This window comes from Pseudoxanthobacter soli DSM 19599, from assembly GCF_900148505.1.
GTDB lineage: Bacteria > Pseudomonadota > Alphaproteobacteria > Rhizobiales > Segnochrobactraceae > Pseudoxanthobacter > Pseudoxanthobacter soli.
In genome coordinates, this window is record NZ_FRXO01000007.1 from 115,343 (window position 1) to 172,242 (window position 56,900).

General features: G+C 68.8%; 47 protein-coding genes and 1 pseudogene (1 of these 48 cut by a window edge). 19 read left to right on the forward strand and 29 right to left on the reverse strand.

Annotation, left to right across the window (positions count from 1 at the left end):
* The 4 genes from fhmpcd1 to BUF17_RS16845 all read left to right on the forward strand — a co-directional run.
* Window positions 1-745 carry the 3' portion of a 5-formyl-3-hydroxy-2-methylpyridine 4-carboxylate 5-dehydrogenase gene (gene fhmpcd1, locus BUF17_RS16830; protein WP_073630846.1) on the forward strand. The gene continues 185 nt to the left of window position 1, outside the view, so the window shows 745 of its 930 coding nt (coding positions 186-930); its start codon lies beyond the left edge, outside the window; it ends in the stop codon at window positions 743-745.
* A 78-nt stretch (window positions 746-823) separates the two neighbouring features.
* Entirely contained in the window at window positions 824-1,630 is an 807-nt protein-coding gene (locus tag BUF17_RS16835; RefSeq protein ID WP_084564815.1) for an ABC transporter ATP-binding protein, read from the forward strand.
* Entirely contained in the window at window positions 1,627-2,400 is a 774-nt protein-coding gene (locus BUF17_RS16840) for an ABC transporter permease (protein WP_073630848.1), read from the forward strand. The genes BUF17_RS16835 and BUF17_RS16840 overlap by 4 nt, the downstream gene beginning before the upstream one ends.
* A gap of 48 nt (window positions 2,401-2,448) precedes the next feature.
* A complete protein-coding gene (locus BUF17_RS16845) occupies window positions 2,449-3,477 on the forward strand; it encodes an ABC transporter substrate-binding protein (RefSeq protein WP_073630850.1) in 1,029 nt (342 codons plus the stop codon).
* Between the two features lie 238 nt (window positions 3,478-3,715).
* Here the strand turns inward: BUF17_RS16845 and BUF17_RS16850 are convergent, their stop codons facing one another.
* Entirely contained in the window at window positions 3,716-4,654 is a 939-nt protein-coding gene (locus BUF17_RS16850) for an AraC family transcriptional regulator (protein WP_073630852.1), read from the reverse strand.
* Between the two features lie 164 nt (window positions 4,655-4,818).
* Here BUF17_RS16850 and BUF17_RS16855 point away from each other — a divergent pair, with 164 nt between their 5' ends.
* The gene (locus BUF17_RS16855) at window positions 4,819-5,784 is read left to right on the forward strand and encodes an SDR family NAD(P)-dependent oxidoreductase (RefSeq protein ID WP_073630854.1); all 966 of its coding nucleotides are present in this window, start codon (window positions 4,819-4,821) and stop codon (window positions 5,782-5,784) included.
* Window positions 5,785-5,848: 64 nt separating this feature from the next.
* On the opposite strand, the gene BUF17_RS16860 is transcribed toward BUF17_RS16855, so the two are convergent.
* The 18 genes and pseudogenes from BUF17_RS16860 to iolE form a co-directional block, all read right to left on the reverse strand.
* Window positions 5,849-7,387, reverse strand: a complete 1,539-nt coding sequence (locus BUF17_RS16860; RefSeq protein ID WP_073630972.1) for a gamma-glutamyltransferase family protein — start codon at window positions 7,385-7,387, stop codon at window positions 5,849-5,851.
* 62 nt (window positions 7,388-7,449) lie between these two features.
* Window positions 7,450-8,265, reverse strand: coding sequence for an amidohydrolase family protein (locus BUF17_RS16865; RefSeq protein ID WP_175563723.1), 816 nt, complete (start codon window positions 8,263-8,265; stop codon window positions 7,450-7,452).
* A gap of 62 nt (window positions 8,266-8,327) precedes the next feature.
* A complete protein-coding gene (locus BUF17_RS16870; protein ID WP_073630856.1) occupies window positions 8,328-9,320 on the reverse strand; it encodes an NAD(P)-dependent oxidoreductase in 993 nt (330 codons plus the stop codon).
* Window positions 9,320-10,468: an aromatic ring-hydroxylating oxygenase subunit alpha gene (locus BUF17_RS16875; RefSeq protein ID WP_073630858.1), complete on the reverse strand. Its 1,149-nt coding sequence runs from the start codon at window positions 10,466-10,468 to the stop codon at window positions 9,320-9,322. Before BUF17_RS16875 ends, BUF17_RS16870 begins: the two co-directional genes overlap by 1 nt.
* Window positions 10,465-11,424: an arginase family protein gene (locus tag BUF17_RS16880; RefSeq protein ID WP_244530927.1), complete on the reverse strand. Its 960-nt coding sequence runs from the start codon at window positions 11,422-11,424 to the stop codon at window positions 10,465-10,467. Before BUF17_RS16880 ends, BUF17_RS16875 begins: the two co-directional genes overlap by 4 nt.
* Window positions 11,421-12,179: an ABC transporter ATP-binding protein gene (locus BUF17_RS16885; RefSeq protein ID WP_244530928.1), complete on the reverse strand. Its 759-nt coding sequence runs from the start codon at window positions 12,177-12,179 to the stop codon at window positions 11,421-11,423. Before BUF17_RS16885 ends, BUF17_RS16880 begins: the two co-directional genes overlap by 4 nt.
* Window positions 12,176-12,397 carry an ABC transporter ATP-binding protein C-terminal domain-containing protein gene (locus tag BUF17_RS23515; RefSeq protein WP_428977661.1) on the reverse strand — a complete coding sequence of 74 codons (222 nt, stop codon included), beginning with the start codon at window positions 12,395-12,397 and terminating at the stop codon, window positions 12,176-12,178. Before BUF17_RS23515 ends, BUF17_RS16885 begins: the two co-directional genes overlap by 4 nt.
* Window positions 12,398-12,402: 5 nt before the next feature.
* Window positions 12,403-12,946 (reverse strand): annotated as a pseudogene (locus tag BUF17_RS16890) (ABC transporter ATP-binding protein); the annotation flags it as partial.
* Window positions 12,943-14,967: an ABC transporter permease gene (locus BUF17_RS16895; protein ID WP_073630862.1), complete on the reverse strand. Its 2,025-nt coding sequence runs from the start codon at window positions 14,965-14,967 to the stop codon at window positions 12,943-12,945. The gene BUF17_RS16895 and the pseudogene BUF17_RS16890, both read right to left, overlap by 4 nt.
* Before the next feature lie 82 nt (window positions 14,968-15,049).
* Window positions 15,050-16,171 carry an ABC transporter substrate-binding protein gene (locus BUF17_RS16900; RefSeq protein ID WP_073630864.1) on the reverse strand — a complete coding sequence of 374 codons (1,122 nt, stop codon included), beginning with the start codon at window positions 16,169-16,171 and terminating at the stop codon, window positions 15,050-15,052.
* Window positions 16,172-16,299: 128 nt separating this feature from the next.
* Entirely contained in the window at window positions 16,300-16,785 is a 486-nt protein-coding gene (locus BUF17_RS16905; protein ID WP_073630866.1) for a RidA family protein, read from the reverse strand.
* A gap of 214 nt (window positions 16,786-16,999) precedes the next feature.
* On the reverse strand, window positions 17,000-17,896 hold the full coding sequence (locus tag BUF17_RS16910; protein ID WP_073630868.1) for a LysR family transcriptional regulator: 897 nt from the start codon (window positions 17,894-17,896) through the stop codon (window positions 17,000-17,002).
* 181 nt (window positions 17,897-18,077) lie between these two features.
* Window positions 18,078-19,211, reverse strand: a complete 1,134-nt coding sequence (locus tag BUF17_RS16915) for a Gfo/Idh/MocA family protein (protein ID WP_073630870.1) — start codon at window positions 19,209-19,211, stop codon at window positions 18,078-18,080.
* Between the two features lie 105 nt (window positions 19,212-19,316).
* Window positions 19,317-20,144 carry an ATP-binding cassette domain-containing protein gene (locus BUF17_RS16920; protein WP_073630872.1) on the reverse strand — a complete coding sequence of 276 codons (828 nt, stop codon included), beginning with the start codon at window positions 20,142-20,144 and terminating at the stop codon, window positions 19,317-19,319.
* Window positions 20,144-21,262 carry an ABC transporter permease gene (locus BUF17_RS16925; RefSeq protein ID WP_175563727.1) on the reverse strand — a complete coding sequence of 373 codons (1,119 nt, stop codon included), beginning with the start codon at window positions 21,260-21,262 and terminating at the stop codon, window positions 20,144-20,146. Before BUF17_RS16925 ends, BUF17_RS16920 begins: the two co-directional genes overlap by 1 nt.
* Before the next feature lie 190 nt (window positions 21,263-21,452).
* Complete coding sequence (locus tag BUF17_RS16930; RefSeq protein WP_073630876.1) at window positions 21,453-22,439, reverse strand: rhizopine catabolism ABC transporter substrate-binding protein; 987 nt, start codon at window positions 22,437-22,439, stop codon at window positions 21,453-21,455.
* Between the two features lie 85 nt (window positions 22,440-22,524).
* Window positions 22,525-23,427 (reverse strand): ChbG/HpnK family deacetylase, encoded by a 903-nt coding sequence (locus tag BUF17_RS16935; RefSeq protein WP_073630878.1) that lies wholly within the window; start codon window positions 23,425-23,427, stop codon window positions 22,525-22,527.
* A 10-nt stretch (window positions 23,428-23,437) separates the two neighbouring features.
* Window positions 23,438-24,337, reverse strand: coding sequence for a myo-inosose-2 dehydratase (iolE, locus tag BUF17_RS16940; protein WP_073630981.1), 900 nt, complete (start codon window positions 24,335-24,337; stop codon window positions 23,438-23,440).
* A 92-nt stretch (window positions 24,338-24,429) separates the two neighbouring features.
* Here iolE and mocR point away from each other — a divergent pair, with 92 nt between their 5' ends.
* Complete coding sequence (gene mocR / locus BUF17_RS16945) at window positions 24,430-26,019, forward strand: rhizopine catabolism transcriptional regulator MocR (RefSeq protein ID WP_084564817.1); 1,590 nt, start codon at window positions 24,430-24,432, stop codon at window positions 26,017-26,019.
* Here the strand turns inward: mocR and BUF17_RS16950 are convergent.
* A complete protein-coding gene (locus BUF17_RS16950; RefSeq protein WP_073630880.1) occupies window positions 26,000-27,160 on the reverse strand; it encodes an ATP-NAD kinase family protein in 1,161 nt (386 codons plus the stop codon). The genes mocR and BUF17_RS16950 overlap by 20 nt on opposite strands.
* 217 nt (window positions 27,161-27,377) lie before the next feature.
* On the opposite strand from BUF17_RS16950, the gene gcvPA reads away from it, so the two are divergent.
* Entirely contained in the window at window positions 27,378-28,778 is a 1,401-nt protein-coding gene (gcvPA, locus tag BUF17_RS16955) for an aminomethyl-transferring glycine dehydrogenase subunit GcvPA (protein ID WP_073630882.1), read from the forward strand.
* Window positions 28,775-30,352, forward strand: a complete 1,578-nt coding sequence (gene gcvPB / locus BUF17_RS16960) for an aminomethyl-transferring glycine dehydrogenase subunit GcvPB (RefSeq protein ID WP_073630884.1) — start codon at window positions 28,775-28,777, stop codon at window positions 30,350-30,352. The genes gcvPA and gcvPB overlap by 4 nt, the downstream gene beginning before the upstream one ends.
* Before the next feature lie 118 nt (window positions 30,353-30,470).
* Here gcvPB and BUF17_RS22660 read toward each other — a convergent pair whose 3' ends face one another.
* Complete coding sequence (locus BUF17_RS22660; RefSeq protein WP_139282568.1) at window positions 30,471-31,904, reverse strand: SGNH/GDSL hydrolase family protein; 1,434 nt, start codon at window positions 31,902-31,904, stop codon at window positions 30,471-30,473.
* 218 nt (window positions 31,905-32,122) lie between these two features.
* Window positions 32,123-32,674, reverse strand: coding sequence for a 6-phospho-3-hexuloisomerase (gene hxlB / locus BUF17_RS16970; protein ID WP_073630888.1), 552 nt, complete (start codon window positions 32,672-32,674; stop codon window positions 32,123-32,125).
* A gap of 333 nt (window positions 32,675-33,007) precedes the next feature.
* Between hxlB and BUF17_RS16975 the strand changes: the two genes are divergently transcribed.
* From BUF17_RS16975 to BUF17_RS16985, 3 genes are all read left to right on the forward strand, one after another.
* Window positions 33,008-34,558: an MFS transporter gene (locus BUF17_RS16975; RefSeq protein ID WP_084564819.1), complete on the forward strand. Its 1,551-nt coding sequence runs from the start codon at window positions 33,008-33,010 to the stop codon at window positions 34,556-34,558.
* Window positions 34,558-35,823 carry a glycosyltransferase gene (locus BUF17_RS16980; protein WP_073630892.1) on the forward strand — a complete coding sequence of 422 codons (1,266 nt, stop codon included), beginning with the start codon at window positions 34,558-34,560 and terminating at the stop codon, window positions 35,821-35,823. Before BUF17_RS16975 ends, BUF17_RS16980 begins: the two co-directional genes overlap by 1 nt.
* Before the next feature lie 117 nt (window positions 35,824-35,940).
* Window positions 35,941-39,447 (forward strand): bifunctional cytochrome P450/NADPH--P450 reductase, encoded by a 3,507-nt coding sequence (locus tag BUF17_RS16985; protein ID WP_073630894.1) that lies wholly within the window; start codon window positions 35,941-35,943, stop codon window positions 39,445-39,447.
* Window positions 39,448-39,642: 195 nt separating this feature from the next.
* Here the strand turns inward: BUF17_RS16985 and BUF17_RS16990 are convergent, their stop codons facing one another.
* The gene (locus BUF17_RS16990; RefSeq protein ID WP_073630896.1) at window positions 39,643-41,049 is read right to left on the reverse strand and encodes an aminotransferase; all 1,407 of its coding nucleotides are present in this window, start codon (window positions 41,047-41,049) and stop codon (window positions 39,643-39,645) included.
* Between the two features lie 376 nt (window positions 41,050-41,425).
* On the opposite strand from BUF17_RS16990, the gene BUF17_RS16995 reads away from it, so the two are divergent.
* Both BUF17_RS16995 and BUF17_RS17000 read left to right on the forward strand, forming a co-directional pair.
* On the forward strand, window positions 41,426-42,880 hold the full coding sequence (locus tag BUF17_RS16995; protein WP_139282569.1) for an NAD-dependent succinate-semialdehyde dehydrogenase: 1,455 nt from the start codon (window positions 41,426-41,428) through the stop codon (window positions 42,878-42,880).
* Window positions 42,880-43,710: an IclR family transcriptional regulator domain-containing protein gene (locus BUF17_RS17000; RefSeq protein WP_244530929.1), complete on the forward strand. Its 831-nt coding sequence runs from the start codon at window positions 42,880-42,882 to the stop codon at window positions 43,708-43,710. The genes BUF17_RS16995 and BUF17_RS17000 overlap by 1 nt, the downstream gene beginning before the upstream one ends.
* 141 nt (window positions 43,711-43,851) lie before the next feature.
* Here BUF17_RS17000 and BUF17_RS17005 read toward each other — a convergent pair whose 3' ends face one another.
* The 3 genes from BUF17_RS17005 to BUF17_RS17015 all read right to left on the reverse strand — a co-directional run bounded on the left by BUF17_RS17005 (window position 43,852) and on the right by BUF17_RS17015 (window position 47,218).
* Window positions 43,852-44,115 carry a YtxH domain-containing protein gene (locus BUF17_RS17005; RefSeq protein ID WP_073630898.1) on the reverse strand — a complete coding sequence of 88 codons (264 nt, stop codon included), beginning with the start codon at window positions 44,113-44,115 and terminating at the stop codon, window positions 43,852-43,854.
* A 383-nt stretch (window positions 44,116-44,498) separates the two neighbouring features.
* Entirely contained in the window at window positions 44,499-46,229 is a 1,731-nt protein-coding gene (locus BUF17_RS17010; RefSeq protein ID WP_073630900.1) for an FAD-dependent oxidoreductase, read from the reverse strand.
* Complete coding sequence (locus BUF17_RS17015) at window positions 46,226-47,218, reverse strand: 3-hydroxyacyl-CoA dehydrogenase (protein WP_084564821.1); 993 nt, start codon at window positions 47,216-47,218, stop codon at window positions 46,226-46,228. Before BUF17_RS17015 ends, BUF17_RS17010 begins: the two co-directional genes overlap by 4 nt.
* Before the next feature lie 270 nt (window positions 47,219-47,488).
* Here BUF17_RS17015 and BUF17_RS17020 point away from each other — a divergent pair, with 270 nt between their 5' ends.
* The 6 genes from BUF17_RS17020 (at window position 47,489) to BUF17_RS17045 (ending at window position 52,916) form a co-directional block, all read left to right on the forward strand.
* On the forward strand, window positions 47,489-48,259 hold the full coding sequence (locus BUF17_RS17020) for an SDR family NAD(P)-dependent oxidoreductase (protein WP_073630902.1): 771 nt from the start codon (window positions 47,489-47,491) through the stop codon (window positions 48,257-48,259).
* Window positions 48,260-48,418: 159 nt separating this feature from the next.
* Entirely contained in the window at window positions 48,419-49,186 is a 768-nt protein-coding gene (locus tag BUF17_RS17025) for an SDR family NAD(P)-dependent oxidoreductase (protein ID WP_073630904.1), read from the forward strand.
* 193 nt (window positions 49,187-49,379) lie between these two features.
* Complete coding sequence (locus tag BUF17_RS17030; RefSeq protein ID WP_073630906.1) at window positions 49,380-50,189, forward strand: transporter substrate-binding domain-containing protein; 810 nt, start codon at window positions 49,380-49,382, stop codon at window positions 50,187-50,189.
* 645 nt (window positions 50,190-50,834) lie between these two features.
* A complete protein-coding gene (locus BUF17_RS17035; RefSeq protein WP_073630908.1) occupies window positions 50,835-51,509 on the forward strand; it encodes an amino acid ABC transporter permease in 675 nt (224 codons plus the stop codon).
* Window positions 51,509-52,264, forward strand: a complete 756-nt coding sequence (locus BUF17_RS17040; RefSeq protein WP_073630991.1) for an amino acid ABC transporter permease — start codon at window positions 51,509-51,511, stop codon at window positions 52,262-52,264. The genes BUF17_RS17035 and BUF17_RS17040 overlap by 1 nt, the downstream gene beginning before the upstream one ends.
* A complete protein-coding gene (locus tag BUF17_RS17045) occupies window positions 52,176-52,916 on the forward strand; it encodes an amino acid ABC transporter ATP-binding protein (protein WP_073630910.1) in 741 nt (246 codons plus the stop codon). The genes BUF17_RS17040 and BUF17_RS17045 overlap by 89 nt, the downstream gene beginning before the upstream one ends.
* A 108-nt stretch (window positions 52,917-53,024) precedes the next feature.
* On the opposite strand, the gene BUF17_RS17050 is transcribed toward BUF17_RS17045, so the two are convergent.
* The 3 genes from BUF17_RS17050 to BUF17_RS17060 form a co-directional block, all read right to left on the reverse strand.
* Entirely contained in the window at window positions 53,025-54,062 is a 1,038-nt protein-coding gene (locus BUF17_RS17050; RefSeq protein WP_073630912.1) for a hypothetical protein, read from the reverse strand.
* 195 nt (window positions 54,063-54,257) lie between these two features.
* Window positions 54,258-54,998, reverse strand: a complete 741-nt coding sequence (locus tag BUF17_RS17055; protein WP_073630914.1) for a TetR/AcrR family transcriptional regulator — start codon at window positions 54,996-54,998, stop codon at window positions 54,258-54,260.
* 702 nt (window positions 54,999-55,700) lie between these two features.
* Window positions 55,701-56,837: an NAD(P)/FAD-dependent oxidoreductase gene (locus tag BUF17_RS17060; RefSeq protein ID WP_175563724.1), complete on the reverse strand. Its 1,137-nt coding sequence runs from the start codon at window positions 56,835-56,837 to the stop codon at window positions 55,701-55,703.
* Window positions 56,838-56,900 lie beyond the last annotated feature (63 nt).

Consider the following 56,900-nt stretch of genomic DNA (forward strand, 5'->3'; position numbering starts at 1 on the left):
GGGGGGCGGCTCCGTGCGGCTGACCACCGATCTCGCCGACGCGGTATCCGGCGCCGATCTCGTGATCGAGAACGTTCCGGAGAACATCGCCATCAAGGCCGAGGTCTACCGCGCCATCGACGGCCTCATCTCCGCCGACACGATCGTCGCGTCCGACACGTCGGGGATTCCGATCACCAAACTGCAGGCCCACATCTCCAATCCCGGCCGGATGGTCGGCATGCACTGGTCCAATCCGCCGCACATCATCCCGATGATCGAGGTGATCGCCGGCGAAGCCACGGCGCCGGCGACGGTCGCGGTCATCCGCGACTTCATCCGCGGGCTCGGGCTTCTGCCGGTGCTCGTGAAGAAGGACGTTCCGGGCTTCGTCGAGAACCGGGTGCTGTATGCCCTGCTCCGCGAGGTTGTCGATCTCGTCGAGCGCGGCGTCATCGAGCCCGAGGATGTCGATACCTGCGTGTCCTGGGGCATCGGCTACAAGCTTGCCGTCGTGGGCCCCATGGCCCTGCTCGATATGGCCGGACTCGACATCTACAACTCCGTCTCGACGTTCCTGAACGAGGATTTGTGCGACCGGAAGGACGTCGCGCCGATGATCGGCCGCAAGATCGAAGCCGGCACCCTCGGCATCAAGTCCGGACAGGGGGTCTATTCTTATCCCCGCGACGGCATCGCGCAGCTCCAGCGCGACCGGGCGCAAAAGCTCGTCGCCATCCGCCGCATCCTCGAAGGGCGGGACTAGAGCCATGGCACCACGCGCACGACACACCACGCGCACGACGGAAATCCGGACAGAGACACGGTATTGCGGGCCGAGGCCATGAGTGAATCCGGCGCATCGGCGCATATTTCAGTCTCGAACGTCTCGGTCGATTTCGGCGGCAAGCAGAGCCGGGTCCGCGTCCTCAGCGGCGTCAACCTGAAGGTCCGCCGGGGCGGCTTCGCCAGCCTGATCGGCCCTTCGGGCTGCGGCAAGAGCACCTTGCTCAAGATCCTCTCGGGGCTGCTGACGCCGAGCGAGGGCACGGTCAGCGTGGCCGGCCTGCGTCCGCAGCAGGCCGTGCTCGAACGGCGCGTCGGCCTCGTCTTTCAGGAGGCGACCCTGATGCCCTGGAAGACGGCCCGGCAGAATGTCTGCCTGCTGATGGAGCTGTCGGACAAGGCCAGAACCCGGGCCGAGATCAACGACAGGGCGGAAGAGATGCTGCGCCTGGTCGGGCTGGGGCACGCGATGGATCGCTATCCCACCCAGCTTTCCGGCGGCATGCGCCAGCGAGTTTCCATCGCCCGCGCCCTCGCGCTCGATCCCGAGGTGCTGCTGATGGACGAGCCGTTCGGCGCGCTGGACGCCATCACGCGCGAGGAAATGTGCGCGTTCATTCTGGAGATCTGGCAGCGCACCGGGAAGACGATCGTCCTCGTCACCCATTCCATCGATGAGGCGGTGTTCCTCTCCGAAGAGGTCCACGTCATGGCGACGGGTCCGGCGCGGATCCTGGAAAGCCTCGATGTCCGCGTGCCCTATCCGCGCACCGACGACAGCTTCACCGATCCCGCCTTCATCGAGGCGTCGAACCATCTGCGTCGCCTGCTCAAGGCCAGTCATGCGAGGACGGTCGCCCCATGAAGACGATCACCCAAGCCATTCCCGCACTGCTGCTGTCGCTCGCCATCCTGATCGTGTGGCAGATCAGCTGCATGGTGTACGACATTCCCGTCTACGCCCTGCCGAGCCCGCTCCAGGTGCTGGAAGTTCTGATCAACCAGCAGCAGCTGCTCGCCGAGGCGGCGCTTGTCACGGGGACGGAAGTCGTCATCGGCTTTCTGCTTTCGGCCGTGGTCGGGGTCGCCCTCGCCCTGGTCATCAGCCGCTTCGCCGCGTTCGGGCGGGCGCTCTACCCGATCGTGGTGCTGTTCCAGACGGTGCCGAAGATCGCCATGGCCCCGCTCTTCATTCTCTGGTTCGGGTTCACGCTGTTTCCGAAGATCCTGCTGATCGTCGTCATCGCCTTCTTCCCGGTGGCGCTGAACATGCTGGCCGGCCTTCAGTCCACGGACGAGAACCTCATCTCGCTGTTTCGCTCCGTCGGGGCGACGCGGACGCAGATCCTGCTTCGCGTGCAGATTCCCAATTCCCTGCCCGGGTTGATGGCCGGCCTCAAGGTCGCGATCACCCTCAGCGTCATCGGCGCGATCGTCGGGGAATTTGCCGGAGCCTCCGCCGGACTTGGCTATGTCATTCAGTTTGCTTCCACCCAGCTGGAGACACCTCTGGTGTTCGCCGCCCTGGTCGAAGTCTCCATTGTCGGAATCCTGTTCTACTACCTGATCGAGTTCCTCGAATACCGTTTCATCTTCTGGGTTCCGAGAGCCGGACGCGCGCTCGGCGGCGTCTGACGGATAGTCGTGCCTGAACAGCATCAACAAAGAACCGAGAGCGGGAACATGAGAAAATTCGGATATCGTCTTGCCGTCGTGGGTGCGCTTCTTGCGGGCGCCATGAGTTTCTCCGGTGCCGCCTCGGCGGCGGATGACGTCACCGTCCAGCTCGACTGGGTGGTGCGCGGCGCCCATGCCATGTTCTTCGTCGGCCAGCAGAAGGGCTTCTTCGCGGAGAACGGCATCAACCTGACCGAGGTGCACAAGGGCAGCGGCTCGGCCAACGCGCTGCGGATCGTCGCCAACGGCAATGCCACGTTCGGCTTCGCCGACGTTCCGACCCTGATGACCGGGCTGACCCAGGGCATTCCGGTCACCTCCATCGCCGTGATCAACCAGCGCAGCACGCTGGCGATGATCTCCATCAAGGACAAGCACCCGCTCGAGAAGCCGTCCGACCTGAAAGGACTCCAGGTCGGCGTCAGCCCCGCGGCCGGCTCGGCCTATATCTTTCTGAAGACCTTCCTCGCCCAGAACGGCATGTCGCTCGACGACATCAAGCAGAACACCGTCTCTCCGCCCTACGAGAACTATCTCGTCATGGGCCGCGTCGACGCGATCCCCGGCTATATCGATGCCGAGGTTCCGGAACTGGAAGCGAAGACGGGAGGCCCGGGCTCGCTTTCGATCCTGCAGGGCGCGGACTACGGCTATGTCGCGTTCGGCTCCGGGCTGCTGGCCTCGGACAAGCTGATCAAGGAGAACCCGGATCTCGTCAAGCGCTTCATCAAGGGTTATCTGGAAGCGATGGCCTACACCGCCGATCATCCCGAAGAAGCGGTGGCGGATATCGTCAAGGCCAATCCGGAATACAAGGGCAAGGAAGATGTCCTGCTTGAGGAACTGAAGTTCGACATCGCCCATTCCTTCTTCACCGACAACACCAAGGCCCACGGCATGGGCTGGATTTCGCCGGAACAGTGGTCTGCCACCGTGAAAATGCTTCAGAAGGAAGGCGGCTTGCCGGCGACCGCCAGCGCCACCACCGGCTTCACGAACGAGTTCGTCGACGCCGCCGCTCCTGTGCGCCGCTGACGGGCATCGTCGCAAAGCGCGGAGAGCGCTGACCGAGCACCCGCCGGCAACGGTCTAGATGCGACAACCGGAAGGCGCCCGCGCGGACATCCCGCGAACGGGCGCCTTCTTGCTATTCCGTCGCTAGAGCATAACCCGTTCAGATCGAACTGATCTGAGCGATAAGAAAGCGCTCCACGCCGATCGGATCACGGCGCCTCGATCGCCACCCGTCGAACGTCCGCGGGACGGCGGAAAATCAGAGGGTGCTCCCGTCCTGCGAGGCGGCGCGCAGGCGTTCGGCGTCGCGCGCGGGCGGCGCCCCGAACAGGCGTGCATATTCGCGGCTGAACTGGGACGCGCTTTCGTAGCCGACTGCATAGGCGGTGCGCGCCGCGTCGGTGCTGGTCGTTAGCAGGCGCCGCGCGGCCTGAAGGCGCAGCGTCTTCTGATATTGCAGCGGGCTCATCGCGGTGGCCGCCTTGAAGTGGCGGTGGAAGGACGGCACGCTCATGCCGGCGATCGCGGCCAAGGTCTCCGTCCTGAGTGTCTGGTCGAAATTGCGGCGGATCCAGCTGATCGCACGGCGTACCTGCGACAGGCGGCTGTCCTCGCGCCCGATCTGCCTCAGCATCGGGCCGTGCGCCCCCTGCAGCAGGCGGTAGAGCACCTCCCGCTCGCGTGACGGCGCGAGGAAGGCGATGTCCTCCGGCGTGTCCAGCAGCGCGAGCAGGCTGTCCCAGGCTTGCAGCAGCCCGGTCGTGACCGGCGCCACGGCGAAGCCGGCGACCGGCTCGGTGGGCGGCGCAGGCGGCAGTTCCGCGAGCAGGTCCGTCAGCGCCTCCCGGTCGAGAGCGAGGCTCGCGACCACATAAGGCTCGTCCCGCGTCGCCTCGATCACACATCCGGTGGCCGGCAGTTCGAGCGAGGCGACGAAGCAGCTCCCGGTGCCATAGTGCAGCACGCGGTCGCCGATCAGCACCTGCTTGGCGCCTTGCAGCACCACGCAGATCATCGGTTCGTAGAGCGTCGTCACCGGCGTGCTGTGCTGCCGGGCAATCCCGATTCCGACACGCGGCACCGGCGTCTCCAGCCGCATTCCGTCGGTATGGCGCGCGATGCGCCGGCACATGCGCTCGAGCAGATCGCGTTCCAGCTGATCGCGTTCGGGCGGATTGGGGTTGGGCAGGTCCTGCATGGCGGTGAGATCGTCCTTTCCGGCTTCCGCCGCAAGGTCGCGACAAGGCCGCGATAGGATCAGGCAAGACGTTGATACGATCGGGCGTTCGCCGGGGCAAGCCGCCGACCATATTGGACAGGGCGCGGCATCGCCGCTCTGCTTCAAGCGATCAGGAACACATCATGACACATGTTTTCGGTGCGACGTCGACCACGGACGAGGTGCTCGCCGGCGTCGACCTTCGTGGCAAGCGCATCCTGGTGACGGGGACCTCGGCTGGCCTCGGTGTCGAGACGGCCAGGGTTCTGGTGGCGCACGGCGCGAATGTGGTCGGTGCGGCCCGCGACCTTGCCAAGGCGGAAAGGGCGACGGCGGGCGTGCGCGAGGCCGCCCGGACGAACGACACCACATTCGATCTGGTCGAGCTCGATCTCGCCTCCCTCGCCAGCGTGCGCGCCTGCGCGGACCGGCTGGTCGAGGACGCCCGACCGTTCGACATCGTCATCGCCAATGCCGGCGTCATGGCGCCGCCGTTCGGCCGGACCGCCGACGGATTCGAAACCCAGTTCGGCACCAACCACCTCGGTCACTTCGTGCTGGTGAACCGGATCGCCGGGCTTCTCGGCGAGGGCGGGCGGCTCGTGAACCTGTCGTCCGCAGGGCACCGTTTCGCCGATGTCGACCTCGACGATCCGAACTTCGAGCGCACCGCCTACGACCCGTGGGTCGCCTACGGCCGCTCCAAGACGGCCAATGCGCTGTTCGCGGTGGCGTTCGACCTCAGGCACCGCGCCCGCGGCGTCCGGGCCACGGCGGTGCATCCGGGCGGCATCCGCACCGAACTCAGCCGTTACATGACCGCGGCCGACGAGGAGGCGCTGATCGGGTCCATCAACGCGGCCCACGCCGCGGCGGGCCTGCCGCCGTTCGTGTTCAAGACGATCCCGCAGGGTGCCGCGACCTCGGTGTGGGCAGCGGCGGTGGCCGATGCCGACGCGATCGGCGGGCGCTATTGCGAGGATTGCCACGTTGCCGAGGTGCAGGACGGCGAGGGCATCCGCGGCGGTGTGCGCCCCTATGCCATCGATGCGGACCGCGCCGAGGCGCTTTGGCGCAAGAGCGAGGAACTCGTCGGCGAGCGGTTCTGACCCGCGTTCCGCGGCGGCGGCCCGGGCCGATATCGCCCCGGGCCGTCGGGTTCTTCGCGGGTCCTCAGAATCCGAGGGCGCAGCCGTCCTTGCGGATGTCGGAGCCGGCGACCAGGCAGCCGCGCTCCGCGTCCGCGAGGATGAGCTGGCCGCCGCCGAGCGGCTCGACGGCACGCACGACCGCATGGCCACGGTCGGTTAGGTCTTCCAGCACCGCATCCGGATAGCCGGCTTCCATCTCCAGCGTGCCGTTGAACGCGAACGAGCGCGGGGCGTCCAAGGCCGCCTGCGGATCGAGCCCGCGGTCGAACAGGCCCGAGAGAAGGCCGGCATGACCGGCGGCCTGGTACTGCCCGCCCATGACGCCGAACACGCCGCAGGCGGTGCCGTCCTTGCGCAGCAGGCCGGGAATGATGGTGTGCATCGGCCGCTTGCGCGGGCCGATGGCGTTCGGATGGCCCTCGATCAGGCGGAACGAGTTGCCGCGGCTGTGCAGCATCACCCCCGTCGCCGGGTCGATGCGGGTCGAGCCGAACGAGTGGAAGATCGAGTTGATGAACGAGATCATGTTGCCGTCGCGGTCGACGACGCAGAGATAGACGGTGTCCTTGTGCTCCGGCTCGTCCCACATCACCGGCGGACGCGCGCGCTTCGGGTCGATGTGCGCGGCAAGCCGGCGGGCGGTTTCGGGCGCGAGCAGGTCCTGGACCGCGACCGTCATCGCCGCCGGATCGGCGAGGAGGGCGTTGCGGTTGTGGTAGACGAGCTTGGTCGCCTCGGCGTGGATGTGGACGCGGTCGGCGAGCGGAACGTCCGGCCCAAGATCGAACGCGCTGAGGATGCCCATCAGCATCAGCGCGGCGAGGCCCTGACCGTTCGGCGGACATTCCTCCACGGTGTAGCCGCGATAGTCCGCCGAGATCGGCGTCGTGAAGAAGGCCGCGTCACGGCCCTCGGCGAAGTCTTCCTCGGTGTGCAGGCCGCCGAGGCCTTTCAGATAGGTCACCAGCGAGGCTGCGGTCGCGCCCTCGTAGAAGGCGGCCGCGCCGTTTGCGGCGATCTCGCGCAGGCGCTGGCCGAGCAGCGGCTGGGCATGGCGGTCGCCGGCCCGCGGCGCCCTGCCGCCCGGCAGGAAGAAGGCCGCCGCGCCCGGATCCTGCGCCAGCACCGCCGCGTCGTCCGCCCAGTCGAAGGCGACGCGCGGCGTCACCGGGTAGCCGTTCTCGGCATAGTCGATGGCGCGCGCGAACAGCCGGTCGAGCGGCAGGGTGCCGTACGCGCCGTGAAGCTTCGTCCAGGCCGAAACCGCGCCGGGCACCGTGATGGCGTGGGGGCTGGTGCGCGGGATCTCGCCGTCGAGCCCGAGGGCCTTCAGTTTGGCGACGCTCGCCGCGGCCGGCGCCCGGCCGCTGCCGTTGAGCGCGACGGTCGGCTTGCCCTTCGGCGCGTAGAGCACGAAGCAGTCGCCGCCGATGCCGGTCATGTGCGGCTCGACCACGCACTGGGTCGCGACCGCCGCGATGGCGGCATCGACCGCGTTGCCGCCCGCGCTCAGGATCTCGAGCCCCGCGGCCGTCGCGAGCGGGTGGGAGGTTGCGATCATCGCATCCCGCGCCAGCACGGGAGGACGGGCGGGCCCGAAGAAATCGGTTCGCTGGCACGATATCACGGGTGCGGCTCCTCGGAAGGGATGATGGGGGCGAAGCCGTAGAGCATCGCGGGATTGTCGACCATGATCTTTCGCACAACCGTCGCCTCGCCGCACCAGGAGGCGAACAGGTCGACGAGCAGCGCGTCGTCCGGCGGGTTGCCGGGCTTGGAGGGGTGGGGCCAGTTCGTCGCGAACAGGCAGCGTTCGGGTGCGTGGGCGATCAGCGTGCGCGCGAGAAGCGCCACGTCGTCGTAGCCGGGCGGAGCGCTGCGCGAGGTCTCGTAGACCCCGGAGGTCTTCACCCAGGTGCGGCCGTTGTCGAGAAGACGGCGCAGCGCCACGAACCCGGGATGCTCGATGCCGACGGGTTCGAGGAACTTGCCGTTGTGGTCGATCACGAGCCGGCCCGGCAGGCTGGCGAGCCGGTCGGCCTGTTCGTGAAGCTGGCGGCCGTCCATCTGCAACTGCACATGCCAACCGAACGCCGCCGTCTTCGCCGCGAGCGTCTCCAGCGCGTCCCAGCCGAGCACGCCGCCGCCGATCATGAAGAAGCGGATGCCGCGGATGCCGAGGCCGGTGAGCCGGGCAAGCTCGGCCTCCGACACGTCCGGCGGCACCACGGCGACGCCGCGGGCATCGCCGAGAGCCGCCATGGCGTCGAGCGTCGCGCGGTTGTCGAAGCCGTAGACCGAGGGCTGCACCACCACCGCGCGGCTGAGCCCGAGGATGTCGCGTGTCCGCGCATAGCGTGCCACGTCGCCGCCTGCAACCGGCGGGAACGGCGATTGCGGCGCCGGCGGATAGATATCCTCCGGCCCGTAGGCGTGCATATGGCAATCGCAGGCGCCGGCCGGGAGCGGGAATGCCGGAGCGCGCGAGGGGATGAGCGCGCTCACCGGGCGCCCCACCCGGCCACGCGGTGCGGATTGACGGCGTGGATCGGCAGGCGGCCGGCGAGCACGGCCTTCACCTGCTCCACCGTCTCCAGCGCCTGGTGCGCCGACGGCTCCGGCATCAGGGCGGCGCTGTGGGGCGTCGCCACCACGTTCGGCAGCCGCGCCAGCCTGAGCGACGGCTGCTCGTCGGTGCCGTCGCCGACATCGAGGCCGGCACCCGCGATGATGCGCGACGTCAAGGCCGCTTCGAGATCGTCCTCGTCGACGAGGATGCCGCGGGAAATATTGATGAAATAGGCGTCCTTGCGCATCTTCCCGAAGGCGGAGGCGTTCATCATCCGGTTGGTCTCCGGCGTCGCGTAGGCGGCGCAGACCACGAAGTCGGGCTGCGACAACACCTCGTCGAGGCCGACCGGCACCACGGCGCCGTGATCGATCCGCGCATAGGGATCGTAGACCGAGACCTTCATCCGAAACGCCAGCGCGAGATCGACGATGCGCCGGCCGATGGAGCCGTAGCCGATCACGCCGACATGGGCACCGGCAAGCTGCCTGCCGAACACCATCGGGTGCGTCGCCTCGCCGGCATGGTAGCGCTCCGCGTCGCGGGTGATGCCGCGGGCGAGATCGAGCATCAGCGCGATCGCGTGCTCGCCGACGGAATCGGCATAGCCGGAGCTACAGCGGCAGACGAGGATGTTGGCGTCGGACGCCGCATCGACGTCGATGTTGCGGATGTCGACGGCGCAGCGGGTGAACAGCTTCACCCCTTCGAGCCGTTCCATCACCATGCGCGGCCCGGCGGCGAGGCGGTCGGAGATCACGACCTCGCAGCCGCGCGCGGCGTCCACCAGTGCGTCGCCCCGCAGCGGCGTATCGCTGTCGTTCATGACGAGCTCGATCCCCGGCATCGCCCGCAGCGCCTCCACGGCGGCCGGGGCATAGAAATGCTTCAGGAGATCGCGGTTGTGGGTCAGGAGAACGCGCATCACTCGTGGATCCTGTCGACGGTTTCGGGCGGCAGCCGCGCCATCACCCAGCGGTTCATCGCGAGCACCATGTCGTCGCGCCAGGAGAGCGGGCCGGGCCGGGCGAGCGCGGAGGAAAGCCCGCGCTGCTGCTTTTCGAGGATGCCGACGTCCTCCAGCGCCACGGCTTCCCATCGCTTGTAGTAGGGCGCGGCGCGGACGTCGAAATCGGGATACTCGGTGCAGGGCCGCGGGAAGCAGCCGCCGACCGACAGCACAGAGCGGTCGACGGAAACGGGGCGCACCGCCAGCCACCAGATGCAGTCCTGGGCGCAGGCGAACTGCGTTGTCGGCTCAACAAGCGTGAAATAGGTGCCCTTTCGGGCCTGCTCGTCGAGGCCCTCGATGGGCGGGAACGGCGGTTCCTCGCCGAGCACCGCGATCGACCGGGACGACTGCACCTGGATGCTCAGCCATTCCCCGGCGGTCGGAAAGCTGACCGAGCGCTGCGCGCCCACCGTCGCGGCATGGACGATGCCGGTGTGGTAGGTCTCCATGGCGTTTTCGAGCAGGAGCTTCCAGTTGCAGGCGACCTCGATCTCGATGCCCCAGGTCTTCACCATGTCGCCGAAGCGGTGGCTGCCGAGAAGGTCGGGCAGGTTGCCGAGATGGGACGCCAGATCCGGCGCGCCGTCGTCGTAGTTGAGGAAGATCGCGCCTTCCCAGGTCTCCAGCCGGATCGGGATCAGCCCGTTGGGCGGCTTCTCGAACTTCGGCACCTCGCGCATCCCCGGAGCGCCCGCCAGCGCGCCGTCGAGCCGGTAGTTCCAGGCGTGATAGGGGCAGATGATGTTCTTCGCGTTGCCGCAGCCCTCCAGCAGGATCGAGGCGCGGTGGCGGCAGACATTGGCGAACGCGCGCAGGATGCCGTCCTCGCCGCGCACCAGCAGCACCGGGCCGCCGACGCTCTCGATCGCCCGGTAGTCGCCCGGCTTCGCGATCTCGTCGACCCGGCCGGCGAAGAACCAGGTCTTGAGGTGGATGTGCTCCACCTCGGCCTTGAAGATCTCCGGATCGGTGTAGAAGCGGGGCGGCGCGCTGCGGGCGTCGCCCAGCGGCGGCTCGGACCAGACATAGGGCTGCGGCATCAGCGTCACTTGGGCGCTCATGGCTGTTGGCCTCCGTTCAGGCGGTGCTCGGCGCGGCCGAGCTGGACGAGGTGCAGGGCGATGACCGCGACATGGCCGGCCAGCATCGCCGCCATGCCGGCAACGTCGTGGGGCGGGCTCAAGGTATTGATGTCGACACCGACGAAATCGAGGCCGACAAGCCCGTGCAGCAGGTCGAACGCCTCCGCCACCGGCGGTCCGCCCCAGGTCGGGGTCGCCACGCCCGGCGCAGCCGAGGGATCGAAATAGTCCATGTCGAACGACAGGTGCACCGGCCGGTTGCCGATGGTTTCGCGCACTTCGGCGGCGATCGCGGCGGCGCCGCGGCGGCGCACGTCTTCGCCGGTGATGAGGCGGAAGCCGAGCGAGCGGGTGTGGTCGTAGGCGCCCGCCACCGGCATGGTGCCGCGCGCGCCGATGTGGAACGAGCGCGCGGTGTCGATGAGGCCCTCCCGCGCGGCGCGGGTGAAGGTGGTGCCCGTGTTCACGTCCTCGCCCGGATAGGCGTCGGTGTGGGCATCGATGTGGATCAGCGCCAGTTCGGGATAGCGCCGTGCGAGCGCCCGCAGGACCGGGAGCGTCACCGTGCCGTCGCCGCCGACGCAGAGAGGCACGGCGTCGGCGGCGACGACGTCGTGCACCGCCGCTTCCATCGCGGCGAGCGAGGGCTCGATGTCGGACGCCGTAACGTCGACGTCGCCGAGATCGACCACGCCGTCATTGGCGCGGGGATCGACGTCGGCGAGCGGCGGATAGAACGGCCGCACCTCGGAGGAGGCGGCACGGAACGCCGCCGGGCCCTGCCGCGAGCCGATGCGGGTCGGGTGGGTGCCGCAATCGAACGGCATCCCCATCACGGCGATCTGGCCGGCCTTCGCATGGGTCGCCTGCGGCACCTCGAGGAAGGTGCCGAGGCGCATCCTGGGACGCGCCGGGCCGTTGCCGGTATCGTTCATGCCTCGATTCCCATGTAGAACGCCTTCACGCGCTCGGGGTCGATCCGCGAGCCAACGTCCTCGTGCACGATGCGGCCGAGCCGCATGACGTAGACGTGGTCCGACAGGCGGATCGCCTCGACCGCGTTCTGTTCGACGAGCAGCACCGTGGTGCCGCGGTTGCGGATTTCCTGGATGGAATCGAGCACGACGTCGATCATCTGCGGGGCGAGGCCCATGGTGGGCTCGTCCATCACCAGGAGCGAGGGGCGGGACATCAGCCCGCGGGCGATGGCGAGCATCTGCTGCTCGCCACCGGAAAGGGTGCCGGCAAGCTGGCGCATGCGCTTGCCGAGGATCGGGAACAGCTCCGTCAGGGCCTCGATGTCGCGCTCGATGTCCGCCTTGTCGTCGCGGATGTAGCCGCCGAGCAGGAGGTTCTCGCGCACGCTCATGCCGGCGAACACCCGCCGCCGCTCCGGCACATGGGCAATGCCGCGCCCGACGCGCAGTTCCGCCGCGAGGCCGGTGATGTCCTCTCCCGCAAAGCGGATCGATCCGCCCGCGAGCGGCAGCAGCCCGGAAAGCGCGGCGAGCGTCGTGGTCTTGCCCGCGCCGTTGCTGCCGACGAGGCTGACGATGCGGCCGGGCTCGATCTTGATGTCGACGCCGTCGACTGCTGCGATGCGCCCGTAGGTCACCCGCAGGCCCGTGATCTCCAGCAGCGGTTCGACCTCGCGGGCGCCCTCGAAGCGCGGCATCTCCACGGCGCTCATGTCCGCGCCCTCCCCAGATAGGCGGCCTGGACGGCGGGGTCCGAGAGCACGGCCTCCGGGTCGCCGTCGGCGAGGCGCTTGCCGTAGTTCAGCACGGTGAGACGGTCGCACAGGCTGCGCACGATCTGCATGTCGTGCTCGATCAGAAGCACCGTGATCCCCTTGCCGCGCACCACGCGAACGAGGTCCGCGATCTCGGTCTTCTCGAGCGCGTTCATGCCGGCGAGCGGCTCGTCGAGCAGCAGCACCTTCGGATCCGACATGAGCGCGCGGGCGATCTCCACCCGGCGCTGATGGCCATAGGAAAGCGTGGTCGCGACCCGGTCGGCCGCATCGCTGCCGAGGCCGACGAAATCGAGCAGTCCGTAGGCGCGCTCCACCATCGCCTGTTCCGCCGCGCGTGCGGAGCGCAGGCCGAGCACGAGGGCGAGCGGAGAGGCGCGGAACTTGCGGTGGGCGCCGACCAGCACGCTTTCCAGCACCGTCATCGAGCCGAACAGGCGGAGGTTCTGGAACGTGCGGGCGAGCCCGCTCGCCGCGATGCCATTGACGCCCCTGCCCGCGATGTCCTCGCCGTCGAGCATGAGGCGACCGGCCGCCGGGCGCACGAAGCCGGTCAGCACGTTGAGGAGCGTGGTCTTGCCGGCGCCGTTCGGGCCGATCAACCCATGGATCGCACCGCGTTCCACGGCGAGGTCGAAACCCGAGATCGCCTCCAGGCCGCCGAACCGGACGGTGATGGCTTCCGCCGAGAGGATGGCCGTCATCGCGCCGTCCTCCGGTCCGCACCGGCCATCAGGAGGCGCACCCGGGCGCCGGCGGCGAGCCCCTGCGGACGGAACAGCATCAGCGCGATCAGGATGACGCCAAGCAGGGCGAAGCGCGTTTCCGGGTAGGCCTGCACGAAGGGGATGTCGATCGCGACCTGCAGGAAGACGATCCAGATCACGGCGCCGACCATCGGGCCGATGAAGGTGCCGAGCCCGCCGAGCACGATCAGCATCAGGATGATGATGTTCTCGAACAGGGAGAAGTTCAGCGGGCTGATATATTGCTGATAGTGCGCATAGAACACGCCGACGAAGCCGCCGATGAAGCCGCTCGCCGCATAGGCATAGAGCTTGTAGCGCGCGGTCGGCACGCCCATGGCCTCCGCCGCCTCCTCGTCCTCGCGGATCGCCACCCAGGCGCGGCCGACATAGGAACGCACCAGCTTGGCGATGGCGAACAGCACGATGGCCGCGAGCACGACGGCCACGAAGAACTGCGCGCGGGCCGAGCCGAGCGGGTAGCCGAACAGGTTCGGGCTCGGGATGCCGCGGATGCCCATCGGCCCGCGGGTGAGGCCGACCCAGTTGATGGCGACGATGCGCACGATCTCGCCGAAACCGAGCGTCATGATGGCGAGATAGTCGCCCCTGAGCCGCAGCGTCGGCGTGCCGAGCACGACCGCGAGCAGCGCCGCGAGCAGCCCGCCGACCGGCAGGTTGAGATAGAGCAGCCACCAGACCTCCTGCGGCTCGATGCCGAAGGTACCGCGCAGCACCAGCACGAACAGGATGGAGGTGAGGTAGGAGCCGACCGCCCAGAAGGCGACGAAGCCGAGATCGAGGAGGCCGGCGAAGCCGACGATCACGTTGAGGCCGCTCGCGAGCATGCCGTAGATCACCACGACGGTGAGAATGCGCAGCCAGTAATCGGACGGCAGCAGCGCCCCGACCGCCACGGCGACGACCAGCGCGCCGACGGCCACGGGGGCCCCGGCATGGCCGAGGCGGCCAAGCGCGCCGTCGACCTTCTCGAACATCGCGCGCACCCAGAGCGGGCCGAGCGCTCCGGCGCCGCCGAGCAGGCTGCCGCGCCCGGCCGAGTTGAGTTCGGGGCGCCCGAGCAGACCCTGCGGCCTGACATAGAGCAGCAGAACCAAGAGCACGAAGCTGATGGCGTCCTTGTAGGCCGAGCCGTTCGGCAGGTAGCCGGCGCCGAGCGCTTCGACGAGGCCGAGCACGACACCGCCGAGGGCGGCGCCGGGAATGCTGCCAATGCCGCCGAGCACGGCGGCCGTCAGCGCCTTGAGGCCAGGCAGGAAGCCCATGGTGGCGTGGGCGAAGCCGTAGCTCTGAGCATAGAGCAGGCCGGCGAGCGCGGCGAACCCGGAGCCGATGGCGAAGGCCGCCCCGACCACGCGGTTGACGGGCACGCCCACGAGCCGCGCCGCGGTCTGGTCCTCCGCGCTCGCCCGCATCGCGCGGCCGAGACGGGTGCAGGAGACGAACAGCGTCAGTCCGATCATGGCGACGACGGCCGTCGCCATCACGACGAGGTCCATCACGCTCAGGTAGATTTCGTCGAACAGCACGATGGGCGGAAAGTCCGACAGTCCGAAAGTCGGGAACGGCAGTTCCTCCGCCCCCCATATTGTCTGGGCCAGGCTCTGCAGCACCACCGACACGGCGATGGACGTGATGAGCGGGGCCAGGCGGGGGGCATTGCGGAGCGGACGGTAGGCGATGCGGTCGACGACCACGCCGAGGAGCGCGGTGACGAGGATCGCGCCGAGCGCGGCGACCGGGAACGGCAGCGCCGGCATCGGCACCGTGACGCCGACGAGCTTCACCTCATCCTGCATCAGCGACACGGTGACGAAAGCGCCCACCATGAACAGTTCGCCGAAAGCGAAGTTCACGAGCCGCACCACGCCGTAGACGAGCGTGAACGCGACCGCCGTGAGGGCATAGATCGCGCCGAGGACGAGCCCGTTCGCCAGCAACTGACCGAAATAATCCATTCTCGACGCCGGTTCGGAGCGGCCGCCTCGCGGGGGGAAGACCGGTTCCGGCGGAGCGGCGCGCCGGAACCGGGGAGCGGCGTCAGGGCTGCTTCGGCGCGAGTTTGAACTTGCCGTTCTCGACCGTCAGGAAATAGAGCGTTCCGGTGCGGTCGCCGCTCGCCGCGAAGGTCGTCGGCCCGGTCACGCCCGGCACGTCCTTGATCTCGCCGAACGCCTTGTTGAGGCTCTCCCGCGTCACCGGGCCGCTTTTGGCCGCGAGATCGACGGCGGCGCCGAGGGTCATGCCGGCATCGTAGCCGAGGGCGGCCCAGGCGCTCGGATCCTCATGATAGGCCGCGCGATAGGCGGTGAGGAAGGCCTCGGTGGCGGGCGTGGCGACCGATGGATCGAACATGCCGTAGACGATCATGCCTTCGACCGCCGGACCGCCGAGCTTCATCAGCTCCACGTTGAGCGCGCCGTCGGTGCTGAGGATCTGCGCCTTGATGCCGAGGGCGCGGGCCTGCTGGGCGATCTTGGCGGCCTCGGTATAGAAGCCGCCGATGAAGATCGCATCCGGCTTGGCGGCGCGCACCTTGGTGAGCAGCGTGCGGAATTCCTTGGTGCCGAGCAGGTAGGATTCGTTGCCGAGGATCTTGGCTCCGTCCTTCTCGGCGGCGGCGATGAAGGCGTCGGCGACGCCGATGCCGTAATCGTCCTGCTGCTCGAGCACGTAGATGTTGCTGAGCCCCAGCGTCTTGGCGGCATAGCTGCCCATCATGCTGCCCTGCACGGCATCGGTCAGCACGTTGCGGCGGAAATAGGGGCTGGCGTTGGAAAGCTGCGGGCTGGTGACGGCCGATGCCAGCACCGGCAGCTTGCAGTCGTTGAACACCGGCACCGCCGCGAGCGCGATGGACGAGAACGAATAGCCCATCACCACGTCTACGGCGGCATCGGAGCAGAACCGCTGGGCGATCAGCACGCCTTCCCGCGCCTCGCCGCGATCGTCGACCGCGTCGATCTTGTAGGTGGCTCCGCCCTTCTTGTTGAGCGCGTCGACAGCGAGGTCGAGGCCCTTGCGCATGTTGAGCCCGAACGCGGCGAAGTCGCCGGACAGGGCGGCGGTGAAGCCGATGGTGATGTCCTCCGCGCAATAGGCGCTGGCGGGAGCGAGCATGAGGCCGATCCCGAAGGCGGCCGCGGCAAGGCGTTTCTTCATTTCAGATCCCCTCGGAAGGGCCGCGCGCTCTGCGCCGGCGGGAAGAACATGACCGTTTGCCGGTCTATCGTTTCGGAAGGTGTCTCCAGCCGTCCGGCATGCCGCCGGCCGACCTGGCAGGCGTTGGGTCAGCGGATCTCCACCGTGACCCAGGTCTCGAAGCAATAGTCGTCGGCGAGCGACATCACGCCGATCGCTGCGCGCGGGCCGACGCCGATCTCCGGCCCGAACACCTCCTCGAACAGGTCCGTCAGGCCGCTCGCGACCTTGTGCGGCTCGGTGAAGGCGGGATCGCAGGCGATGAAGTTGAGCGAGCGGACGAGGCCGGTGACGCGGTCGAGATCGCCGACCGCATCGATGATGCAGCTGAGGCAGTTGAGGCCGGTCAGGCGGGCGGCCTGATAGCCTTCTTCGACCGTCAGGTCGCGGCCGAGCCGCCCGGGATAGAGCACCTTGCCGTCCGCGATGCCGGCCGTCTGGCCGGACAGGAACAACAGCCGGTCGCTCAGGTAATGCGGCTTCATCTTGCCGTAGATCTTGCCGTAATAGTCGTCGCCGCCGCCGGCCGACGGCAGCTTCAATCCAAGGTCCGCAACGCGCTTGCTGGCCGACATGTCCTGCTCCCACCCGGCTGAAAGCGCCGGATTTCGGGGAATGGTCGTCCCGGCGGCGCAAGGCGTCAAATCCGAACAAGCGGGAAAGCCATAACCCTGCGTTATAGAGATGGCATTTTGAACGGTGTCAAAAGCCAGCCGGATGCCGGAAAAGCCCGCACGCCGCCGCGCTGCCTTTTCTTTGTGCGTTTGCGCGGCGTCCGTGCCGCTCGCGTTAGCGCGCGTCGGCGACATCCCGGGCGATTGCACGGCGGAAGCGGTCCATGAAATCGACGGCAATGCGGGCCGGCGGCCGGATGCTCGGCCGGAACATGCCGAAGCGGTAGGGGATCGTTGGCGCGAACGGCACCGCGACGAGGCCCGCGGCGGCGAAGTGGCGGGCGGTCGAGGGGTCGACCAACGTCAGCGCCCCGGTCTCCTGCACCAGCATGCAGGCCGAACCGAAGAACTCCACCTCCGCCACCACGTTCCACGGCACGTTGGCGTTGAAGAACGCCTCGGCGGCGGCGATGTGGGTGATGTGCTCGGGAAACAGCGTCACGAACGGCAGCGAGCCGATCTTCTGCGGACCGACGCAGCGCTCGCCCGCGAGCGGATGGTCCGGCCGCATCACGCACATGCACGGCACCTCGAACAGCTCGAGCGAGGCGACCTGGATGTCGATCGGCAGCTCCGAGAAGCCGACATCGAACGCGCCGACCGCGCCGAGATCGCGCACCGCATAGGACGAGCGGGTGATGAAGCGCGCCGTCGCGCCGCGGTTCGCCCGCAGCACCTCGGCGAGCACCGGCGGCAGCACGTAGGTCGCAAGCCCTGGTGGACTTGCGATCAGCAGCGTCGCCGAGGAGAGATCCTTGAGATTGCGCGAGACCGAGAGCGTCTGCTCCATCGCGTCGAGGGTGCGGTTGACGGAGATCAGGAAGGTCGCGGCCTCCGGCGTCGGCTCCAGCCGCCCGTGGGCGCGGTGGAACAGCTGGAGCCCGATCTCGTCCTCGAGGCGCGCGATCAGCTTGCTGATGGCGGGCTGCGACTTCTTCAGCACGGCGGCAGCTGCACTCATGGAGCCGTTCTCGTAGACGGCGCGGAAGGCTTCGAGGTGGCGGGTATCCATGGCGTCCTTCCGGCGCCGCGCGGCGCGGCGTGCCGCCGGCACGCGCCGACGGTGCCGGGGAGCCTACCCAATGCCGCCTTCGGCCGGAAGCGGAGAGGACGAACTCCGTCCCGGCGGGTCGCCGGCACCGAGGTGACCGGCACCTTGCCGTGGCCGGCTGCCGGCAAGCTCCGGCGCGGTGTCATCCCGCGAGCGCTGGCCGCGTCACCACCTGCGCGGGTGCCTCGCCGGCCGCCGTCCGCGCGAGCGCGACGAGAAGCGCCTGATCGCGGCGGGCATCGGTTGCCGGGTTGCGATTGGGGCCGCCCTCGACGACCGCCCGCCAGAACCCTTCGAGCTCGCGAACGAACGCCTCCTCGTAGCCGGAACGGATCTCCGTCGCCTCCACTTGGCTGCCGGCATTGCGCCGCACGACGAGCCGCGTCGGATGGTGATTGAGATAGGGCGCGGGGAACACCAGCTCCACGATCTCGTCGTCGAAATAGAGGCTGATGCGTTCGGAATAGTCGCCGACGCCCGGCACCTCCACGTGGGTCATGGTCCAGAGCGCGGCGCCACCCCGAAGCGCAACCGCGCCCTGCCCACCGGCGCCGCCGGCGAACAGCGCGGCGCCGCGGACATCGCCGGTCTCCAGCTCCATCGCGTCGAGCAGGCCATGCACGGCGTTGACGTCGTGCACCAGCGCCGAGCTGTAGGCGGAGGCGAAGCCGCGGAACACCGTGTCGTCCGGCACGAAGCCCAGCGCCGCCTCGATCTGCTCGCGCCGGCGGCGGGCGGTGGCCGCGATCAGCGCCTCCGGAACGTCGCTGCCGGCGACGAGCGGGTGATGGCCGACGAACGGACCGGCATCCGGGTCATGCACCTCGACCGACAGATAGCGCAGCCGCTCCCCCCGTCCGCGCACGAGATCGAGCGCCGTCACGTAGCTCGGGTCGAAGCGCTTCATGTAGCCGACCTGGAGCACGGCGCCGGACTTTTCCTGCGCCTCGATCAGCCCGTCGATCTCGGCGACGCCGTAGCACAGCGGCTTCTCGCAGAAGACGTGGATGCCGGCGGCGAGCGCAGATGCCGCAAGCGTCCCGTGCCATGGGTCCGGGGCGGCGATCACCAGGGCATCGAGGCCGAGACCGATCAGATCGGCTGCGTCCGGCACCGTGGCGACGCCGAACCGGGCCGCGAGCGCCTCGCGGACCGTCGCGGAGGGGTCGCTCACGCCGACGAGCGCGAACCTGTCCTTCAGCGCCAGCAGGTTGGGGATGTGCTCGACCTGCGCGATCAAGCCGCCGCCGGCGACGCCGACCTTCAAACGAGTCATCTCAGGGGTTCCGGGTGTGCGGGCCGGCACGCGAGGGCCGGCGTTGCAAAGAAGGGCCGCCGCATCGGGCGGCCCTGCGGGCATCGGGGCGGATGAGGGCTGCGGTCAGTGAGCCGCGGCGCCCGGTGGCGCGGCGGCGGGTATCCGCGCGAGCTCCGCCTGCAGGTGCTGCAGGTCGCGGCGGCCCGCCATCAGTTCCAGCACCTCGGTCTCGGTGATCTCTGCCTTGCGGAAGGTGCCGTGCACGCGGCCGCGGTTGAGCAGCGTGAACACGTCGCCGATGGGATAGGCGTGATGGATGTTGTGGGTGATGAACACCACGCCGATCCCCCTTGAGCGCGCCTGCGCGATGTAGCGCAGCACGATCGAGGCCTGATGGACGCCGAGCGCCGAGGTCGGCTCGTCGAGGATCAGCACCCGCGCACCGTGATAGACGGCGCGGGCGATCGCCACGCACTGCCGCTCGCCGCCGGAAAGCGTTCCGACCGCCTGCTCCGGGTCGCGCACGTTGATGCCCATGCGGTTGAGTTCGTCATGGACGATCTCGTTTGCCTTCTTCATGTCGAGCCGCCGCGTGATGAAGCGGCCGCGGGTCGGCTCGCGACCGAGGAAGAAGTTCCGCGTGATCGACATCAGCGGGATCATCGCCAGATCCTGGAAGACGGTGGCGATGCCCTTGTCGAGCGCCTGGCGCGGGTTGTCGAACACCGTCGGCACGCCGTCGACGCGCATCTCGCCTGAAGTCGGCTGGTGGACGCCGGCGAGCATCTTGATGAGCGTCGACTTGCCGGCGCCGTTGTCGCCGAGCAGGCAGTGCACCTCGCCGGGTCGGACGGCGATGGAGATGTCCTGCAGCGCGACGACGATGCCGAACGCCTTGCCGACATGATCGAGTTCGAGGATCGGCGCCGTCTGCGAAATGTCGCCCGTCATCACCGGCCCTCCGTCGCCTTGCGGCGCACATAGTTGTTGAAGAGCACCGCGATCAGCACCATCAGGCCGAGGAAGACCATGAACCAGTCGCTGTCGATGCCGGTATAGAAGATGCCCATCTCCACCGTGCCGAACACCAGCGAGCCGAACATCGCGCCGATGGCGGAACCGTAGCCGCCGGAGAGCAGGTTGCCGCCGATGACCGCCGCGATCACCGCCTCGAACTCCTTCTGAGTCCCGCGCAGGGTGTCGGCGGAGCCCGCCTCCAGCACCTGGATGGTAGCGAACAGCGCCGCCGAGCAGGCTGTGGCGATGAACAGCAGGATCTTCACCCGCGCCACCGGCACGCCGACATTGCGCGCCGCCTGGAGGTCGCCGCCGACGGCGAAGATCCAGTTGCCGAACCGCGTGCGCACCAGCACCCAGGTCGCCAGCGCCGTGATGGCGAGCCACCACGCCACCGACATCGGCAGGCCCTGGACGATGGGAACCCCGTCCGGCCGCAGCGGAATGATGCCAATGTTGCCGAGCCACTGGAACAGGCCGGTGGCGAACTTGCCGCCGAACAGCCAGATCACGAACGGCTCGTCCGCGCCCTTGGTGATGTAGGGGATCTGGGTGCGGCCGGTCAGCGTGCGGGTGACGGCCAGCGAGAGGCCGCGCAGGACGAAGTAGCCGGCGAGCGTGACGATGAACGACGGCAGGTTGGTGCGCATCACCAGAATGCCGTTCGCCGTTCCGACCAGGACCGCCGCAGCGAAGGCCGCGAGAATGCCGACCCAGAGCGGCAGGCCGAATTCGGTGACGCAGAGGCCGATGACGATGCCGGAAAAGCCGATCATCGAACCGAGCGACAGGTCGAACTCGCCGCCGATCATCAGGAGCGCGACCGCGGCGGCGAGGATGCCGAGCTGGGCCGACACCTGGAGGAAGTTGGTGATGCCGAGCACGCTGAACAGGCCGCTCCCGCCGGCCGTCAGCCCGAAGGCGGCAAACACGAAGATGGTCGCGCCGAGCGCCCCGAGTTCAGGCCGCCGGAGCGCGCGGCTGACGAGCCGCCGCATCCGGCTGGGCTGCATCTGAGGGCTGTGCGGCTCTGCCGGTACCGCTGTTCCCATGGTCATTCCCGTTGTTCTCCCCTCCCCGAAGCGCGGAACCCGACGAAGCCCGTCCGCAGGAGGCCCGCTCCAGATTATGTGCTTGAAGCCCGGTCGGTTCTCCGCCCGGATCCCTCCCGATCCGGGCGACCCTGCCTTTGGCTGGAACCGGGGCAGGAACCGGCGGCCGCCCGTCGCGACCGCCGCCGTCTCAGCGGATGCCTTCCTCGCTCAGCGACTTCACGGCGCCGGCTTCTGCCTTGGTGATGATGGAGGGGCCGGTGCGCACGGCTTCGGTCGGCAGGGTCTTGTACATGGCCTTGCCGGCAAGCAGCACGACCGGCAGGTAGCCCATCAGGTACTGCTGGCTGTCGATGGTGAAGAGCATCTTGCCGCTGGAAATGGCGTCGAGCACTTCCGGCGAGATGTCGTAGGCGCCGATCTTGAGCTTGCCGCCGAGGCCGCGTTCGTCGAGCATCTGCAGGATCGGACCGGCCAGCGTGGTGCCCAGCATCATCATGCCGTCGACGTTCGGGTGCGAGGCCATATAGCCCTCGATGCGGCGGGTGGCGTCGGTCGGATCGAGCGTCACGGCGATGACGTCGGTCTTGCCGCCGCTCTTGGCGAGGCCGTCCGAAAGGCCCTGGCAGCGCTGGTCCTGGCTGACGTTGCCGACCTCGTGGTTGACGCAGACCGCTTCCTTGACGCCTGCCTCGCCGAGGATCTCGCCGGACTTCAGGCCGTTCTGGTATTCCGAGCCGCCCCCGACGAAGAGGTCGAGGCCCCATGGCTTCACCTGGTCCTCGCCGCTGTCGATGACGACGACCGGGATGCCCGCGGCCTTGGCCGCCTTGATGGGGGCTTCGAGGGCCGTGGCGTCGGGGATGGAGACCACGAGCCCGTCCGGGCTGGAGGCGGTCGCGGCCTCGATCATCTGTCCCATCTTCACGACGTCGAAGCTGGCCGGGGCCTGATAGTCGACCTTGACGCCAAGAGCGTCGGAGGCGGCCTTCATGCCGTTCTTCACGACAGTCCAGTAGTTGTCGTTCGCCTGTCCGTGGGTGACGAAGACGATCCGCACGTCCTGCGGCTTCTTTACCTGGGCCGCCGCCGGGGCGACCGCGGCGAGCGAAGCGGTGGCCGCCAGCGCGGCCGCGACCAGGGCGCCGCGGACGGCGCCTTCGAGCATCCTCTTCATCGTTGTGTCCCTCTGTTCGTTCTTTGCCTGCGGTATCGTGCCGGCTTTCCGCTCCGACCGCAGGGACGGAGCGGGGCCGGTTTCCTCAGGATGGCGCCGCGTACCTCGCGGTATCGGTGGACTGGCCGCGGCCGGCGAGATCGGCCAGCGTGCAGCGGAAGGGGGCGACGCTCCTGAACCACGCGGCGCTCTCCCCGCCGCGCAGGAACGCGAACTCCTCGGTGCGGATCGCCGCCGTCGCGGGCTCGATCGCCTCGATCTCGCCGGGGGCGTTGGCATGGAGCGCCATGAAGGTGACGCCCGGACCGATGGCCGCGAACAGCGCGCCGTAGCGCTCGGCGGGCGTGGTGTCCCGATGCCAGGGCGTCTCCAGCACCCGGTCGGCCGGAATGCCGCCGGCCGCGGCGAAGCCCTCGGCCATCTCGCGGTAGAACGCCGGATCGACGCCGGCGAGATTGTGGACCGGGCCGTAGGCGTCGAGCGATCCCGGCACCATGACCGGCACGCCGTATTCGGCCGCGAGCGCGAGATAGATCGCGGCGAATTCGGGGGCCAGCGCCGCGGCCTGATGGGCATCGAAATGGGTGGGCTTCAGGCCCGCGGCGAGGAACGCCTCGATCTGCGCCCGCATCTCCGCCTCCACCGCTTCCGGCGCGGCATGGCGGCGAACCTCTGCAACGCTGCCCCAAAGATAGCCGTCACCATCGACGAGGCCGGAGGCGCGGCCGGGCGCGGTCAGCGGCCGCCAGCGGTAGTGCCGCTTCTCGGCGGTGATGGTGAGGTGGACGCCGAGGGCGAGCGCGGCGTTGGACCGACCTTCCTCGGCGATCTCCAGGAACCAGGGGCACGGCACCATCACCGAGCCGGAATCGCAGCGTCCAAGCCGGGCGAGTTCCAGGAACGCCGCATTGGCGCCGTGGCACATGCCGAGATCGTCGATGTTGACGACGATCCGCGGCTCGGGGGGTGTTGCCGTCGCGGTCGCCATCGCCGCCTCCTCAGGGCTCGACCGTGAAGCCCGCCTCTTCGGCTGCGGCCTTGAGGTTGCGATAGCCGAGCGTGGCGTAGGTCAGCGGATGGGCCTTGGCCGGGTCCTGTTCGGCCTCGACCACCAGCCAGCCCCGGTAGCCGTTGTCGGCGAGGCGGCGCAGCAGCGCCGGATAGTCGATGGAGCCGTCGCCCGGAACGGTGAAGATGCCCTCCAGCACCGCGCCCATGAAGCTCATGTCCTCGGCGCGCGCCCGCGCCAGCATGTCCGGCCGCACGTCCTTGCAGTGGACATGCACGACGCGGGCGACATGCCGCGCGAGAAGCGCCGCCGGATCGCCGCCGGAGAAGGCGCAGTGGCCGGTGTCGTAGAGCAGGCCGACGGCCTCGCCGGTGTGGGTCATGAGGGCGTCGATCTCGGCGTCGGTCTCGACGATGGTGCCCATGTGGTGATGGAACGCCATGCCGACGCCGAAGTCCGCCATGCGCTCGGCGAGCGCCGTCAGCTTGGCACCGTAGGCAGCCCATTGGTCGGCGGGAAGCTGCGGCCGGTCGGAGATCGGGCGGAAGATGCCGTCGTGGCGGCCGAGCGACGTGTCCGCATAGACCACCCGCTCGGCACCCAGCGCCTTCAGCAGCGAAAGATGCGGCAGCACCGCCTCGAATTCCGCCTCCACCTCGCGCTCGGCGATGCGGCCGTCGTACCAGCCGGAAACGAGGTCCAGCCCGTAGCGGCCGAGAACGGCCGCGAGCGCCTCCGGTTCGCGGGGAAACTTGCCGCCGAGTTCCGCGCCGCTGAAGCCGGCTTCCCGCGTCTGCGACAGGCAGACCTCGAGCGGGGTGTCGCCGCCGAGCGACGGCACGTCGTCGTTCGACCAGGTGATGGGGTTGATGCCGATTCTGACGCTCATGTCCGACGCTCGCGTGCTGTCCGAAAACGCTTTCTTGCGCCTCATCCTAGGCCGATCCGTCTCCCTCGCGAGTGCCAGTTTCGATGAGTTTGATGGTGCCAGTTGACGACCGGGCGGGCTCCCCTCACCATCGGCGCCGCCTGGAAGCCGTCCCGGCGGACGGCAGCGGCACAGTGGGCGAGATCGTGCCGGAGAGCTTTCCCCTCGAAGCCCTGATGCTCGACCGCGCGGCCGCGACCCCGCTGCACCGGCAGCTCTATGCCGCGCTCAGGAGCCTGATCGAGCAGGGGGTGCTCGTCGCCGGCTCCGCCCTGCCCTCCACCCGCACGCTCGCAGCCGATCTCGCAATCGCGCGCAACACCGTCACCGCGGCCTACGACCAGCTCGGCACGGAGGGCTACGTGGCGACCCGTGTCGGCGCCCGGCCGGTGGTGGTGGATCTGCCGATCTCGGCGCTTTCTCCGGCGGAAACCGGCGCGCCGCCGCCTCCCGCCCGGGCGCTGTCCCGCCGCGGCGCGCTGATGATGTCGCAGCCGGCCCATCACGGCACGCCGGGACAGCACGCGCTCCACCCCGGGATGCCGGATGCGGCGAGCTTTCCGTTCGCGACCTGGGGCAAGCTGATCGCCCGCCGCGCCCGCTTCGCGCGGACCTCGCTGTTCGGCACCTACCACGTCACCGGTCACCCCGACCTGCGGCAGGCCATCGCCGCCTACCTCAAGACCGCGCGCGGCGTGCGCTGCACCCCGGAGCAGATCGTGGTGACGACGGGCGCCCAGGCCGCGCTCGACCTTCTGGCGCGGCTTCTCGTCGATCCCGGGGAGGACGTCTGGATGGAGGAGCCCGGCTATTACGGCGCACAGGCCGCGTTCACCGCCGCCGGGGCGCGGCTCGTGCCGCTCGGCGTCGATGCCGATGGCTGGCAGCTCGATCTGCCGCGCCGGGCCGACGTTCGTCTCGCCTACGTCACGCCCTCCTGCCACCACCCGCTCGGCGCCACCATGCGGATGGAGCAGCGCCTGCGGCTTCTGGAGATCGCGGAGGCGCGGGAAGCGTGGATCGTGGAGGACGATTTCGACGGCGAATACCGCTTCCAGGGCCAGCCGATCCCGGCGATGCAGGGCCTCGACCGCTCGGGGCGGGTGATCTATGTCGGCACCTTCGCCAAGATCCTGTTTCCTGCGCTCAGGCTGGGCTTCATGGTGCTGCCCCCGGCACTTCACGAGGGAATCGCGCGCGCGATCAGCATCACCGGCCAGTTCGCGCCGCTGATTCTGCAGGCTGCGCTCGCGGACTTCATCGCCGAGGGCCACATGGCGCGCCACCTGCGGCGGATGCGGCGCATCTATGCGGCGCGCCGGCAGGAATTCCGCCTCGCCTGTGCCGCCGAGCTCGCCGACTGGATGACGCTGATGGCGGGCGACAGCGGCATCCAGATGGTCGGCCTCCTTGCCGAGGGGCTGGAGGACCGCGCGGTCGCCGCGGCCGCGCAGGCGCGCGGCGTCAACGTCTCGCCGCTGTCGATCCAGTACCGCCACGGCACCCCGCGGCAGGGCCTTCTGCTCGGCTATGCCGGCGCCGACGAGGCCGCCATGTGCCGGGGCATCGCCGTGCTGCGCGACGTTTTCCGCGCCCTTTCCCCCGGCCGGGGCGGCGGCGGGCTCAGCCGCGCACGCGCATGACGGTGCTGCGGCCGGGGGCGGTTTCGATGCGCAGGTAGCCGGCGAACTGCCGGTCGACGTCCGGGTCGCCGGTGTCGACGAACAGGCCCTGCGGCCCGATGGTGGCGAGCTTGGAGGGCGGGGCGACGGCCGTGACGTTGGAGGGACCGATCCGGGCGAGCACCTGCGCGCTTATTGGCTGGTTACCGCGCCCGAATAGACACCCATTGCCCCCTATGATGCCCACATGGATGCGCGCATGAGCGCGCATTGCACCCATCCCCGCGCGCGCGTCGAGATGGGCGAGGATGTCGGCCTCGCCGACATCGGCGGCGACGAGGGTGCCGTCGCGGACGAGATCGACGCCGAGGAGCGTCCCCTCGATCCCCATGGCGGCGAGCAGGCCCTGCATGGTGGAGCCCGGCCCGACGATGTGGAGCACGTCCGGCTGCATCGCCCGCGCCAGCACCCGGCAGAGCGCCGCGGTCTCGGCGTCCTCGCTCACCGGCATCGCCGCCTTGACCGGCTGGATCGCGCCATCGAGGGGCACCCGGCCGTAGCCGAACAGCCGGGTCGCCGGCCGGCCCCGGCGCAGGCTGTCCTCGTCGATGTCGAGGATCTCGGCCTCCCGCGTCCGCCCGGCCGCCGGATCGCCGGACAGGAGCCGCGCGGCGAGTTGTCCGGCATGGACCGGGGAGACCGCGAACACGCCGGAATACATCTTCACCCCCGCCGGGATGCCGACGAGGGGCACCCGCGTGCCCACGATTGCGGCGATATCGCGGGCGGTACCGTCGCCGCCAGCGAACAGGATGAGGTCGACGCCCTCGTCGAGGAAACGGGCAACGGCGGCACGGGTCTCCGCGGCCCCGGTGACGCCGGGCGTAGGCGTGAACACGGTCGTGGCGTCGAGGCCGGCGGCGCGGCAGGCATCAGCGCCCATCGCGCCGGCTGCGGTGACGACGGTCGCGGAGGTGCCGGCGAGCATCTTCAGCGCCGCCGCGGCTCGGCCGCCGGCGCCGGGGCGGGCACCGCGCGCCAGCGCCTCCTGCACGATGCCGGGTCCGTCGGAGCCCTTGAGCCCCACGGCGCCGCCGAGACCGGCGAGCGGGTTGACCACCACGCCCACGCGTCGCGGCGGGGCGTCTGCGGGCTCAATCATGACCGTACACCTGTTCGGCGCGCGAGGGTGGAGCACCGGCCGATCATCGTTGTTCCAAATCGATTATCCAAACCGCTGCGTCCGGAAAGGTCGGTCGAGAGAAGCGGTTTGTGCGGTATGATAACTTTTGTTCGTTATGCGAACAATCCATTGACGCGCTTCGCCAAGGCCGGCAAAGTTCGCTCACCCCGGCCGGCCCCACAGCGTGCGAGGCGTCATGACCTTTCCCCATCCGTTCATGGGCAACTCGGTGCCCGCCATCAAGCAGGCGATGCTCGAGCGCATCGGCGCCGAGACCGTCGAGGAGCTGTTCGAGCAGATTCCGGCCGACCACCGCATGGCGCGGCCGCTTTCGCTGCCGCCGGCGATGCCCTCGGAGGTGGAGCTCAGCCGACACCTGCGCCAGATCCTGCGCAAGAACGCCGACTGCGAGGCGAACCTCAGCTTTCTCGGCGGCGGATGCTGGCAGCACCACGTTCCGGCGATCTGCGACGAGATCGCCCGCCGCAGCGAGTTCCTGACGCCGGTCTGGGGCACCACGGCCTCGGACCACGGCCGAAATCAGGCCTGGTTCGAATTCACCAGCCAGCTCGGCGAACTCGTCGACATGGAGATCGTGAGCCTGCCGGTCTACAGCTGGGGCTGTGCCGCCGGCCACGCCATCCGCATGGCCGCGCGCCTCACCGGCCGCCGCGAGGTGCTGGTGCCGCGCATCCTCTGCCCGGAGCGGCGCTCCGTGATCGACAATTATTGCGAGCCGGCGGCCATGCCGAACCACATCGCGGTGGTCGAGGTTGGCTACGACCCGGCGACCGGCCGCATCGACCTCGCCGATCTCAAGGCGAAGATCTCGGACAGGACGGCCGCGGTCTATCTGGAGACCCCGAACTATCTCGGGACGATCGAAGCCGACGCCGCGACCATTGCCGAAATCGCCCATGCGGCCGGTGCCGAGTTCATCGTCGGGGTCGACCCGATTTCGCTCGGCATTCTCGCGCCGCCGTCGGCCTACGGCGCCGACATCGTGGTCGGCACCACCCAGCCGCTCGGCATCCACATGAACTGCGGCGGCGGCACCGGCGGCTTCATCGCCAGCCGCGACGAGGAGCGCTACGCGCGCGAATATCCCGCCCTGCTGGTTTCCATCGCCGAGACCATCGTGCCGGGCGAACACGGCTTCGGCCTCGCGCTGATGCACCAGTCCTCCTACGGCTCGCGCGAGAACGGCAAGGACTGGACCGGCAACTCGGTCTATCTCTGGGCGATCGCCAACGCGGCCTATATGAGCCTGATGGGCCCCGAGGGCTTCCGCGAGGTCGGCGACCTGATCATCGCGCAGGCCCACCATGCCGCCGGGCGGATCGCCTCGGTGCCCGGCGTCGCGGTGCGCTTCCCCGCCGGCTTCTTCAAGGAATTCGTCGTCGATTTCAGCGGCACCGGAAAGACGGTCGCCGAGATCAACCGGGCGCTCGCCGGACGCGGCATCTTCGGCGGCCACGACCTTTCCCCCATCCTGCCCGAACTCGGCCAGGCGGCGCTCTATGCCGTGACCGAGATCCACGCCGCAGCCGACATCGACCGCCTCGTGCAGGCCCTTTCGGAGATCGCCGCGCAATGACCGGAACCGCCCCCAAGCTTCCGCGCTATCACGCCGCCGTCTGGGACGAGCCGGTGGTGATGGAAATGGGCCATCCCGGCCGCCGTGGCGTGGTGTTCCCGAAGCCCGCCGCCGGGGCCGCTTCCGAGGCTGCTTCCGGTGCCGCTTCCGACGGGCTGGTGCCGGCCGGGATGCGCCGCGCCGTGCCGCCGGCGCTGCCGGAAATGTCGGAGCCCGACGTGCTGCGGCACTATCTGCACCTGTCGCAGGAAACGCTGGGCATGATGGGCATCAGCCTGTTCGGCACCTGCACCATGAAATACAACGCCCGCCTCAACGAGGCGCTGGCGGCGCGGCCGGAACTCGCCGAGGTGCATCCGCTCCAGCCGGAAGAGACGCTGCAGGGCGTTCTCGAAATCATCCACGGGCTCGACCTGATCCTGCGCGAGCTTTCCGGCATGGACCAGTTCGTGTTCCAGGCGGCGGGCGGGGCCGATGCGGCCTATACCCACGCCTGCGTGACGCGGGCCTGGCTCGCCGCGCGCGGCGAACTCGGCCAGCGCGACGAGATCATCACCTCGATCCAGGCCCATCCCTGCAATCCGGCCACCGCCGCGACCGCCGGGTTCAAGATCATCACCCTGCCGCTGGAGGAGAACGGCTACCCCTCCGTGGAGGCGCTGAAGGCGGCGATCTCGCCGCGGACCGCCGCGCTGATGATCAACAATCCCGACGACATGGGCCTCTACAATCCCCACATCAAGGAATGGGTCCGCCTCGTCCACGAAGCCGGCGGCCTGTGCTTCTACGACCACGCCAACTTCAACGGCGTGATGGGGCGCATCCGCGCCCGCGAACTCGGCTTCGACGCCTGCATGTACATGCTGCACAAGACCTTCGGCGCCCCGAAGGGCGGCGGCGGGCCGGCGGTGGGCGCCTACGGATGCAGCGCGGAGCTGGCGTCGTTCCTGCCGAAGCCGGTGGTGACGTTCGACGGCGACCGCTACCACCTCGATTTCGACCGGGCCGAGAGCGTCGGCAAGGTGCGCGAGTTCCTCGGCAACGTGCCGGTGGTGATGAAGGCCTATGCCTGGGCGCGCTCGCTCGGCGCCGAGGGCATCCGCGAGGCGGCGGATTTGTCCGTGCTCGGCAACAACTACATGGAGCACGAGATCCTGAAGATCCCCGGGGTGACGCGCTCCCACCCGGACATCGACCTGTGGCGTATGGAGATGACGCGCTTCAGCCTCGGCAAGCTGTTCGAGGACACCGGCATCAGCGCGGTCGACGTGCAGAACCGCATGGTGGATTACGGCATCGACGCCTTCTGGCTGTCCCACGAGCCGTGGATCGTGCCGCAGCCGTTCACGCCGGAGGCCGGCGAGATGTGGTCGAAGGAGGACCTCGACACCTGGATCGCGGTGCTGGCCGCCATCGTCGCGGAAGCCTATTCCGATCCCGACACCATCCGCAGCGCCCCCCACAACCAGGCCGTCCACCAGATCAAGGCCGGCCCGCTGGAAGACCCCGCGCACTGGGCCATGACCTGGAAGGCCTACCGGCGCAAGCACGGCACGGCAAAGGCGGTCGCCTGAACGAGCGCTGTCACGCGGCGGTCTCGAAGGAATCGGCCGGGCCGGTCGGGCAACGCCCGCTTTCTGGACCGGCCTATGCTCAGACGCGTCTGCAGGCGTCGCCCGTTCTTCGCCGTCGCTACTCTGCGGCGCCAGCGAGATCGTTCGTATCTTCGTCCTCGAACGGATATGAGGCGTAGTCGACGGATCGCAGCTCTTCGCCGTTATCGAACGCGCCGAAACCTGCGACGCGGAAGCCAGGGGCCCGCAGGAAATAGTCGGTGGGGGTCTTGCCCCTTCCGCTCGCAAAACGCTCATGCGGATCCGGCGCCTGATTGTCTGCGATCGTCATCCGGTCGGAGTTGTGGGTTTCGACGACGAGATAGATGTGATCCGGCCCGGGAGGCGGCAGACTGCTGATGGTCACCCCGACATCGCCCGGCTTCTGGTGGCCGACGTCCACGACGCCCCAGCCCCGTTTTTTCAGCATCGACGCCAGCGCGCCCGCTCCGCGTTCGGTCTTGATGTCGATGCCGGACATCTGGAGGAATGCGCTCAGCGTCGCGGCACAGGATCGCGTCGGAAAGGTGAAGCCGCTGCCCTCCATATAGCCCGCCGCTTTTGCATGCACGGCTGCGATCGTCTCCGTTCGACTGCCAAGCTCGATCAGCGCGGGAATACAGTCTCCATCCCCCTCGCCGATCACATTCACGACCGAATGGGCATCGTAGTAGCGGGCCGACACCATCTCGCCGATGAATTTGTCGGCGATCGCCCGCGCCGCGACACGGTCGGGATGGAGTTCGTCGTGCCAGTGATTGCTGCAGAGCCCCCGGACGTCGACGACACGGACCGCCTTGTTGGATGCCGCGATTTCCCCAAGCAAATCGTACATGCGATCCACGAGGACTGCGATGATGTACGAGCACAGTGGCAATTCCGGCGTGTATCCCTTTGAAGTGAAGGGCACTCCTAGCCAGCGTCCGCCGCTTTTCGGAATGGCGTGATCGTACCCATGAAGGAGTATTTTCGTCTGCGGGGATGAGACATTCACGAGACTTATAATCTGGAGATATTGGTCTCTAATTTTATCGTATATCCCGTCGACCTTAGCTCTATCCAGGCATTCCCAAGGGTCTGTCGTTCCTGCCCGATAGGGGTTCAGGAAACACTCAAGCTGGCCTCCGCCTAGGAAGTCGTTGCCTCCGCCAGAGAACACCAGAAAATCGAAGATTCCGCTCCGGATCGGTTGATAGAGGCCTGAATCCGCTCCCTTTCTACCATCGGGAGCATGGGAGCTTCTGACGATGTCTTCGAGTGTGTCTCCCGGCCATCCGATGTTCCTATAGTAAAATCTTGGATCTCTTTCGATAAAATTCGGAAATGCCTCATTGTATCCGAAGAAATATTCTGACCATGGATAGAGAATATTTGCCCACGAGTCGCCTTCTACTAATACCTTGTACTCGAAATTGGCGGGATCGGCGCCGTTCCGCAGGCCGTAATAGCGAGCTTCCTCGTAGCCACCGATCCGGAAGACCAGGCTTGTGTTTGTTTTTTCCATTTCGCGCATAGGATGTTCTCCGCCCATTTAGGGTGCATTTTTCTCCTTTAAGTAGAGTGTAACGAATGGTGTGAAATGCAACGACATTTCGCGTCGCCATGGGGAACAGGCGTATCGCAGCCCGCCATGCTGGGGGCGCCGTCATGCCATGGAAACCGGCCGGCACCGGGGAGCCTGCACCCGCAGGTTTTCCCGATCCCGGCCCCGCAGCCGGTGTCGCCGGCGGGTTATTCCATGTTGGTGTGATTGGCGCGCATGCGTTCGGCGGAGATGTCGAGGCGCGCCTTCAGCTTGAGGATCATCACCTCGAACAGCACGAACAGGCTGCCTTCGAACACCGATCCCATCGGCAGCAGCGAGACCTTGGCGCCCTGATCGTCGGCCATCGTCTGGGCGGGCAGCACGAGGACCTCGTCGGCCATCTGCGGGACCCGGCCCTGGGGCTGGGCGGTGATGACCAGAACCCGGGCGCCGGCATTGCGGGCCACGCCCACCAGCGCCACGGCCGTCGAAATCTCGCCGGGGCCGCAGACGTTGAGGAACAGGTCGCCCTTGCCGATCGCCGGCGTCGTCATGTCGCCGACCACGGAGACCGACAGCCCGAGGTGGAACAGCCGCATGGCGAAGCCGCGGATCTGGAGCCCCTCCCGGCCGCCCGCATAGACGGTGATGTGCCGGGCGGCGGCGATGGTCTCGACGGCGCGGTCGACAGCGGCCTCGTCGATGCGGTCGAGCGGAGCGGCCAGTTCTTCGAGGGCCGTCCTGTACATGCTTGTCATCGTGTGCTCCTCCCGGTGAGCGCGTCGCGCCTGTTTCCGGCGCTGGATTATGGATGTCGAGCCGCTGCGGACGCTCTGGCGTCGGGTCGTCCGGGCGGCACCGGATGACCCGGGCACGACATCATCCCCGAAGTCCATAATTTTCGGCTACCGCCCCGAACGGATGGTGCCGGCTGCGCCTCCCCGGAGGTTCGTTCTGTCAAGCCCGGCGATAATTGATCGGACCCCGGCCGGGCTCTGGACAAGGCGCAACCCGCACAGGAAAGTCGCGGCGTATCTTACCGTCATCGCCGGAATTTCCGCCGCAGGGCGATCGCTTCCACGGGGTTGCGCATGAGTGTCGCGTCGACAGACAGCCGGCAGCGCTGGTGCACCGTGTTCGCGACCGCCGGCGCGCTGGGCATGATCATGATCGACGCCACCGGCACCGCCGTGGCGCTGCCCTCGATCCAGCGCGACCTGCTGCTGAGCCAGGGCAGCCAGCAGTGGATCATCACCCTCTACGCGCTCACGCTGGCGGTGGCGATCGCGACCGGCGGGCGGCTCGCCGACGTCTATGGCCGGGCGCGGGTGTTCCGCCTCGGCGTCGCGCTGTTCGCGGCGGGCTCGGCGGTGAGCGGCCTCGCGCTCGATCTGCCCATGCTTTTGTGCGGCCGCACCATGGAGGGGCTGGGCAACATCCTGATGGCCCCGGCGGCGGCGCTGCTGGCCACCGAGGCCTTCGGCCCCGCGGAACGGGGACGGGCCATGGGGCTCTATACCGGCCTCGGCGGGCTCGCCATGGTGGTCGGCCCCATCGTCTGCGGGGCGGTGGTGCAGGCCGGCGGCTGGCGCTGGGCCTTCTTCGTCAACCTGCCGCTCGCCGCTGCCGTTCTCCTGCTGCTGCGCGCGGCGGGGGCCGCCGCCGCAAGTCCGCGCAGCGGCGTGTTCCGGCCGGCCGAGAGCGTGCTTCTGGCGGCGGCGCTGGGCCCGATCGTGCTCGGTCTGCAGCAGAGCCACGCCTGGGGCTGGACCTCGCCCCTGACGCTTTCGCTGGTGGCGGGCGGAACCCTGCTGCTCGCGGTGTTCGCGGTCATCCAGGCGCGCTCGGCCGACCCGCTCGTGGACGTGCGCCTGTTCACGCAGCGGCAGTTCTGCGCGGACGGCATCGTATTGTTCTGCGCCCAGTGCGCCATCGTCGGGCAATCCGCCTACGGCGCCATCTATCTGCAGCGCGTGCTGCATTTCGCGCCGCTGGAATCCGGCCTCGCCATGCTGCTGTTCCTCGCCCCGATGATGGCATGCGCGCCGCTCTCGGGCGTGCTCTACGACCGCTACGGGGTGAAGGTGCCGGTGGTGGCGGGGCTCGCACTGGCGACGGCGGGCTTCATTCTGGAAATCCAGGCGCTGCCAAGGATGGACTTCGCCTTCATGGCGCCCGCGCTGTTCATGACCGGCGCCGGCATGGGCCTGTCGCTGTCGCAGACCTACACCGATGGCACCGGGCAGGTGGCGGAAAGCCGGCGCGGCCGGGCGTTCGGCGCCCTCGATACGGTCCGCCAGCTCGGCGGCGCCATCGGCATGGCGGCCATCGGCACCGTGGTGGTGGCCATGGAGCGGGGCCGTTTCCTCTCCATCGCCGCGGACGCGGCGCCGGAAGGCCCCGCGCGCGTGCAGCTCGAAGCGCTCATGGCGGACGCCATCTATGGCAAGGACGCCGCCGTGCACACGCTGGCGGAACAGTGGCCAGCGGTCGCCTCGGCCCTGCGCGCGAGCGCCGCGCTCAGCATCTCCGACGGCTATCATGTGGGGGCGGGCATGCTCGCCCTCGCGCTGTGCGCGGCGGTGCTCATGATGCGCCGCCCCTCGCCCGCGACACGTCGGACCGGGAGGGAGACGGCCTGATGCGCATTGTCTTCGCCTCGCTCGGATCGCTGGGGGACCTGTTCCCCATGCTCGCGATGGCGCAGGCGCTGCGGGCCCGCGGCCACGCCCCCGCCATTGCCGCCCCCGCCGCCCACGCGGCGCGCGTCACGGCGCTCGGCCTGCCCTTCCATCCGCTGCGGCCCGATTTTCCGCCGCAGGTGCTGACCCGCATCTTCGGCGACCCGGTGCATGGCGGAAAGCGGCTGTTCGACGAGACCATCTTTCCCCATGTGCGCGAGACCTACGCCGACCTGCTCGCCGCCGCACAGGGCGCCGATGCGCTGGTGGCGGGGGAACTCCTCTATGTGGCACCGCTGGTGGCGGCGAAGCTCGACCTGCCGTGGGCGAACGCCATGCTTTCGCCCACCACGATGATGTCGGCGCTCGACCCGTGCGTGCTCGCGTGGTTTCCGGCGGGCTATCATCTGCGCCATCTCGGCCTATGGCCGCAGCGCGTGCTGCTCAACTTCGTCCGCCGCGCGACCAACAGCTGGGCCAGCCCCCTCATCGCCTTTCAGCAGGAACTGAGGGTGGGCACGGGCGACGTCGTGGTCGAGGGCAAGTTCTCGCCGCATCTGGTTCTGGCGCTGTTCCCGCCCGCCTTCGGTGCAAAACAACGCGACTGGCCGGCGGCCTCGGTGCAGACGGGCTTTCCCTTCCTCGCCCAGACGCCGGCTCCGGAGACCGCTGCGCGCCTCAGGGCCTTCCTGGAGGCGGGGGCGGCGCCGGTGGTGTTCACGCTCGGCACCACCGTGGTGCATCTCGCCGAGGACTTCTATCAGGTGGCCGCCGACGCGGCGCTCGCCCTCGGCCGGCGGGCGATCTTGCTGATGGGCGACAAGCCGCCGCCGCGCGCGCCGGCGGACCGGGTTCTGGCGCTCGGCTACGCCCCGCACGCCAGCGTCTTTCCCTATGCGGCGGCGATCGTGCAGCACGGCGGAGTGGGCGGCTGCGCCGAGGCCCTGCGCGCGGGCGTGCCGGTGCTGACCATCCCCGTCGGCTTCGACCAGCCGGACAATGCCGAGCGCCTGCGCCGGATGGGCGTCGGCGCGGTGCTGGACCGCAGGCGCGTCAACCGCGCGAGCCTCGAACGCAGCCTGCGCGCCGTTCTCGCCGACACGGCCATGGCCGCCCGCGCCAAGGCGGTGGCCGCCTCCATGGACCCGGAGGCGGACATTGCGCGCACGGCGGATGCCATCGAAGCCATGGCCCGGCACGAGCCGGCGGTCGGCGCCGCCGGATGACGATGCCGCGCCCGCTGTTCCGCATCCGCGCCGCCCGCCGAGGGGCTCCCGCAGCTCCGGGGGGCCTTCGGGCGCGCCAGACTTCACCTGCTTCCCGGGTTGCCCGATGGAGACACCATGTCCGAGACCTCAACGCCCCCGGCCCTGAAGAACGTAGACCTCGACATGGCGGCTGGCACCGTGCGCGTGTGCTGGTTTCCGGGCGCGAGCCGGGAGGCGGTGCTGGCGGCCGTGCGCGCGGCCGCTGGCCTCGAGGCGGACGCGGCGTTCCATGTCGAAACGGCGGACGGGACTGTCGTCGCCTTCGACGACAGCGTGCCCGACGGCATGCGGCTGCGGCTCGTGGTGGAGAGCGGGGCGCCGGCCCCGGCCGCGCCTGCGGTCCGCCAAGCGGTGCAGGGTCCCCGGCCCTATCCCATCATCGGCAACCTGCCCGACCTGCACCACGCCGACGGCCTCGTGGCGGCGGTCGATGCCCTGCATGCGAAGCACGGCGAGTTCTTCGCGTTTCAGGTCGCCGGCAAGCGGGCCTATTTCTGCGCCGACGCGGACATCGTCGCGGAGATGTGCGCCGCGCCGGACGTGTTCGCCAAGCTGGTGGAAGGGCGCGGCGGCCTGCGCAACCTCGCGGACAAGAGCGTCGGCAGCGCCCTGTTCACGGCGAGCGACAACGATCCGCTGTGGCATCAGGCGCACCGCATCCTCGCCCCGGCCTTCGGCGCGACGGCGCTCAAGAACTATTATGGCCGCATCGTCGAGGTCGCGGACGACCTGCTGGACCATCTCGACCGGCTCGCGCCCGGCGAAAGCTTCCTCGCCACCGAGCTGATGACGCGGATGACCTTCGAGGCCATCTCGTACGCCGCCTTCAACCGCCGCTACGGGGCCGTCGATTCGCCGGGCCTGCCGCCGTTCGTGGAGGCGATGAACGTGGTGCTGACGGACGCCATGGCGGAGCCCAAGCGCCTGCTGCCGGAGGTGTTCTATCACCAGGCCCGCAAGGCGCGGGCGGCGGCCGACAGGATCATGCTGGAGGAGGTGGAGACGATCGTCGCCGAGCGCCGCGCCGCCATGGCCGCCGGCGAGGCGGTGCCGACCGACCTGCTTCAGGTCATGCTCACCACGCCCGACCGCGTGACCGGGCAGAAGCTGCCGGACGACAACATCCGCGGGCAGCTCATCGTGCTGCTCATCGCGGGGCACGAGACCACCTCCGGCATGCTGGCCTACGCCCTCTATCACCTGTGGAAATATCCCGAGACGATGGAGACGCTCATCGCCGAGGTGGATCAGGTGCTCGGCCGGGATTTCTCGTACAAGCCGACCTACGAGGATGTCGGCCGGCTGGTCTACACGCAGCGGGTGCTGAAGGAGGCGCTGCGGCTGTGCCCGCCGGTGCCGATGTTCCCGCGCGCCATCACCCGCGACGCGGTGGTGGGCAACGGCCGCTACGAGGTGAAGGCGGGCGAGCGCATCTTCGTCTCGCTGTCGGCGATGCAGAAGAACCCGCGCTTCTGGGGGGAGGATGCGCAGGTGTTCCGTCCCGACCGGTTCGGGCCGGAAGAGGAGGAGCGCCACCATCCCCACGCCTACCATCCCTTCGGCATGGGCGCGCGCTCGTGCATCGGTTTCCAGTTCGCCCTGATCGAGGCCAAGATGGTGCTGGCGCGCTTCATCCAGCGCTTCACCGCCCACCCGAAGGACCCGCATTACGTGCTGCGCCACAAGCAGGCGCTCACCGTGAAGCCGGCTCATCTGGAGATGCTGCTGGAGCGCCGGCCGGAGGTGAAGGGCCGCTTCCCGATCCGGCCGGAGCCGCCGAAGGCGCAGGCCGCGCCCGCTGCCGAGGCCGCGCAGGCGGGCGGGCGGCGCATGAGCGTGCTCTACGGCTCCAACATGGGCGGCTGCCGCGACGTGGCGCTGGCCCTTGCACAGCAGGCGGGGGCGCGGGGCTTCTCGGCCACGGTGGCGGAGCTGGACGAGCAGGCCGGACAGCCCTGGCTGACGGACGGGCCGGTGCTGATCGTGACCTCGACCTATAACGGCACGCCGCCGGACAATGCCGCCCGCTTCGCGAAATGGCTGGAAGCGGCGCCCGCCGGTGCCTGCGCCGGGCTGCGGTACGCGGTGCTCGGCTGCGGCAACACCCAGTGGCACCAGACCTTCCAGAAGTTCCCGAAGACCGTCGCCGCGCGCCTCTCCGAGCTGGGCGGCACCGCGCTGCTGGAGGCCGGCACGGCGGATGCCGCGGGCGATTACGAGGCGGCGGTGGACAGCTGGACCGCCGCCTTCTGGGCAGCCCTGGAAACCGCCTTCGGAAGCGCGGACGGCGGCGATGCGACCGGCCCCGGCGCGCGTGACTTCGGCGCGCGTGACCCGGGCGCGATTGCGGACATGCCGGCGGTGAAGGTGGAGGTGGTGAATTTCGCCGGCAACGCCAGCGGCGCGGCGCCGCGTTCCGGCACCAGGCTCGACCAGGGCGCGTTCTTGGCCCGGGTCGGGATCAATCGGGAACTGCAGGGGGCCGGCGCGGTCTGCTCGACCCGGCATATCGAGATTCCGCTGCCGGCCAGCACCTCCTATGCCGCCGGCGACCACCTGGCTGTGTTCCCCGTCAACCCGCCGGCTCTGGTCGCCTCCGCCGCCGCGCGCTGCGGCCTTGCGCCGGAGACGCGCGTGCTGCTGACCGCCCTTCACCCGGAAGCCGCCGGCGAGGCCGGGCTGCCCTTCGGCATGCCGGTTACCGTCGGCGAACTGCTGGCCGAACACGTGGACCTCGCAGGCCCCGTCACCCGCCGCGATCTGCGCGCGTGGGCGCAGGCGGCCCAATGTCCGCCGGACCGGGCGCGGATCTCCGGCTGGCTGTCGGATTTCCCGACGGCCGTGGCGGAGGCGAAGCCGCGCATGGAGGACCTGCTGGCGCAGGTGCCCTCCGTGAAGCTCGACCTCGCCACGCTGCTCACGATCCGCCCGGCGCTGAAGCCGCGCTATTATTCCATCTCGTCTTCGCCGCTGATGTCGCCGCAGGCCTGCACGATCACCGTCGGCGTGCACCAGTTCGACACCGCCGACGGGGTGCGGCATGACGGCCTGTGCAGCCCCTATCTGGCGGCCTGCGCCGAAGACACGCCGCTGCGCGTGCTGGTGAAGGACACCGGCAGCGCATTCCATCTGCCGGCTGACCCTGCCGTGCCGCTGGTACTGATCGGGCCGGGCACGGGGCTCGCGCCGCTGCGTGGCTTCATCCAGGAGCGCCACGCCCAGCGGGCGCAGGGGCTCGCCGTCGGCCCGGTGCTGCTGTTCTTCGGCTGCCGCGACGAGAGCGACTATCTCTACCGCGAGGAACTGGAGACCTATCGCGACGAGGGCACGCTGAGCCTGCTGGCGGTGGGCTTCTCCCGCCGTGCGGGCACGCCGAGAACCTATGTGCAGGATCTGCTGCGCGTGCACGGGGACGAGGTGCGGCGGCAGGTGGCCGGCGGCGCCTCCGTTCTCGTCTGCGGCAATGCCCGCACCATGGCCCCGGACGTGCGCGCCACCTTCGCCGAGCTTCTCGGCGGGCCGGCGCTGGCGGAGCTGGAAGCCGGCGGGCGCTATCTTCAGGACGTGTGGGCCTCGGCCTGAGGCCCGAAACGCCTGTCCCCGCGCGCGGTGAGGCACACGGGGACAGGCGGCATTCGCGGATCGGGAGCGCTCTCCGATCGGATGGGCTCATCCGATCGGCAGGAAACCGCTCCAGATTCAGACGCTTGAACATGTCCCGTCCGGACGGGTTCGATCCGGACGGGACATGCCGCAGGAGCGGGGGCTTCGGCCCGGTCAGCCGTGCCAGAGGCCTTCGCGGACGAGTTCGTCGGCGACGCGGTCGACGGCGGTGCGGGCGCGGGAGACCATCAGCGCGATCTCGTCCTCGGAGATCACGAACGGCGGCGAGAACGAGATGGTATCGGCATGGGGCAGCGCGCGGGTGATGAGCCCTTCGGCGAGCGCGGCCTTGACGATGCGGCCGGCGATCTTGAGCGAGGGCTCGAACCGGGTCGCGGGTTCCTTCGCCGCCACGAACTCCACGGCGCCGACGAGGCCATGGCCGCGGATATCGCCGACGAGCGGGTGATCGGCGAACGCCTCGGCGAGCCGCTCGTGCATGAAGGCGCCGCGGCGGCCGGCCTGCTCGACGAGGCCGTCCTTCTCGATGATGTCGAGATTGGCGAGCGCCGCCGCGGCGGCGAGCGGATGGGCCGAGTAGGTGTAGCCATGGCCGAACACGCCGAGCGTGGCCTGGCCATCGACGATGGTGCGCCACACCTTCTCCGACACCATACAGCCGGAAAGGGGGACATAGGCCGATGTGATACCCTTGGCGACCGAGATCAGGTCCGGCTGCATCTCCATCGCGGTCGCGCCGAACATGGTGCCGAGACGGCCGAAGCCGGAGATGACCTCGTCGGCGATCAGAAGCACGTCGTGACGGTCGAGCACGGCGCGGATCGCCGGATAGTAGCCCTTCGGCGGCACGATCACGCCACCGGCGCCCATCACCGGCTCCATGATGACGGCGCCGACCGTATCCGGCCCCTCGGCGAGAATGAGGTCTTCCAGATCGCGGGCGAGCTTCGCCACGAAGTCCGCATCCGACTGGCCGGGCTCGGCCTCCCACAGCCGGTAGGGCGGCGTGGTGTGGCGCACGAAATCGAGCGGCAGGTCGAACCCGGAATGCAGCGAGGGCATGCCGGTGAGGCTGGCGGAGGCGAGCGTGACGCCGTGATAGCCGCGACGGCGGGCGATGATCTTCTTCTTCTGCGGCTTGCCGCGGGCGTTGTTGTAGTACCAGACGATCTTGATCTGGGTGTCGTTGGCGTCCGAGCCGGACTGGCCGAAGAACACCTTGGACATCGGCACCGGCGCCATCTCGATCAGCTTCTCGGCGAGCAGGATCGGCGTGTCGGTGGCCCAGGACGAGAACGAGTGGAAATAGGGCAGCGTCAGCGCCTGCCGGTGGATCGCCTCGGCGATCTCCGGCCGGCCGTAGCCCACATTGACGCACCACAACCCCGCCATGCCATCGAGATAGCGCTGGCCGTGGGCGTCCTCCAGCCACACGCCCTCGCCCTTGACGATGACCTGCGGCCCGGTGCGCTCGTGGTCGGCGAGCGCGGTGAAGGGATGGAAGAGATAGCGCTTGTCGAGGGATTCGAGATCGGGCCCGTTGCGCAAGATCGTGGTCATGAAAGCTCTCCGGCGAGGATGCGCCGGCAGGTATCGGCGCAGGCGGGAGGCGGTCCGGGGCGTCGGCGGGCATGGCCGGGCAAGGCAGAACGCCCGCAGCGCGGCTCGCCGGACGATCGCGATCGGATCGCCGTGCAGTCATCCGCAATGCGAACGACTGTGCGCATATCTGGCGCGCGATAGGGCTGGTTTGCAAGCGGAAAACACCGCTCGCGACCGTCCGCGCATCCGGAGCGGTCCATCCAGCGAATAAATTTTGTTCGCTTTACGCACATTTGTTCGTAATATGACGTGCTCCCAGCCCGTGCCGTCGCCGTCTGTCGCGATCCGGGCCGACCGGACCGCGCCTTCAGGACTGCGCCCAAGGATCCCCGCCATGCTGACGCTCAACGACACCGCCCTTCTCCGTCAGGCCTGCTATGTCGACGGCCGTTGGGAGGACGGAACCGGCGACGCCATCGTCGTCACCAACCCTGCGACCGGCGCCGTGGTGGGCCAGGTGCCGAAGCTCGGCCGCGAACGGACGCAGGCCGCCATCGCCGCCGCGTCTGCCGCGCTGGCCGACTGGGCGGCGACGCCCGCCAAGGAGCGGGCCGGCATCATCCGGCGCTGGTACGACCTGATCGTCGCCAACGCCGACGATCTCGCCCGCATCCTCACCGCCGAACAGGGCAAGCCCTTCCCCGAGGCGCGGGGCGAGATCCTCTACGGCGCCGCGTTCTTCGAGTGGTTCGCGGAGGAAGCCAAGCGCGTTTCCGGCGAGACCATTCCCGCCCCCACCCGCGACAAGCGCCTGCTCGCCATCCGCCAGCCGATCGGCGTGTGCGCGGCGATCACGCCGTGGAATTTCCCGATGGCGATGATCCCGCGCAAGGCGGGACCGGCGATCGCGGCCGGCTGCACCATGGTGCTGAAGCCGGCGAGCGCGACGCCGTTTTCCGCGCTCGCGCTTGCCGAACTCGCCGACCGCGCGGGCCTGCCGGCCGGGGTGTTCAACGTCGTCACCGGCAGCGCCTCGGTGGTCGGCGACGAACTCGTCACCAACCCGACGGTCCGCAAGGTGACGTTCACCGGCTCGACCGAAGTCGGCCGCGAACTGATGGCGAAGGCCGCCGGCACCATCAAGAAGGTATCGCTGGAACTGGGCGGCAACGCGCCCCTGATCGTGTTCGACGACGCGACCCTTGAGACCGCGGTGCAGGGCGCGGTCGCCTCGAAGTTCCGCAATGCCGGCCAGACCTGCGTCTGCGCCAACCGCCTGTACGTGCAGGACGGCATCTACGACGCCTTCGTCGCCCGCTTCGCCGAAGTCGTCGCCGCCATGAAGGTGGGCGACGGCATGGCCGAGGGCAGCGAGCAGGGACCGCTGATCGACGAGTCCGCCGTCGCCAAGGTGGAGGAGCACGTTGCCGACGCGCTGGCCAAGGGGGCGCGCGTCGTGACCGGCGGCGAGCGCCATGCCCTGGGTGGCACCTTCTACAAGCCGACCGTGCTGGCGGACGCGACCGCCGACATGCGCATCGCCCGCGAGGAGACCTTCGGCCCGGTGGCGCCGGTGTTCCGCTTCACGGACGAGAAGGAGGTGATCGCGCAGGCCAACGACACGGAGTTCGGACTGGCCGCCTATTTCTTCACCACGAACCTCGCGCGGACATGGCGCGTGGCCGAAGCGCTTGAATTTGGCATCGTGGGCGTCAATGCTGGCCTGACAGCCTATGAAGGAGCACCCTTCGGGGGAGTGAAGGCGTCGGGAATCGGCCGTGAGGGCTCCCGGCACGGCATCGAAGAGTTCCTAGAACTCAAATATATCTGCTTGGGCGACATGAACTGATGAGCGAAGCCACCGTGAACGATGACCTGATGACGGGCGAAGAAGCGACCGCGGGGGATCCCGTCGTCGAGGTCAACGACCGCGACTATGTGAATTCGCTCGCGCGGGGGCTTGAAGTCATCAAGGTCTTCACCCGGCATACGCCGAAGATGACCCTGAGCGAGGTGGCGCAGGCGACGGGCATGACCCGCGCCACCGTGCGCCGCTTCCTGCTTACGCTGGTGCGGGAAGGTTACGTCGAGACCAACGGCAAATATTTCAACCTGCGGCCGAAAATCCTGGAGCTCGGCTTCTCCGCGCTGTCGTCCATGGACATCTGGGATGTGGCCCAGCCGATCATGAACGACCTGTCGGAGAAGCTGCAGGAATCGTGCTTCGCCGCGGTGCTCGACCATGATTCGGTGATCTATGTCGCCCGGGCGACATCGAACCGGCGGATGAATGTCGGCATCAATATCGGCAGCCGCGTGCCGGCCCACACCGTTTCCACCGGGCGCGTGCTGCTGGCCGCGCTGCCGGACGAACTTCTCCACCAGTACCTGGAGGAGATGACGCTGACCAAGTTCACCCCGAACACCACCACCTCCAAGGTGCAGCTTCGCGACCAGATCGACGAGGTGCGGTTGAAGGGCTGGTCGATCGTGGATCAGGAACTCGAGGTCGGGCTGCGCTCGCTCTCGGTGCCGGTGCGCGACGGCCAGGGCAAGATCGTCGCCGCGCTCAATGTGTGCTGCCCGAGCATGCGCATCACGCTGGAAGACATGCGCACGCGGGTGCTGGCGGAAACGCTGGAAGCCTCCAACCGCATCACCCGCGCCCTGCAGATCTGAGGCGAGGCCCCCGAGGGCGCGCGGCGCGCCCCCGGGACCAGAACAGAACGGCGGCGATGCCGCCGAGGGCGCGCGGCGCGCCCCCGGGACCAGAACAGAACGGCGGCGATGCCGCCGAGGGCGCGTGTCGCGCCCCCGTGATCAGAACAGGACGGCGGCGATGCCGCCGAGGGCGCTGATGCCGGACGCCACCACGACGCCGAGCGCGCCGGTGCCCGGGCAGAGCAGCAGGCCGATCAGCGCCCCGATCGCCGCGCCGACGAGGGCGCCCGCGGCGGGCTCGGCGCAGGCCCGCAAGAGTGCGCGGAGCCGAACAAGCCGCACCGGGAGCCGTATCGCGGCTGCGCTGCGGACGAACCCTACCTTCGGGAACAGGGGTCCGATTTTGATCGTATCACTCGACATGACGGCCTCCTTCGTTTTCGGGCCACAGCAATCCCGCTTCCGGTCCCGGCACGGCCGGGAGCGGTTGATTCGGAAGCCGGATGTTCGCGTTGAACGGTCGTCAGCCCGAGACGTTTTACGGGTCGGCCTGGCGGACGACGACGTCGTTACGATGAAAGCTACAGGAACGTCGTGTTCTTCGGTGCCTTCGACTTCATCGCGACGTCGATGATGGGAAGATACGCCTTCGGACGTAACGATACAGAGGCCCGTCACCCACGCTGGGTATATTTCCTGGAATTAACGAAGGCCTGCGGCACGGCCGGAATTGACGACGGCCGGCGGCACGGCCGCCGATGGGGCCGTCGGCGTGACCGGGATGGCCGCCGAGGCCGCCCGCGCGTTCAGGGCGCGAGGCGGGCAATGTCCTCGATGGCGACGGGCTTGACCGGAATGCGGGGGGCGAAGCCGGTGAACTCGTCGCGGGGCCGGCCGAAGCGGTCGGCGAGGAAGGCATCGAGCAGCGGCGCGCAATAGCGGCCCTGGCACCGGCCCATGCCGACGCGGGTGCGCCGCTTCACGGCGCCGATCTCGCGCATGTTCTCGCCGAGCGCGGCCTCGATCTGGCCGAACGTCACCTCCTCGCAGCGGCAGAGGAGCGTGTCGGGCGTGGCGAGCGACCAGTCATAGGCCGGGGCGGCGTAGAGCTGCCACAGGGCGCGCTGGAAGCGGCGGTGGCGCGCGCGATCCTTATCCGCCCGCGCGGCCTCGGCACGGAGCGCGGCGGGAATCGGCCGGCCGAGCGATTCGGCGGCGGCAAGCCCGACGAGCACGCCTTCCGCGAGCGCCAGCCGGGCGCCGCCGAGCCCGGTGCAGTCGCCGAGGGCATAGATTCCGGCGACGTCGGTGAGGCCGCGCCCGTCGCGGCGCACCGCGAGCTGGCGGCGGTCCGCATCGTAATCGTGGCCGCAGCCGAGCGCGCGCAGGAGTTCGCTGGCGGGTTCGAAGCCGTAGCCGAGACAGACGGCGTCGACCTCGAACGTGCGCTCGCCGGCCGGCGACGCGACGCGCGCCGTCAGGCCGGAGGCGGTCGCCTCGATGCCGGTGATGAGCGTGCCGTAGAGCATCGGCGTGCCGGCGGCGCGGCGGCGGGCGTGGTAGCGCACGCCCTCGCCGACCAGTTCCGGGGCCGCGCGCGCCATTTCGAGAAGAAGGCCGGCGCTCGCAAGGCCGGGACGGGCCGCCGCCTCGGCGACGGCGACGATTTCGGCTCCGCCGGCGATCAGCTCGGCGGCAAGCTGGAGATTGAGCGGGCCGTTGCCGGCGATCAGCACGCGCCGGCCCGGCAGGCGGCGGGCGGTGCGCCACAGCGTCTGCGCCGCGCCGGTGGTCATCACGCCGGGAAGCGTCCAGCCCGGCACGGGCCAGCCGCGCTCGTAGGCGCCGGTGGCGACGATGGTGGCGCCGGGGGTGATCTCCATCGCGCCGGCGGCATCGGCGGCCGCGAACAGGCCGGGGTCGAACCCGCCCCACACGGTGCAGCCGGACCGGATCGTGACGCCGGCCGCTACGACCGTCTCGATCAGCGCCCTGCCCTCGCGGTGCTGGCGGTCGGCCGGCGCGATGCCGGGACCTTCGACGGCGAGCTGCTTGAAATATTGGCCGCCGGCCTGGGACCGCTCGTCCACCACGAGGACCTCGGCCCCCGCCCGCCGGGCGGCGAGCGCGGCCGAAAGGCCGCCGGGACCGGCGCCGATCACCAGAATGTCCGGCGAAAGCCGTTCGGCGGCGGCGCCGCTCGCGAGGGCCTCTCCGGCTGCGGGCGGCAGCGGCGGGCGGCCATGGGCCTCGCGGCGCACCTGCATCGGCCGGTCGACCTTGGTCATGCAACTGCGCTGGTTGGCGCAGCCGTCCACCTCGACGATGCAGTCGTGGCAGACGCCCATGCCGCAGAACAGGCCGCGCTCGTCGCCGCTGCGGTTGCTGCGCATGACGCGCACGCCATCGCCGGTCAGCGCGGCGGCGAGGCTTTCGCCGCGGCGGGCCGCGATCCGGCGGCCCTCGAACGCGATCTCGACGGACGAATCGTCTGCGGACTTGCTCTCGGCGGATTTGCCCTCGGCGGGCGGCTTCATGTCGGGTTCTCCGAACGGCGGTGGCGCACGAGGGACATCAGCCGGCGGTCCCGCCAGGCGACGCGCTCGCCCCACCGGTCGAGCGGCAGCAGCGCGCGCCTCTCGGCGGCGACGGTCGCGACGAGGTCCGGCGTCCACGGATCGTTCTGGCCGCGTTCGGCGCCCATGCGGGCATAGGCAGGCCCCATCTTCTCGGCATGGGAGGCGATGCCGCCCTGGGTGTTGAGATCCACGGTTTCGAACGGCCCGATGACCGACCAGCGCAGGCCGAGGCCGTCGCGGACGATGGTGTCGATATCCTCCACCGATGCGACGCCGTCGCGCACGAGGCAATAGGCTTCCCGCAGCAGCGCGCCCTGAAGGCGGTTGAAGACGAAGCCCTCGACCTCCTTGTGCACCAGCACCGGGGAGAGTCCGGCCTGAGAAAGGATGGCCTGCGCCGCGGCGACGACATCCGGCCGGGTGAACGGCGCCGGCACGACCTCCGCCACGGGAATGAGAAACGGCGGGTTGCCGGGATGGACCACCAGCACACGGTCGCGCCCGGCGAGACCGGCGGCGAAGGACGAGGCCGTGATGGCCGAGGAGGCGCTGGCGAGCACCGCGCCAGGCGGCGCGAGACGGTCGAGTTCGGCGAACAGGGCCGTCTTGAGATCGAGCCGCTCGGGCGCGCATTCCTGCACGTAGGCGACCCCGGCGACGGCGGCGGCGAGATCACCGACGACGGCGATGCGGGCCGCGACGGCATCCACCGGTTCGTCGAGCAGATCGTAGGCCGCGAGATCGGCGAGCTTGCCGGCGACGAGGCCGGGGACCGCCGCGCGCCGGGTCTCGTCCGGCTCCTGAAGCCTGACCGGGCGGCCGGCGCGGGCGAACACGATGGCGAAGGCGATGCCGATGCTGCCGCCGCCGATCACGGCGACGGGCGCGGACGCCGCTTGCGCCGGGTCTTGCCGGTCGGGGCTCTCGTTGGGAGTATCCGCGGTCATGATCCAACCGTTGCGCGCAGTGACGCGAGAGGAGAGATGTCATTACGTTCGCATTGCGAACTTATGTTCACATGATTACACTCGCCCAGACGATCCGCAAGGCCGATCCGCAAGGTGGATCCGTTTCCCTCTGACCCGCGCGAGGCGTCTCATGCCTGGTTGCCTGCCGCTCCCGCTTTCAGCGCGCCGCGCCTGCGCACGGGCGTCGGCCCGTGGCGGCTGCCCCGCGCTGCCCGCCCACCTTGCGATGCCGTGCGGCGGGGCACGACCATGAGCCGGCTTCTGGGCAGGCGCGTGGCGCTGGTGACGGGGGCCTCCCGCGGGCTCGGGCTCGCGATCTGCCGCCGGTTCGCGGCCGAGGGCGCGGCCGGAACGGCGTTCGATCTGCCCGGCGCCGAGGCGGAGGCGACGGCGGCGCTGCCCCACGGCTTCGCGTTCGCGGGCGGCGACGTGCGCGACGAAGATGCGCTAGCCGCCGCGGTCGCGGACACGGTCGACCGCCACGGCCGGCTCGACATTCTCGTCGCCAATGCCGGTCTGGTGCCGCCGTGGCGCGAGACCGAAGCGCTCGATTTCGACGAGTGGGACCGGGTGATGGCGGTGAACGTGCGCGGCGTCGCCGCGGCACTGAAGCAGGCGATCCCGGCCCTGAAGGCGGCCGGTGGCGGAACGGTGGTGGCGATGGCCTCCGTCAACGCCGTCGTGGCCCATCCCCGCCAGATGCTCTACACCGCCAGCAAGCACGCCGTGCTCGGCATCGTGCGCGCGGCGGCGCGGGACCTCGGCCGCCACGGCATCCGCGTCAACGGGCTCGCGCCCGGCCCCATCGCCACGGAGGCGCTGGTCGCGCGCATCGCGGCGCGGGCGGAGAATGGAACGGGGCCGGCCTCGGATGCAGCGCTCGACAGCTTCGCCGCGGCGACGGCGCTCGGCCGCCTCGCGACGGTGGATGATGTCGCCAAGGCGGCGCTGTTCCTGGCCTGCGATCTTTCGAGCGGGATCACCGGCGCGCTGCTGCCGGTCGATGCCGGCCTCGCCTGATCGCCCCGTTCGCCGCCGGGCCGGCCGGCGGGCGGTGCAGACGCCGGGGGGCGCCGCAGGGCGGCCTTTGGCGCGAAGTCCTTTCCGAGATTCCTTGTCCTTGTCGCGCCGTACCATTGTCCCGGTCGGCACGAAACCATAACCACGCGGAGCGCAGGCATGTTTGAACTCGACGGCAGGATCGTTCTCGTCACGGGCGCCTCGAAGGGCATCGGGGCGGCGATCGCCCGCATCGCGGGCGCGGCGGGCGCCACCGTCATCGCCCATTATGGCGGCGACCGCGCCGGCGCCGAAGCCGCTCTCGCGGACGTGCCGGCCGAGCGCAAAAAGCTGATCCAGGCCGACCTGCACGATCTCGCCGCCGCCGAGCGGCTGTGGGACGAGGCGGAGGCGTGGAAGGGCCGCATCGACGTGTTCGTCAACAACGCCGCCATCATGCGGTGGAACGGCGGCATCGAGGAGGACGACGAGACCTGGGACGCTGTGTGGGCCGAAACCCTGCAGGTGAACGTGCTCGCCCCGGCGCGGCTGATGCGGCGTGCGCTGAAGCACTTCCTGGCGAACGGCGGCGGCATCCTCGTGACGATCTCGAGCTGGGGCGCCCAGCGGGGCGTGACCAACCCGGCGACGATGGCCTATGCCGCCTCGAAGGCGGCCGTGAAGGCAATGGCCCAGACGGTGGCCCGCGCCTACGCCAAGGACAATGTGCTCACCTACATCATCGCGCCCGGCGTGGTCGGCACCCAGATGTCGGAATCCTTCGCCGCGACCCAGGGCGGCACGGAAAAGGTGTTCGCCGGGCTCGCCATGGGCGAGTGGGTGCCGCCGGAGGACATCGGCAACCTCGTCACCTTCCTCGCCTCGGGCAAGGCGCGGCATCTCTCGGGCGCGACGCTCGACGTGAACGGGGCGACCTACGTGCGGTGAGCACCCCTGGGTCTCGCTGTACGCATAAATTTACGAACAAGCGTGCGCTATACGAACATTTCGGTTGACCATTGTGCGCGAGAACGTCAGCATGATGGTCGCTGGTTGAGGGGATCGAAGCTTCGCAAAGAGCCGGCCGATCGACCAGAGGGGCAACACAGCCGGCGTGTCCGGCGGAGGAGGACCGACTTTCATGCTGCGCAAACTATTCCTGCTCGCTGCGTCGGCGCTGATCGGCACGGCGATCGCCGGCCAGACCGTCGAGGCCCGTTCGCTCGACCAGATCATCCAGGCCGGCACGATCCGCATCGGCGTCAACCCGAACTTCCCGCCGATGAGCTCCTACGGCACCACGAACGAGCTCGAAGGCTTCGACATCGACGTGGGCAACAAGATTGCCACCGCGCTCGGCGTGAAGGCCGAGTTCGTGCCGACCGAGACCGCCCAGCGCGTTCCCTATCTGGTCGCCGACCAGATCGACATCTCGCTCGGCGCCCTGACCCGCTCGGCCGAACGCGCCAAGCTGATCGACTTCACGGTGCCGCTGCACACCGAATCCATGGCCGTGCTGACCACCGACAAGGTGAAGGCCGAGAAGTGGTCGGACCTGAACGACGAGAACATCACCCTCGTCAACATGCGCGGCAACTGGTCGGTCGACTTCCTGAAGGAAAAGCTGCCCAAGCCGAAGGTGCTGCTGGTCGAGACCAACGCCGACACTGTGCGCGCCATCGCTCAGGGCCGCGGCGACGCCCTCGTCGAGAACATCGACTTCTTCCTCGCCTTCACCAAGAATTACCCGGACGTGAAGTGGCGCGTGCTCAGCGACACGATCTTCACCAACTATGACTCGATCGGTGTTTCCAAGGGCAATGACGGCCTGCGGCTGTTCCTGAACGTGCTGCTCTACGATCTGCACACCAGCGAGTACATCAACGACACCTGGAAGAAGTGGTACGGCACGCCGATGATGGTGCCGGTGGTTCCGAACCCGTTCTTCTGATCGTCCTGATGTGAACCGTACTTTCCGGCCGGATAGACCATCCGGCCGGGACGTGCCGGGGCCGCTCCGTTCCGCTGCGCCGGCCTCGGGGTCCATCGTTCGGGCCTTGCGGTTCGGACCATCCGCCGCGGGCCGTTCGTCCCGGTCGATGCGTCCGACCCGTGCGCCCCATCGAGCGCCTTCCGACCTGACGGACACGTCAGATCGACAGGAAAGCGCCATCGGCGAGAAATCGCGCCGGATTCAAGGTTTGTGCCTATCCTGTCGTCCGGATCGGTCCGGTCCGAACGAGGTACGCTCCAGCCCTCCCCTGCCGCTTCCATCCGCTCGCGGCATCGGTGCCAGGGCGAGGCCGAGCGCGCCGGGACGGCGGCGAAGGTTCTGGTATAGTCTGCCAACTCGTCCACGAAGCGCCGCTTGCGGGGTGCCGGTCGTCGGAGGGCATCCCGTCGGCGAGAGCCGGCGGGGACCGTCCCCGCACGGTTTCCGTCCGCAAGGCGGAACGTCCCTTCCCCGAGAGATCCCCGCCGGGCCAGGCACGGTCCCGCCGCGGGGCGCGTCTCCCGGACGGACGCCGCGAGGCGGCGGCGAGATCTATCCCGGCCAGTTCAGGCCCGGTCAGAGGCCATTCGGAGGCTCTGTGCGTTGAACTACACCTTCCAATACGGGGTCGTGCTCGACAAGCTGCCCTATCTGCTCGACGGGGCGGTGCTCACGCTCGAGATCGCCTTCCTGTCGTTCTGGCTGGGCGCGGTCATCGGGCTCGCCGGCGCGCTCGCCAAGGTCTATGGCGGCCGCATCCTCAAGGGCGTCATCAACGTCTATGTGGTGTTCTTCACCAACACCCCGGCGCTCGTGCAGATCTTCTTCCTGTTCTACGCCCTGCCCGATGCCGGCATCCTGCTGTCGCCGATGACGGCGGTGGTGATGGGGCTGACGGTGAATTCCGGGGCCTATCTGACGGAAATCCTGCGCGGCGGCCTGCTTTCAGTCCGGCGCGAGGAAATCGAGACGGCGCAGGTGCTCGGCATGTCCGGGCTGCAGACCGTGCGCTACGTGATGCTGCCGCACATCGCCAAGACGATCTACGCGCCGCTCAGCAACTTCTTCATCTGGCTGGTGCTCGGCAGCTCGCTCGCCTCGATCTTCGGCGTGGAGGAGCTCACCGGCCGGGCCGTCAATATCTCCACCCAGAACCTGCGCACCATCGAGACGTTCTCCGTGGTCGCCGTCATCTATGTCGTGTTGACCTTCGTCGCTTCCATCGCGCTCGCCCTCGTCGGGCGCTGGGCCTTCCGCGTCAGGGCGAGGATTTTCTGATGTGGGACCAGATCGTTCAGCAAGCCCCGCGCTTCTTCACCTATTACAATGCCGTGTTCGTGCTGCAGGCGATGGGCCGCACCATCGGCCTGACGCTGCTCGGCTGCATCAGCGGGTTCGTGTTCGGCTTCGTCATCGCCGCGATCCGCGAGACCCGCGCGCCGATCCTGATGCCCTTACGCATTCTCGTCACGATCTATGTCGAGATCTTCCGGCGCATCCCGTTCCTCGTGATCCTGTTCATCGTGATGTTCGGGGTGCAGTCGATCACGCGGGACATCTCGCTGTTCGTGATCGCGGTGATCTCGATCTGCATGCTGTCGACGGCCTTCCTGTCGGAGATCATCCGCTCGGGGCTCGAATCCGTGCCGCGCCAGCAGCGCGAGGCGGCCGAGGTGATGAATTTCGGCTTCGCGCGCACGCTTCTGTTCGTGGTGCTGCCGCAGGCCTGGACCGTGATCTTGCCGCCCGGCATCGCCTTCATGGTGATGTTCATCAAGGACACCTCGCTCGTCTCGCAGATGGGCGTGGTGGAACTCGCCTTCACCGGCAAGATGTTCGTGGGGCGCGGGTTCTCGCCGTTCCTGGTCTATGCCGTGATCCTCGCCGGCTATTTCGTGATTTCCTATCCGCTCAGCCGCTTCGGAGCCTATCTGGAGAAACGCCTTGCCTCTTCTCGAAGCCGAAAATCTGACCAGCGCCTATGGGCAGCACCGGGTGCTGCACAACGTGAACCTGTCGGTGAACAAGGGTGAGGTCATCAGCCTGATCGGCCCCTCCGGCTCCGGCAAGAGCACGTTCCTGCGCGTTCTGATGGGCCTCTTGCCGCCGACCGGGGGCGAGGTGCGCATCGACGGCACGCGCATCGACTACGGCTCGCGCACCCAGCTGAAGGCGATGCGCGACCGCATGGCGATCGTGTTCCAGCAGTACAACCTGTTCCAGAACATGGACGTGATGCGCAACGTCACCATCGCGCCGATCTCGATCAAGAAGCGCCCGAAGGCCGAGGTGCTGCGCGAGGCGGAGACCCTGCTGGCGAAGGTGGGGCTTGCCGAGAAGCACCATTCCTATCCCGACCAGCTTTCCGGCGGCCAGCAGCAGCGCGTCGCCATTGCCCGCGCGCTCGCGCTGCGGCCGGAGATCCTGCTGCTCGACGAGGTGACGGCCGCGCTCGATCCGGAACTCGTCAACGAGGTGCTCGACACCGTGCGCTCGCTCGCGCGGGAGGGCATCACCATGCTGATCGTGTCCCACGAGATGGCGTTCGTGCGCGAGGTCTCGACGCGGGTCGTGATGATGGACAAGGGCCAGGTGGTGGAGATCGGCCCGCCGTCGCAGATTTTCGAGAACCCGCAGGAAGCCCGCACGCGCGAGTTCGTCGGCAAGATCCTGCGCCACCATTGATGCGCGGAGGCCTCCCGGCTGGCCTATGCAGCCGACCGGGAGGCTGGATTTGAGGCGTTCAGGGTCCGAGCGCCGTCGGGTAGCCGGAGCGCGGACGCTGCGCGGCGGTTATTCGGACTTTCCGAACAGGAGCTGGGCGCCCGCCTTGAACAGATCCTGGATGCTCTGGGCGCTGCGCGTGCCCGAATAGCTGAAGTGGACCGACGTCCCTCCCGCCTCCGACCGGTCTACCTGGAAGCGGACGCCGCTGAGGATGAAGTAGGCGAACGCCGCCCTGAGCGCGGTGGTGACCGTGAGCTTGCCGCTCAGGATGGTGTTGCCGTTCGCGGTGAAGATGTCGGCGGAATCCCACGCGACCGTGGCCAGCGTGTCGGCCTGGGTGTCCTCGGAGAGGCTGAGATAGGTCAGCGCCGCGAGTTCGCGCTGATCCTCCGACAACAGCCAGCCGAGATCGGAGGCCAAGGCCAAGGTCGGGGGCGGCCCCTGGGTGACGGTCCAGTTGCCTTCAGCGGTGTAGGTGACCGTGCACTTGTTGTACGTGAAGTCATTCGGCACCGAGATCGTGGCGCAATTGGACGAAACGTCCGTCCACTTCGCCAGCGAATTGTAGTTGTAGGCGCCGACCGCGACATAGAACGTCAGCTCAGGGGTCAGAGTGCGCGTCTGCTGCGGGCTCGGCGACCAGGTCATGCCCATGAAGCCGGACTGGGTCTGGATGCCGAACGATTGGCTGCTGAACCAGCCGTTCGTCTCGTTCCCGGCCTTGTTGAAGGCGTTGGACGCGATCGAGATCATATTCGCGGGTGCGCTGGTGCCGACGCGCTTCATCGTCGGCCCCAGATTCGGCGGCACCGTGACGTATTCCGCGCTCCACTGATCCTGGAGCGAGGCTTTGTTGGTGACGTTCGACACGACCTGAACGTTGAGGCCGACGGCCTGGTTGCTGGCGCCGGCGCCGACGACGTACTGGACGGGGATGGCGAAGTAGTTCTGACCCTGGGCGTGCGAACGCACCGCAAGCGAGGCGGAGGAGTTGGCGTAGACGCCGGGGTCGCTCGCCAGCTGCTGCGGCGGCGCCAGGAAGCACCAGAAGTTCTGGGTGTCGGCCGAATTGTTCACGAGGTAGATGGTGTAGGTGTCGGTCATCGTTCTCTCGCTGGTTTTGGGCGGAAGAAAGAGGCGCCCGGAGCGCCTGCCGTGCCTGCCTTCGGCGACGACACCGACAGCGTGCGTCACTGGCGTTGATGCACGCAAAAGTATAAATGTTGAGAAATTCACTTTTCGGATGCAGGCGGGATCCCGAACCCGGGAATGGCTGCGCCGGGCCTGTTCACCGGCGGTTCACCCGGCTCTCGGCAACAGGGCACCGAGAAGGACGGCGCGCATCAGGTGCAGGCTTTCCGGTGCGCCCATGAGCAGGGCATCTCTCAAAAGGAAGGACCGGGAGACGGCAACGACCGCGACGAGACCCGCATTGATCTGCGGGACCGTCAGGGCGGCGCACGGTCCTTCGCCACGGATGAAGACGGCGTGCGCGGTCGCCGCCACCATCCACAGAGCCTCGTCGCCGACATCGAAATAGCGGCTGGCGAGGTGGTGGCGTAGGGGCTCGGGGAGCCGGCGCGCCTGATCGCAGGCGCTGGCGACGAAAGCGACGATCGTGCTCGCCAGATCGTGCTCCGTCCGGAAACTGTGCGCGGCCAGAAGCGTGAGCAGGCTCTCGCAAGCGGTTGCCTGCACGCGGCGCACCGCGAGGCGGATGACGTCGTGAATGTCGGCGAAGTAGCGGTAGGCGGCCTGCACCGTGACGCCGGCCTCGCGCGCCACGGCATCGAGCGTGACGCCGTCTAGCCGCCGGCGCCGGTGGAGGATGCGGATGGTCGCGGCGAGCAGCCGTTCCACGCTGTCCAGCGCGCGCGCCTGACGCGGCATGACGCGGAAGGCAGACGAGATCAGAAGTCCGGCGGGACCCGCGGCGAGGTCGCCGAGGCCGCGGCCGAGTGCGGCCGTCCAAAGGTTGACGGACTGAAGGGGCGCCAGAAGCGGCGCGAGACCGGATCCGTCATCCGCCTGCCCGCTCATGGATGTTAGCGGCGCGACATCGCCCGCGGCATCGCGACCGGTGAGCCGTGGCCGGGCGGATCGGCGGGGACGCAGGCGTTATGCCCGGCGGGGGCGCAGGCGCAGTGCCGGGAAGGGTGGCAGCGGCAGAGCCGCCGCGCGTGGAGCCACGAGGGGCGTCGCGGGAAACCGGCCGGATCGTTCTCCATCGACATTCGTCACCGTCTGACATGGCCGCACGGCGCTGCCGAACGGCACGCCCGGATGACGAGGAAATACAACTAAAAGTATAACTAATGTTATGCCGCTTTTTGAGCGGATCGGAAAATTTCGGCGATGATGCAGTCGATTGCGTGCAACGCCGCCCTTTGTCCTCGGGGAGGAGGTCAAGCGGCAATGCGTCCATTGGTTGCAAATGTGTGTCGCGTTCGCACATCCGGCGACGCGGAGCGCCGCATGCCGGCACCGGCCCGATGCGGCGACGGATCAGACGCCGCGCGACCTGTCATCGCCGCGCGGTATGGGACGGACCGATTGCCCAGGGACGGCCGTGAGCCTGCTCGCCGCGCGGACCGCTTCGATCTTATCGGAGCGGGGGCCTATCGCCGGGCGCTTGGAGCGCTTACCGATCTGATGAAAGCATCAGATCGATAAGAAGTGGGTCCAGATTCAAAGACTTGAGCATATCCCGATCAGATCGGTGCAGTCTGACCGGGACAGGCTCTAACCCTTGGGCAGGAAGGGGGAGAGATCGACGTCGAGCGGAGGCTGGCGTCCCTGCACGAGGCTCGCCACGATGCGCGCGGAGATCGGGCCGGCGGTGAAGCCCATCCACGGGAAGAAGTTCACGAAGAAGCCGGGCACGGCGGGGATCTCGCCGAGAATGGGCTTCCAGTCCGACGTGCCGTTGACGATGGCCGCCCAGGTGCGGACGATCTTCACCTTCGCAAGCGCCGGGACCACGGAGACGGCAACGGCGAGATTGCGGGCGAGCGAATCCGGGTTGGCGACCGGGTTGCCGTGCCGGCCGAGCCGCGCCGGCCAGCCGCCTCCGATGAGGAGGGTGCCGACGCCGTTCTGCTTCAGGGTGAGCTTCTCGCCGGTATAGTAGACAAGGTGCGGCACCAGCGGGCCGACCTGCTCCGTGGCGCTCGCCTGGATCGGGAAGCCCTGCACGTCGGCGAGTTCTATGCCGGCCATGGCGGCGATACGGGCGGCGTCCGCCCCCGCGGCGTCGACCACGCGCTTCGCCTTCAGCACGCCGCGCGGAGTCGAGACCTCGAAGCCATCGCCGGTGCGCACGATCGCCTGGACCGGGGTGTGCCGCAGGATGGTGGCGCCGAGCCGCTCGGCGGCGGCGGCGAAGGCCGGCGCGACCGCGAACGGATTGGCCTTGCCTTCGTCGGGGCAGAACGCGCCGCCGACGATGTGATCCGACAGATACGGGGCGAGCGCGCGGAGCGCCGGCCTGTCCAGAATGTCGATGCGAAGCCCCTGGGCGCGCTCGAACGCCGCCTTGCGCTCGATATCGCGCATCTGCGCCTCGTTCGGCGCCACCAGCAGTCCACCTTTCAGGCCGATCTCCAGATCGACGCCGAGAAGCGCCGGCAGGCCGCGCCACATTTCGATGGAGCGGGCGAGCAGGCCGATGGTGGGCGAGAACACCTCTGCCCATGCCTCGCCGTTGGTCACGAACGGATCGTGGGGGATCTGCGCGTGGAGGCTGCCGGCGTTCGAGCCCGACGCCAGCGTATTGAGATCCGTCCGCTCGAGCAGGGTGACGTCCACCCCGTCGGCGGCGAGATAGTAGGCCGTGGCGCAGCCGGCGAGCCCGCCGCCGATCACGATCACATCGGACATTTTTCCCTCACGCGGACGCCGGCCAACGACCCCGGCCATAAACCAGCTTGGCTTACAATCGCT

Excerpts from the sequence above, each read along its gene's own strand:
- BUF17_RS16835 (WP_084564815.1), top strand. The coding sequence starts at position 824 with ATGAGTGAATCCGGCGCATCGGCGCATATTTCAGTCTCGAACGTCTCG.
- BUF17_RS16840 (WP_073630848.1), top strand. The coding sequence starts at position 1,627 with ATGAAGACGATCACCCAAGCCATTCCCGCACTGCTGCTGTCGCTCGCC.
- BUF17_RS16845 (WP_073630850.1), top strand. The coding sequence starts at position 2,449 with ATGAGAAAATTCGGATATCGTCTTGCCGTCGTGGGTGCGCTTCTTGCG.
- BUF17_RS16850 (WP_073630852.1), bottom strand. The coding sequence starts at position 4,654 with ATGCAGGACCTGCCCAACCCCAATCCGCCCGAACGCGATCAGCTGGAA.
- BUF17_RS16855 (WP_073630854.1), top strand. The coding sequence starts at position 4,819 with ATGACACATGTTTTCGGTGCGACGTCGACCACGGACGAGGTGCTCGCC.
- BUF17_RS16860 (WP_073630972.1), bottom strand. The coding sequence starts at position 7,387 with ATGATCGCAACCTCCCACCCGCTCGCGACGGCCGCGGGGCTCGAGATC.
- BUF17_RS16865 (WP_175563723.1), bottom strand. The coding sequence starts at position 8,265 with ATGCACGCCTACGGGCCGGAGGATATCTATCCGCCGGCGCCGCAATCG.
- BUF17_RS16870 (WP_073630856.1), bottom strand. The coding sequence starts at position 9,320 with ATGCGCGTTCTCCTGACCCACAACCGCGATCTCCTGAAGCATTTCTAT.
- BUF17_RS16875 (WP_073630858.1), bottom strand. The coding sequence starts at position 10,468 with ATGAGCGCCCAAGTGACGCTGATGCCGCAGCCCTATGTCTGGTCCGAG.
- BUF17_RS16880 (WP_244530927.1), bottom strand. The coding sequence starts at position 11,424 with ATGAACGATACCGGCAACGGCCCGGCGCGTCCCAGGATGCGCCTCGGC.
- BUF17_RS16885 (WP_244530928.1), bottom strand. The coding sequence starts at position 12,179 with ATGAGCGCCGTGGAGATGCCGCGCTTCGAGGGCGCCCGCGAGGTCGAA.
- BUF17_RS23515 (WP_428977661.1), bottom strand. The coding sequence starts at position 12,397 with ATGAACGCGCTCGAGAAGACCGAGATCGCGGACCTCGTTCGCGTGGTG.
- BUF17_RS16895 (WP_073630862.1), bottom strand. The coding sequence starts at position 14,967 with ATGGATTATTTCGGTCAGTTGCTGGCGAACGGGCTCGTCCTCGGCGCG.
- BUF17_RS16900 (WP_073630864.1), bottom strand. The coding sequence starts at position 16,171 with ATGAAGAAACGCCTTGCCGCGGCCGCCTTCGGGATCGGCCTCATGCTC.
- BUF17_RS16905 (WP_073630866.1), bottom strand. The coding sequence starts at position 16,785 with ATGTCGGCCAGCAAGCGCGTTGCGGACCTTGGATTGAAGCTGCCGTCG.
- BUF17_RS16910 (WP_073630868.1), bottom strand. The coding sequence starts at position 17,896 with ATGGATACCCGCCACCTCGAAGCCTTCCGCGCCGTCTACGAGAACGGC.
- BUF17_RS16915 (WP_073630870.1), bottom strand. The coding sequence starts at position 19,211 with ATGACTCGTTTGAAGGTCGGCGTCGCCGGCGGCGGCTTGATCGCGCAG.
- BUF17_RS16920 (WP_073630872.1), bottom strand. The coding sequence starts at position 20,144 with ATGACGGGCGACATTTCGCAGACGGCGCCGATCCTCGAACTCGATCAT.
- BUF17_RS16925 (WP_175563727.1), bottom strand. The coding sequence starts at position 21,262 with ATGGGAACAGCGGTACCGGCAGAGCCGCACAGCCCTCAGATGCAGCCC.
- BUF17_RS16930 (WP_073630876.1), bottom strand. The coding sequence starts at position 22,439 with ATGAAGAGGATGCTCGAAGGCGCCGTCCGCGGCGCCCTGGTCGCGGCC.
- BUF17_RS16935 (WP_073630878.1), bottom strand. The coding sequence starts at position 23,427 with ATGGCGACCGCGACGGCAACACCCCCCGAGCCGCGGATCGTCGTCAAC.
- iolE (WP_073630981.1), bottom strand. The coding sequence starts at position 24,337 with ATGAGCGTCAGAATCGGCATCAACCCCATCACCTGGTCGAACGACGAC.
- mocR (WP_084564817.1), top strand. The coding sequence starts at position 24,430 with ATGGTGCCAGTTGACGACCGGGCGGGCTCCCCTCACCATCGGCGCCGC.
- BUF17_RS16950 (WP_073630880.1), bottom strand. The coding sequence starts at position 27,160 with ATGATTGAGCCCGCAGACGCCCCGCCGCGACGCGTGGGCGTGGTGGTC.
- gcvPA (WP_073630882.1), top strand. The coding sequence starts at position 27,378 with ATGACCTTTCCCCATCCGTTCATGGGCAACTCGGTGCCCGCCATCAAG.
- gcvPB (WP_073630884.1), top strand. The coding sequence starts at position 28,775 with ATGACCGGAACCGCCCCCAAGCTTCCGCGCTATCACGCCGCCGTCTGG.
- BUF17_RS22660 (WP_139282568.1), bottom strand. The coding sequence starts at position 31,904 with ATGCGCGAAATGGAAAAAACAAACACAAGCCTGGTCTTCCGGATCGGT.
- hxlB (WP_073630888.1), bottom strand. The coding sequence starts at position 32,674 with ATGACAAGCATGTACAGGACGGCCCTCGAAGAACTGGCCGCTCCGCTC.
- BUF17_RS16975 (WP_084564819.1), top strand. The coding sequence starts at position 33,008 with ATGAGTGTCGCGTCGACAGACAGCCGGCAGCGCTGGTGCACCGTGTTC.
- BUF17_RS16980 (WP_073630892.1), top strand. The coding sequence starts at position 34,558 with ATGCGCATTGTCTTCGCCTCGCTCGGATCGCTGGGGGACCTGTTCCCC.
- BUF17_RS16985 (WP_073630894.1), top strand. The coding sequence starts at position 35,941 with ATGTCCGAGACCTCAACGCCCCCGGCCCTGAAGAACGTAGACCTCGAC.
- BUF17_RS16990 (WP_073630896.1), bottom strand. The coding sequence starts at position 41,049 with ATGACCACGATCTTGCGCAACGGGCCCGATCTCGAATCCCTCGACAAG.
- BUF17_RS16995 (WP_139282569.1), top strand. The coding sequence starts at position 41,426 with ATGCTGACGCTCAACGACACCGCCCTTCTCCGTCAGGCCTGCTATGTC.
- BUF17_RS17000 (WP_244530929.1), top strand. The coding sequence starts at position 42,880 with ATGAGCGAAGCCACCGTGAACGATGACCTGATGACGGGCGAAGAAGCG.
- BUF17_RS17005 (WP_073630898.1), bottom strand. The coding sequence starts at position 44,115 with ATGTCGAGTGATACGATCAAAATCGGACCCCTGTTCCCGAAGGTAGGG.
- BUF17_RS17010 (WP_073630900.1), bottom strand. The coding sequence starts at position 46,229 with ATGAAGCCGCCCGCCGAGGGCAAATCCGCCGAGAGCAAGTCCGCAGAC.
- BUF17_RS17015 (WP_084564821.1), bottom strand. The coding sequence starts at position 47,218 with ATGACCGCGGATACTCCCAACGAGAGCCCCGACCGGCAAGACCCGGCG.
- BUF17_RS17020 (WP_073630902.1), top strand. The coding sequence starts at position 47,489 with ATGAGCCGGCTTCTGGGCAGGCGCGTGGCGCTGGTGACGGGGGCCTCC.
- BUF17_RS17025 (WP_073630904.1), top strand. The coding sequence starts at position 48,419 with ATGTTTGAACTCGACGGCAGGATCGTTCTCGTCACGGGCGCCTCGAAG.
- BUF17_RS17030 (WP_073630906.1), top strand. The coding sequence starts at position 49,380 with ATGCTGCGCAAACTATTCCTGCTCGCTGCGTCGGCGCTGATCGGCACG.
- BUF17_RS17040 (WP_073630991.1), top strand. The coding sequence starts at position 51,509 with ATGTGGGACCAGATCGTTCAGCAAGCCCCGCGCTTCTTCACCTATTAC.
- BUF17_RS17050 (WP_073630912.1), bottom strand. The coding sequence starts at position 54,062 with ATGACCGACACCTACACCATCTACCTCGTGAACAATTCGGCCGACACC.
- BUF17_RS17055 (WP_073630914.1), bottom strand. The coding sequence starts at position 54,998 with ATGAGCGGGCAGGCGGATGACGGATCCGGTCTCGCGCCGCTTCTGGCG.
- BUF17_RS17060 (WP_175563724.1), bottom strand. The coding sequence starts at position 56,837 with ATGTCCGATGTGATCGTGATCGGCGGCGGGCTCGCCGGCTGCGCCACG.